The organism is Ramlibacter sp., from assembly GCF_035548915.1.
Classification (GTDB): Bacteria; Pseudomonadota; Gammaproteobacteria; order Burkholderiales; family Burkholderiaceae_C; genus Ramlibacter.
This window is the reverse complement of the sequence record NZ_DASZSE010000019.1, coordinates 56,279-111,085: the sequence shown is the minus strand read 5'-3', so window position 1 is coordinate 111,085 and position 54,807 is coordinate 56,279. Positions and strand designations below refer to the sequence as shown.

Below are 54,807 nucleotides of genomic sequence, written 5' to 3'. Positions count from 1 at the left end.
CAATCGCGCGCACGAGCTCCGGTGGCCCTACAGCACTCAGGCGGCGCTCGCGGTGTGGCGCACGCTTTACTTCCGCCCCGGCGTCTATGAGGAAGACACCGAACATTCGCCGCAATGGAATCGCGGCGCCTACCTCGTCGAAGGGCTCGGCCATTGCGGGGCGTGCCACACCGCGCGCAATGCGCTCGGCGCGACGAGCCGCGACCTCATGGACCTGTCGGGCGGGCTCATCCCGATGCAGAACTGGTATGCGCCCGCACTCACATCGCCTTCGGAAGCGGGCGTTCGCGACTGGTCCGACGAAGAGGTCGTGCGCCTCTTGCAAGCCGGCGCCTCGCCGCGCGCGACCGTCCTGGGTCCCATGGCCGAGGTGGTCGAACACAGCACGCAGTACCTCGAAGCCGGCGACCTGAAGGCCATGGCCGTGTTCCTGAAGGCGCTTCCGGTCACGCCCGGCGCGAGCGAGGTCGACCCCCGGGAAGTGCCGCGCGCGAGCGAGGCGGTGGTGGAGCGCGGCGCGAAGCTCTATGCCGATCATTGCGCGCGATGCCACGCGGAGCGCGGCGAAGGCGTCCGCGGCGCGTATCCGGCGCTTGCGGGCAACCGCGCGGTGCTGCTGCCCATCACGGCCAACCTCGTGCAGGTCGTGCTCTTCGGCGGCTTCGCTCCGGCAACACAACTCGATCCGCGCCCCTTCGGCATGCCGCCTTACGCCTTGCAGCTGAGCGATGCGGACGTGGCGGCGGTGCTCACCTTCGTGCGATCGAGCTGGGGCAACCGCGCCGCGCCGGTCACGGAATTCGACGTGGCCCGGCAACGCGGCACTTCGCAGTAACACGAATGCGGTAGCAGAATCGCTCCATGTCGCTGCGCCCCGTCACGCTGCCGCCGGAAATTCCCGGGCGGCTGTGGCTCGCCTCCATGCCCGGGCGGTTCGAATCGTGGGCGTCCTTCGAAATGCAGGCGCACAGGACGCGGCTCGGGCTGGTCGTGTGCCTCACACCGCGCAGCGAGCTCGCCGATCTGTCGCCCGAGTATCACGCGGCGGTCGTCGCGGGCGACGTGCCCTTTCGCTGGCTCAATCTGCCCGTGCCCAACTTCGGCGTTCCCGATGACCGCGCGGGCTTTCGCGAGGACGTGTTGACCATCGCGCAAGCGCTGCGGCGCGGCGACGCCGTGATGCTCCATTGCGCGGCCGGCATGGGCCGCACGGGCAGCACGGCGGCGTGCGTGCTGAAGGTGCTCGGTCTCACGACCGACGCTGCCTTGCAGCGCGTGCGCGAAGCGGGCTCGAATCCGCAGAATGCGCTGCAGTCGGGGCTCGTGGACTGGTTCTAGAAAAGACCCTCACTCCGCCTGCGCCTGCCGCGGCAGCATCGCCTGCAGCTTGGTGAGCATGCGGCTCAGCTCCGCTTGCCTTCTCACGCCCATTTTCGAATACACCGACTTCAGCTGGCCGCGCACCGTGAGCACGGCGATGCCATGGCGGCCGGCGATTTCGGCCGGCGACCGGCCCTCGGCGATCGCGGCGGCGACGCGGGCTTCCGCCGCCGTCAGGCTGAAGAGCTCGCGAAGGATCGCCTCGACGTTGCGCGCGCCCGCGGCCCCGCGGCTTGCCATCACGACCGCGAGCGGCCGCTGCCAGGGGCGTGCCAGCGGCGCGCTCGCGGCCATCGGCGTCACGACGACGAGGAGAGGCTCTTCCTGCGCGGCGGGCGCAAGGCGCAGCCATGCCGGTCGTGCGCGGCCCGGCGCGCAGGCCTCTTGCAGCGCAGCCTGCAGCGCGGCGTCCTGGAATTTCGCGACGAGGCGCTGTCCCGAGATCGTGAGCAGCCGGCTCGAGCGGCACAGGTGCTCGCCCGCGCCGTTCGCGAGCACCACGTGCCCGTCGGCTTCCACCACGATCACCGGCGTGGCCACTCGATGCAGCGTCGCGGCGGCGAAGTCCGCCTGCGCCTGCAGCTCCTGGGTGTTGAAGTGCAGCTTCACCGCGCGCTGCAGATGCGGCAGCAGGTGCACGAGCGCCGGATCGGGCTCGGCCGCGAATTCGCCCTGGCTTGCCGAGCGCTGCAGCGCGACGAGCGCGGTGTGCGCGCCGTCGCTCCAGAGCGGCGCCACCAGCACGGCATGGTTGTCGTGGCGGCGCATGAAGTCGTTGTAGTACGCGGTCTGTGCGTAAGCGGGCCCGAGCACGGCCCAGTCGCTCGTCCACCGGCCCGCCGGGAGCGCCGCGCCCAGGCGGATCAGCGGGTCGAGCGCGACATAGTGGGCGTGATACTCGCGCACCGCTTCGGCCGATTGACCCACCACGTCGATGACGCTGTTGGTGGGCACCGAGAGGTCGGCGCGCGAAAGCGAGACGCCGCGCGCATGGGCGAGCTCCATCAACGCGCCCAGGGCCTCGGCCCAGCGCGGCGCATCCAGCACCGCTTCGTAGAGCATGCTTGCGAGGCCGTCGATCGCAGACGGCCCATCGACCCTTGCCTTGCCCATGCGGCGCTCAGGCGGTCGACGCGACCGGGTCGTGGGGCGCGAGCGAGTGCATGCCGACGACCAGGCGCGTGAGTTCGGATTGCCTGCGCACACCGAGTTTCGCGAAGAGCGACTTCAGCTGCCCGCGCACGGTCTCGACCTTGATGCGGTGGCGCTGCGCGACCTCGAGGATCGAAAGCCCTTCGGCGAAGCCGTGAGCCAGGCGCACTTCGGCGCCCGTGAGGCCGAACATGCCGCGCAGCACTTCATGCAGCGTCGCCGCCGGCGCGGCGAGGCGGCTCGCCATCACGAGTACGGCCGTGCGACCGCCCACCTGCGTAGGCCGACCGATCGGCGTCACGGCCAGCAGCATCGCCTCTTCCCCGGGCAGGGCCGGTATGCGCAGCCACGTGGAACGCGCGGCGACGACGGCGGCGGCGATCGCGGCATGCAACTGCGCCTCGGCCGCCCGCGACCGCAAGACTCCGTGCGACACGCCGAGCATGCGGCTCGTGCGGCCCAGGCTGTCGGCAGCGGCATTGGCAAGCGCGAGGCGCGCGTCGGCGTCGACCACGAAGAGGGGAACGGCCAGGCGGTCGAGCGCCGCGGCGCGGCATTCGGCCTTGGCCCGCAGCTGCTGGCGCGCGAGGCCCAGGCGCAATGCGCGGCGCAGGTGCGGCATGAACGGGGCGAGGCGCTCTTCGTCATCGGCGGTGAACAAGCCCTGGGACGCATCGCGCTGCAGCGAAAGCACGGCGACATTCCAGCCGTCCCGCCACACGATCGTGCTCATGCTGAAGTGGTTGCCCGCGGGCAGCATGAAGTCGCGGTAGAAGGCACTCGCGCGCAGGTCCGGCACCGCGCAAGCGTCATTGAGCCATGCGCCATCGGGAACACGCGAAGCCGCCTCCACGAGCGGATCGTTCTCGTGGAAGCGCTCCTCGTAGGCGCGCACCACCTCGGCGTCGTGGCCCGACTGGCTCGCCACCACGTGGCGCTGACGGCGCAAGTCGCCGTGCTTCAGCACCGCGCCCCGCGCGCCCGCGTACGAAGCCAGCAACGTGAGGCTGCTTCGCCAATGCCGCGAGTCCAGCGCCGCTTCGTAAAAACTGCCTACGATGCTCTCGGCATCCGTTGCTGTCGCGCGCACTTCTTCTTCCGTCTTCCCTCTCGCATCGATGCGAGCGTATTGCAGCGATCGAGCCGATGTAAAGAATGGGTTACACCATTCCGTGCCCAATATGGGGGTACCGCAGACCGAGGCCCAGCTCTCGCTTGAGCCGCCGATTGTCCAGGCGTCTGGATTCCCCCATGAAGCTGAGCACCATGAGGGGCAACTGCTCGCGGGCCGCATCGCGCGAGACGCGCGGCGGCCGCGGCAGCCCCATGAGGTCCGCGGCGAGGTCGAAATACTCGCCCATCTTCAGCTCCGTGTCGTCGCAGACGTTGTAGATCCGCTGAGGTTTTGCGCGAAAGAGTGCGATAAGCACGGCTCTCGCGAGGTCGTCGGCATGGATGTGACTGGTGTAGACGTCGTCTTGCGGGCGCAGGACCGGCGTGCCTTTGAGGAGACGCTCGCGCGGCGTGCCGCCTTCGCGGTCCTTCGCGTAGATCCCGGGGATGCGCAGGATCGCGGCGCGCGCGCCGGTGGCGCGCCCGAAATGCCGCACGATGCCTTCGGCATCCACGCGGCGCTGCGCGCGCGGCGTCGCGGGCGCGACGGGCCGCGTCTCCGCGACACGGGCGCCCGCGCAATCGCCGTAGACGCCGCTCGTGGAGCCGTACACCGCCGCGGCCGGCGGCGAACGCAGGCGAAGCGCCCGGGCCAGTGCCAGGGTGCGCAGGTCGCGCCACCAGTGCTCGCCCTCGGTCCGCGGCGGCGCGAGGTGAACGAGCCGAGTCGCCAGGCCCGCGAGCCGCCCGAGCGTCGCGGGCCGGTCGAGGTCGCCCACGAGCGGCACGATGCCGAGCGAACGCAGCTCGTCCGCGCGCGAGGCGCTCGTCGTGAGCGCGAGCACGCGCATGCGGCCTTTCATCAGCCGGGCCGCGCGCACGCCGACGTCGCCGCAGCCGACGATGAGTACGCGCTCTCGCCGGAATCGCGCGGGCAGCGCTCCGAGTGGGTTCTGGTTTGAAGGCAAAATCCGGTGCAGCGCTCAAGGAAAAACGAGCCCGAGGATACCCAAAGATGACACCGCCCGAGAGCGCCGGCCCGTTCACCATCACCGCGCAGCCGAGCGGCCGCCAGTTCACGGCGAATGCCGGCGAGCCGATCCTGCAGGCCGCGATCCGCCAGGGCATCGGCATGCCCTACGGCTGCAAGGACGGCGCCTGCGGCTCGTGCAAGTGCAAGAAGCTCGATGGCACCGTCGTGCTCGGGCCGCATTCGAGCAAGGCCCTCTCGGCCGAGGAAGCTGCGGCGGGCTACATCCTCACCTGCTGCGGCGTGGCGCAGACCGATGTCGTGATCGAATCGCGCCAGATCACGGACGAAAGCGCGTTTCCGGTGCGCAAGATGCCCTCGCGCGTCGCGACGCTCGAGAAGGTCTCGCACGACGTGATGGTGGTGAAGCTGCAGCTGCCCGCCAACGACACGCTGCGCTATCACGCGGGCCAGTACATCGAATTCATCCTGCGCGACGGCGCAAGGCGCAGCTACTCGATGGCCAACGCGCCGCACAACGGTCCGCACGTGGAACTGCACATCCGCCACATGCCGGGCGGGAAATTCACCGACCACGTCTTCAACGCGATGAAGGAAAAGGAGATCCTTCGCGTCGAAGGACCTTTCGGCAGCTTCTACCTGCGCGACGAGGATTCCGCCAAGCCGATGATCCTGCTCGCCTCCGGTACGGGCTTCGCACCGATCAAGGCACTGATCGAATACATGCAGTTCAAGGGCGTGCAGCGCGATGCGACGCTCTACTGGGGCGGCCGGCGGCCGGCCGACCTGTACATGGACGCGTGGGTGCGCGCGCGCGTGGCCGAGATGCCGAACCTCTCGTACGTGCCCGTGGTCTCGAACGCTCTGCCCGAGGACAACTGGACCGGGCGCACGGGCTTCGTGCACAAGGCCGTGCTCGAGGACTTCCCCGATCTGTCGGACTTTCAGGTGTACGCCTGCGGCGCGCCGGTCGTGGTGGATTCGGCGCGCGAGGACTACAGCGCGCTCGCGGGCCTGCCGCCGGACGCGTTCTACGCGGACGCATTCACGACGGAAGCCGAGAAGCACCAGGGCTGAAGAGCCCCGCGGGGCCGGGGCAGGAGAGAGGCGAGGGGCGGATCGCGCGGCGATACGTTCGTATGGCGACGGCGGCACTGCCGGTACGTAGGATGAAAGTCACCCTTTCTCCGATGCTGCGACCCGCCTACGCGCACCGTTCATGAACACCGGACCTGACAACCCTCCCGATCTCTATTCGCAAGTGATGAGCGAAGTCGCCGTCCTGCTGGGGCTCGACGCCGGCAAGCTGCTCGAGGCGGGTGCCGTCGAGTCCGATGGCGTGCAGTTCCACTTCCAGCATCACACGCACCGAGACCCGCCGATCATCGGCATCCTGGCGGAGCTCGACGAGGTTCCGGAGGACGACGCGTCAGCCGTGTTCCGCCGCCTGCTGGAGGCCAATGCCCATCTGAGCCCGGAAGCCGGCACTTACGCGCTCGTGCCGGGCTCGCGACGTGCCGCGCTGCGCCTGTCGGTGCCGCTCGTCGCGGGCACGGACAACGCCCGCCGGATCGTCGACATGCTGGGCGACCACATCGCGGCGCGCAATCAAGCGCGTGCGCAACACACCGACCGTCCCCACGCCCAGCCCGGCGAACTCCTCAGCAACAACCTGGTCTGAAACGAGCCATCCATGAACATGAGAGTCAGTGTCACCTCCTCGACCTTCTACGGCGGCTACGCGCTCGACAGCGCTGCGGCCACGTGCCCGCAATGCTCGGGAACGTGGACAGTCCCGTCCGGCCGGCCGGGGGGCTGCACGCCCGCACCGCGCAACCTCGCCGACTCCCTCGCCGACTCCCTCGCCGACTCCCTCACAGACGCCTTCATGGACCTGTACCAGGCGAGCTATCAGTACCACTCGGCAAGAAGCTCGTCGACCGCTTCGTTCTCATTTTCGGTGTGCGCTTACCGCTTGGGTTCCGCTTCCTTCGCGCGCACGAGCCAATCGTCTTCGGTCTTCGACGAGTACGCGTTCGTGAAGCGGCAAAGTCCCCACGTCCCCGTGATCGAATCGTGGACTCACTCTGTCACGTACTTCTACTTCGCATCCTCCCCGGCACGCCAGGCCGCGCGGCCCGCGCAGACCGGCGACTTCGCCACGCCGGCGACCCCCGTGGCCTCCAACCCCTTCGCAGGCGTGCAGGACGCGCTGCCCCCGCCCAACGCCGCTCCGCAAGCCGAACCCGTACCGCCGCGGCCGGCTGACTTCGTGCCCCGCCAACCGCTTTCTCCTTTTCCCGAAGCGCAAAGGCCTTCGCAGGACGACTGGCAAAAGCTGGACTTCCTGGGCCACCGGGCGCGCTATGACGTGTGGCGTTCGCTGGGAGACAACGGGGCTATGCAGATGTACGGACGCCAGAGCGACGGCACGCCGCAGAAGACCGCGCAAAGCGTGATCCCGCTTGAAATTCAACCGGACGGCCGCGCTTTCAGGGGCAGGGTCGCGCACGAGAACGGGTCGAGGGAACAAGTCATCTCCTTCGACCAGGTGCATCATTTCGGCTGATAAGGGGTTCCACGACAGGGATTGCGGCCGCGCAGTGGCGACAATCCCTGCATGAAACGCCGTCACCTCCTCCTGGGCGCCGCCGCGGCGGCCGCCTCCGCGCCCGCCTTCTCGCAAGCCAAACCCATCCGCATCGTCGTCCCGTACGCGCCGGGCGGACCGATCGACACGACCGCTCGCCTGCTCGCCGAACGCGTGAAGGACTCGCTCGGCACCGTGATCATCGAAAACAGGCCGGGAGGCGGCGGCAACATCGGCGCGGACGTCGTCGCCAAGGCCGCGCCGGACGGCTCGACCATCGGCATCTCGGCCGTGGCGACCCATGCGATAAACCCGTGGCTCTTCAGCCGCATGCCGTACGACGCGGTGAAGGACTTCGCCGCGATCACGCAGATGGTCCGGGTGCCGAACGTGCTCGTGATGAACTCCGAAACAGCGGCGCGCCTGAAGATCAACACGGTGCGCGAACTGATCGGCTATGCCAAGGCCCATCCGGCGCAGCTCAATTACGGCAGCGGCGGCAACGGCAGCGCGGGCCATCTGGCCGGCGAGATGTTCAAGCGCGACGCTGGCATCTTCGCCGTGCACATCCCCTACAACGGCGGCAACCCCGCTCAGCTCGCCCTGCTCTCGGGCCAGGTCGATTTCAACTTCGACAACCTCGCCACGGCCGCCCCCAACATCCGCGCGGGCAAGCTGAAGGCGCTCGCCGTCACGACGCTGCATGCATCGCCTTTCCTGCCCGGCGTCCCGCCGGTTGCGGATACGCTCAAGGGCTTCGGCATCGACACGTGGTGGGGCCTCGTCGCCCCAGCCGGCACGCCCCACGAGATCATCCAGAAATACAACCACGCTTTCGTCGCCGCACTGCAGTCGCCGGAGGTGAAGACCCGCTTCGGCAATCTGATGGCCGAGCCCGTGCCCACCTCGCCCGAAGAGTTCGCGGCCTTCATGAAGGCCGAGCTCGCGAAGTACGAGAAGGTGGTCAAGGCCTCGGGCGCCAAGGTGGACTGATGAGGCGAAGCGCGTCCCTCCTACGCCGCGCGTAAGGCCCGTCCGACAGGGCGTGCGCAAGCGCGTCACTAGAGTGGCTCAACCAGAGTCCCCAGCGAACGCCAGGAGGCGAGATGTTCGTCGCGCGCGCCGTGCCGGCCCTCGTATGTGCGACCGCACTGATCGGCCCTGTGTGGGCACAGGTCCGCGACGCGCCGGCGACCTTTTCCACGCGCGGCTATCTGGGGCTCCTGCCGGGGCGCACCCGCAACGAGCTCACATGCGGCGCGCCCGGCTTCTCGCCCGGCTTCTCCTGCGAGCGGACCTTGCCGTACATCCACGCGGGCTATGTGATGGCCCGCAACGCGCCTGCCTCGGGCTACGGCTACGGCTACCCCACCACGCAGGTCATGGGCGGAGCGCCCGAGGCGATCACTCGCCCAGGTAGGCCGCGCGCACCTTCGGATCGCTCAGCATCTGCTTGGCCTCGCCGGTCATCGTGATGAGGCCCGATTCCATGACGTAGCCCCGATCGGCGATCTCGAGCGCGCGGCTCGCGTTCTGCTCGACCAGGAGCACCGTCACGCCTTGCCCGTGGACTTCTTTCACCACCTCGAAGATCTTGTCGACCATGATCGGCGCGAGACCCATCGACGGCTCGTCCATCAGCAGCACCTTCGGGCGGCTCATGAGCGCCCGGCCCATGGCGAGCATCTGCTGTTCGCCGCCCGACAGCGTGCCCGCGAGCTGGTCCTTGCGTTCCTTCAGGCGCGGAAAGATGCCGAAGATCCGGTCGACGTCCGCCGCGATGCCTTCCTTGTCGGCGCGGATGTGCGCGCCCATCAGTAGGTTCTCGGCGATCGACATGCGCGTGAAGACGCCGCGGCCTTCCGGCACCATCGCGAGGCCCTTTTTCACGAGGTCCCACGCGCCGCGCCCGCGGACGCTCTGCCCGAGATACTCGATGTCGCCGTCGTTCAGCGCGAGAAGACCGGTGATGGCTTTCATCGTCGTCGTCTTGCCGGCTCCGTTGGAGCCGATCAGCGTGACGAGCTCGCCTTCGCGAACTTCGAAATCCACGCCCTTCACGGCCTGGATGCCGCCATAGGCGACTTTCAGGCCGCTCACCTTCAGCAGCGTCGCGCTCATTCCGGCGCTCCCGCGGCCGGTGCCGTGGCGGGCGCGACCGGGGCGGCCGTGCCGGTCGGCTTGTGGCTGTGGCCCAGATAGGCCTCGATCACTTTTTCGTTGCGCTGCACGTCGTATGGATTGCCTTCCGCGATCTGCTTGCCGTAGTCGAGCACGGTCACGCGGTCGCACAGGCCCATGACCAGCTTCACGTCGTGCTCGATGAGAAGAATGGTGCGGCCGTCCTTGCGGATGCGATCGATCAACTCGCGCAGCGTCACCTTCTCGGTGGAGTTCATGCCCGCGGCCGGCTCGTCCAGCGCGAGCAACTGCGGATCGGTGGCGAGGGCGCGCGCGATCTCGAGGCGCCGCTGGTCGCCGTACGACAGCGTGCGCGCCTTGAAGGGCGCCAGCTTGCCGATGCCGACATAGTCGAGCAGTTCCTGCGCGCGCCGGGCGATCTCGGCTTCTTCCTGCTTGAAGGCGGCCGTGCGGAACATGGCGCCCATCAGGCCCGAATGGGTTCGGATGTGCCTGCCCACCATCACGTTCTCGAGCGCGGTCATCTCCGCGAAGAGCCGGATGTTCTGGAACGTACGCGCGATGCCCGCCTTCGCCACTTCGTGCACCGCGCTCGGCGTGTACGGCTTGCCGCCCAGCTCGAAGGTGCCGCTGTCGGGCGTGTAGAGGCCCGTGATGACGTTGAAGAAAGTGGTCTTGCCGGCACCGTTCGGCCCGATCAGGCCGTACACCTGCCCGCGCTCGATGGTGACGCCGACGTCCGAGAGGGCCTGCAGGCCGCCGAAACGCTTGGAGATTGCGCTGACGCGCAGCACGGCGTCCGTCATGCCGCGACCTCCGTTTCAGCCGCCGCCACCTGCGGCTTGGCCGCGGGCGCCTCGCGCTGCAGCGACTTCCCATGCTCGGGTGTCGGCCACAGGCCGCGCGGACGCAGCAGCATCACGATGATCATCGCAAGCGCGATCATGAGCTGACGCAAGATCGCGGGGTCGAGCCGTCCGCCGCTCACCGATTGCAGGTCGAAGACGCCCGAGACCCAGCGAAGCACTTCCGGCAGCGCGGAAAGCAGGACCGCGCCGAGGATCACGCCCGGCAGATGGCCGATGCCCCCGAGCACGACCATCGCCACGATCATCACCGACTCGGTGAGCGCGAACGACTCGGGCGACACGAATCCCTGGAACGCAGCGAACATCGACCCCGCGACGCCGCCGAACGTCGCGCCCATGCCGAACGCGAGCAGCTTCATGTTGCGGGTGTTGATGCCCATCGCCTTGGCGGCGATCTCGTCCTCGCGGATCGCCATCCAGGCGCGGCCGATGCGCGAGACTTCGAGCCGGTGGCAGATGATCACGCTGAAGAACACGAGCACGAGGAACAGGTAGTAGTACCAGGTGACCGATGCGATCGTGAAGTTCTCGGTGATCTCGAGCGGCTTGCCGAGGTCCAGGCCGAAGATGCGCACCGGGTCGATCAGCGAAAGCCCCTTGGGGCCGTTCGTGATGTTCACCGGCCGGTCGAGGTTGTTCATGAAGACGCGGATGATCTCGCCGAAGCCGAGCGTCACGATCGCGAGATAGTCGCCGCGCAGCTTGAGCGTGGGCGCGCCCAGCAGCACGCCGAAGATGCCCGCGAGCGCCGCGCCGAGCGGGATGCACAGCCAGATGCTCAGGTGCAGCCCGTCCGGGAAGTTCGTCGCGAACCACTCGAATTCCTCTGTGAGATGCGGCGACGCGAGCAGGCCGTACATGTAGGCCCCGATCGCGAAGAAAGCGACGTAGCCGAGGTCCAGCAAGCCCGCGTAGCCCACCACGATGTTGAGGCCGAGCGAGAGCAGCACGTAAAGCAGCGCGAAGTCGGCGATGCGCACCCAGAAGTTGCCCGCGTACTGCAGCGCGAGCGGCAGCACGAGCACGGCGATCGTGCACACGGCCCACACGACGTACTTGTTCTGGCGGCGGAGGAATGCTTCCATGTCGTGCGTCTCCTTCAGGCGCGGTCCGCCACGCGTTCGCCGAGCAGGCCCGAGGGACGCAGGGTGAGCATCGCGATCAGCACGATGAAAGCGAAGATGTCGGTGTAGTTGCTCCCGAGCACGCCACCGGTCACGGTGCCGATGTAGCCGGAGCCGATCGCCTCGATGAGGCCGAGCAGCACGCCTCCCACCACCGCGCCGGGGAGGTTGCCGATGCCGCCGAAGACGGCGGCGGTAAAGGCCTTCAGGCCCGGCAGGAAGCCCATCGTGTGCTGCACCGTGCCGTAGTTCGATGCGTACATCACGCCCGCGATGGTGGCGAGCACGGCGCCGATCACGAAGGTCGCGGATATGACCGTGTCGGGCTTCACGCCCATCAGCGCCGCGACGCGCGGGTTTTCGGCCGTGGCGCGCATCGCGCGTCCGAGCCGCGTGTAGTTCACCATGTACGACAGCACGGCGAGCGACACCGCGGTGAGCACGAGGATCATGATCTGCGTGGCCGTGATCACCGCGCCGCCGAACTCGAACGGCTTCGCCGGCAGGAGCGTCGGATAGGCCTTGTAGTTCGGCTTGAAGATGATCATCGCGAGCGTCTGCAAGAGGATCGACATGCCGATGGCGGTGATGAGCGGCGCGAGCTTCGGGCTGTTGCGAAGCGGCCGGTAGGCGATCTTCTCGATGAAGAAGTTGAGCACCGCGGCCGCGGCGCACGCGACCACCATCGATATCAGCAGCACGAGCCAGCCGGGCATGCCGGGAAACGTCTCGCGCAGCTGGCCGATCACCACCCAGCTCGTGATGGCCCCCATCATGAGGACCTCGCCGTGCGCGAAGTTGATCAGGTTGATGATGCCGTACACCATGGTGTAGCCGAGTGCCACCAGCGCGTACATGCTGCCGAGGACCAGACCGTTGATGATCTGCTGCAGCAAGATGTCCATAGACTTCGTTCTCCGTTACTTTGCGGGAGGCGGTGCCGTGAAGCCGTCCTGCATGGCCTGGCGCCGCTGTTGTCGGCGAGTGTGCTCTCGTGAAGCACGCACGCAACTAGCAAAAAACCCGCCAAGGAAAGCACGGGCGGGTTGCTGGGCGGGATTGTAGTGCGGGGTACTGACCGCAACCCAGCGGCAAAGGCGCGGGTTTACCCTTGAAATGAGGCCTCGTCATCGTGGAATGCACGATCCGAATGGCCTTCATTCATCCTTGTCGTCGCGCGCGGCCGAATTGCGCGCGCGCAATTCGGCGAGCTTCTCGCCGATGCGTATCTCGAGGCCACGCGCCGTGGGGCGGTAGAACCCGGGCGGCTCCATGCCTTCGGGCCAGTAGGTCTCGCCCGCGGCGAAGGCGTCCTCCTCGTTGTGCGCGTAGCGGTAGTCGCGCCCGTAGCCCAGGTCCTTCATGAGCCGCGTGGGGGCATTGCGCAGGTGCAGCGGCACCGCACGGGTGCCGTCCTTGCGCACCAGGGCGCGAGCCTCGCTGTAGGCGTTGTAGACCGCGTTCGACTTCGGCGCGACCGCGAGATACAGCACGCATTCGGCGAGCGCGAGTTCGCCCTCGGGCGTGCCCAGACGTTCGTACGTCTCGGCGGCATCGAGCGCCAGACGCAGCGCCCTCGGGTCGGCGAGGCCCACGTCTTCCACGGCCATGCGGATCATCCGCCGCGCGATGTAGCGGGGGTCCGCCCCGCCATCGAGCATGCGGACGAACCAGTAGAGCGACGCATCCGGGTCCGATCCGCGCACCGCCTTGTGCAGCGCGCTGATCGTGTCGTAGAACTGTTCGCCGGCCTTGTCGTAGCGGCGCATGCGCTCGCCAAGCGCCTTGAGCACCCACTCGTCGGTGATCTCGCCGCGCTTTTCCTTCTTCGCCGCGACCGCGAGCGTTTCGAGCGTGTTCAGAAGCCGCCGCGCGTCGCCGTCGGCATAGGAGATGAGCCGCGCCCTCGCCTTGTCTTCGATCGGCGGCACCGCATCGATCGCCTGCGCGCGTTGCACGATCCGTTCGAGGTCGGCTTCGGTGAGCGGCTGCAGCACATAGACCACGGAGCGCGACAGAAGCGCCGACACCACCTCGAACGACGGGTTCTCGGTCGTGGCGCCGATGAACGTGAAAAGCCCCGACTCCACGTGCGGCAGGAAGGCGTCCTGCTGGCTCTTGTTGAAGCGGTGCACCTCGTCCACGAACACGATCGTCCTGCGTCCGTGCGCCTGCGCGATCTGGGCCTGCTCCACGGCGTCGCGGATGTCCTTCACGCCGCCCAGCACGGCGCTGATGGTGATGAACTTCGCATCGAACGCTTCGGCCATGAGGCGCGCGATCGTCGTCTTGCCCGTGCCGGGCGGGCCCCACAGGATGCAGCTGTGCGGCTCGCCGGATTCGAACGCGATGCGCAGCGGCATGCCCTCGCCCAGCAGGTGCTGCTGGCCGATCACTTCGGCCAGGGTCTTCGGGCGAAGGCGCTCCGCGAGCGGCGGATGAGTGGAGGCGGCCGTGCTCACCTGCGCAGTTTATATTTTGCGCGCATGGACCCCACCAATCCGCTCTGGCACACGTTTTCCGCGCTCCTGGGCGCTCTGGTGGGCGGCGGGATCACGTATTTGCTGAACCGGCAGCAGCTGAAGAACCAGCTCGAAGTGATGCGGGCGCAGCACAAGACCGAGTTCGTGGCGGAGGAAACGGCGCGCATGCTGCTGTCGCACAGGTCGTTCACGGATCGTTCGTTCGAGGCGTTGCAGCGTGCGCTCGGCGGCTTCGAGGCGGACGAGCTGCGCAAGATCCTGGTGCGCGCGGGCGCGACTCGGGTCTATCGCGAAGATGGAAGCGAGTGGTGGCGGCTCGTGGCGCGGATGGATGAATTCATCGAGAGGAAGGAATTGCAACGCATGGCCGATGCCGTCATTCCCGCGCAGGCGGGAATCGAGGGCGCGGGAAGCGGAGGGGGCTCTGGATCCCCGCCTTCGCGGGGATGACGGTGGGGGCGGGGATGACGGTGGGGGCGGGGATGACGGTGAGAGCGGGGATGACGGTGAGAGCGGGGATGACGGTGAGGGCGGGGATGACGGCGGGCCGACGACGAGTTACTGCTTCACCACGTCCACACCGGTGGGCGGCGTGAAACGGAACGAATCCGCGGATACGCCGCCATTCAGCTGCATCCCGCTGAAGCGCATCACCGAGCGCTGACCGAATCCGTCCAAGATCTCGAGCACCGCCAGCTCGTCGCCGCGAAATCCCGCTTTCATGCTCCGAAGCTGCCCATCGCGCGTCCTGGGTGTCGCCTGCACCCACTGCATGCCGTCCTGCGCGGGCAGCTCCTGCAGCTCGAAGTCCTTCCTCAGGGTCTCGATGTCCGGCGAAGCCGCGATCAACGCCGCGGGAGTCGACCCCAGCACCTTCGCCTGCCGGCGCGCGGTCACCTGGTTCAGGTCCTGATCGTAGAGCCAGAGCGTCTCGCCATCAGCCACCAGCGTCTGCTCGAAGGGCTTGCGGTAGATGAAGCGGAAGTGGTTCGGCCGCTGGAAGTCGAACGTGCCCGATGAATTCCTGGTGCGGGCCGCCTGACCTTCGCGCGCGGGCGAGGTCACGGTCTGCGTGAATTCGGCGTGGCCGGTCTTCGCATTGCGGATGAACGATTCGAGCGCATCCATGCCGCCTGCGAAGGCGGACATCGAGACGCCTGCCCAACAGAAGGCGAGCACGGCCATGAGAAGTTTCTTCATGAGGTGCATTGTCTTCCCGTTGCGCTGCGCCCGCACGGCACGGCAACCCGTGGTGACGCCGGAGGAGTCCTACTCCGCGCCCGAGCGCACCAGGATCTCGCGCTGCCCGCGCCCGTTCATCGCGCTCACCAGCCCGGCCTTCTCCATCGCCTCCAGCAGGTTCGCGGCCTTGTTGTAGCCGATCGAGAGGTGCCGCTGCACGAGCGAGATGCTCGCCTTGTTGTTCTTGAGCACGATCTCCACGGCGCGGTCGTAGAGCGGATCGTTCTCGCCGCTGCCTTCGCCGACCGCGGCCGCGCCGCCATCCTCGCCATCGAGCACGCCGCCTTCCAGCACGCCTTCGATGTAGTTCGGCTCGCCGCCTTGCTCCTTCAGGTACGCAACCACGCGATGCACCTCTTCGTCGCTCACGAAGGCGCCGTGCACGCGCACGGGCAAGCCCGTGCCGCTCGCCATGTAGAGCATGTCGCCCATGCCGAGCAGCGCCTCGGCACCCATCTGGTCGAGGATCGTGCGGCTGTCGATCTTGCTCGACACCTGGAACGCGATGCGCGTCGGGATGTTGGCCTTGATGAGGCCCGTGATCACGTCCACGCTCGGGCGCTGCGTCGCGAGGATGAGGTGGATGCCCGCCGCGCGCGCCTTCTGCGCGAGCCGCGCGATCAGCTCCTCGATCTTCTTGCCGACCACCATCATGAGGTCGGCGAGCTCGTCGATCACGACCACGATGTGCGGCAGCCGGTCGAGCGGCTCGGGACTGTCGGGCGTGAGCGAGAACGGGTTGTGGATGAACTCGTCCCGGGCTTTCGCCTCGTCGATCTTATGGTTGTAGCCCGCGAGGTTGCGCACGCCCAGCTTGCTCATGAGCTTGTAGCGGCGCTCCATCTCCATCACGCACCAGTTGAGGCCGTTGGCCGCCTGGCGCATGTCGGTCACTACCGGCGCGAGCAGATGCGGGATGCCTTCGTAGACCGACATCTCGAGCATCTTCGGATCGATCATGAGCACGCGCACGTCGCGTGCCTCGGCCTTGTACAGCAGCGACAGGATCATCCCGTTGATCCCCACCGACTTGCCCGAGCCCGTGGTCCCCGCGACCAGCACGTGCGGCATCTTCGCGAGGTCCGCGACGACGGGGTTGCCGACGATGTCCTTGCCGAGGCCGAGCGTGAGCATCGACTTGGCTTCGTTGTAGGCTTGCGAGCCGAGGATTTCCGAAAGGCGGATCGACTGCCGCTTCGCGTTGGGCAGTTCGAGCGCCATGAAGTTCTTGCCGGGGATCGTCTCGATCACGCGGATCGACACGAGCGAGAGCGACCGCGCGAGGTCCTTCGCGAGGTTCACGATCTGCGAGCCCTTCACGCCGGTGGCGGGCTCGATCTCGTAGCGCGTGATGACGGGCCCCGGCGCCGCGGCGACGACACGCACTTCGACGCCGAAGTCCTTCAGCTTCTTTTCGATCAGGCGCGAAGTCATCTCGAGCGTCTCGGCCGACACCGTCTCCTGCCGGCCCGATGCGCTGTCCAGAAGATCCACCTGCGGCAGCTTGCTGTCGGGCATTTCGGCAAAGAGCGGCTTTTGCCTTTCCTTCGCGACGCGTTCGCTTCGGGGCACTTCGACGAGCGTGGGCTCGATCAGCACGGGCGTCGGGTGGTGTTCCTCGATCTCCACGCGTTCCTCGTGCAAGACTTCCTCGCGTTCCTTCGCCGCGCGCTGGCCGGCGGCGACGTCCTCGGCAATCTCGCGCTTCTCGCGCACCGCGCCGATGAAGCCGTCGATCCGCGCGCCGAGTTGCTCGGCGACGTGGCTCCACGAAAAGCGAAAGACGATGGATGCGGCAACGACGATCAGCGCCACGCCCACGAGCCCCGAGCCGAGAAAGCCGAGCCACTGCACCGCCGCCGGCCCGGTGACGAAACCGAGCGCGCCGCCCGCGTGATCCGGCAGCCGCGGCTCGAAGCGATAGAGGCGCGCCCACTCGAGCGACGTGCTGGCCGCGAGCAGCAGCGCGAGTGCCGACCAGAACCCGAGGCGGCCCCGCAGCCACGGAGGTCCGGCCGCGGGCTCGGGCGCCGGTTGGCCGCGCATCCAGCGGGCGAGCATCGAAAGCCACCCGCGGATGGCGAGCGCCACGCACCACCACACCGAGTAGCCGAGGAGGAAGTAGCTTGCATCGGCGAGCCAGGCGCCCAGCCGCCCGCCCCAGTTCCGCACGGTCGCGCCGGACCCGGAGGTGGAGAAGGCCGCGTCCTGCGGCGAGTAGCTCGCGAGCGAGAGCAGCCAGAAGGCGATCGCCACGCCCGCGGCGACGCAGGCGAGTTCGTAGGTGAGCCGGCCGGCGGGCCGGGGCGCTTGCATTGCGCCGGTGTCGTTCAGGGTGTTCAGCGAATACGTCATCGACCGCCATTGTCATTCCCGCGACGGCGGGAATCCAGAGGCCGCGTGTTACGGCGCGCGTGGGAGTGCCTCGGCTAGCCGAGCGTCGTGAGCCGGTCCTTCACGAGCATCGAGCCGTCTTCGCGCGTTTCGATGAAACCGCGGTCTTCGAGGTCCTTCATCACGCGGCTCACCATCTCGCGCGAGGCGCCGACCATCTTCGCGATGTCCTGCCGCGAGATGCGTTCGCGGATGGTCATGTTGCCTTCGCGGTCCGGCTGCGCGAATTCGAGCAGCGCCCGGGCCACGCGGCCGTAGACGTCCATGAGCGCGAGCGATTCGATCTTGCGGTCCGCCTGGCGCAGCCGCTGTACGAGCCCGCGCATGATCGCGTAGGCCATCGAGCTGTTTTCCGGCAGGCAGCGCGCGAACTCCGCGCGGCCGAGCGTGAGCATGTCGGTCTGCACTTCCGCGCGGCAGGTGGCCGAATGCGGCTCGTTGTCGATCAGGCTCATCTCGCCGATGTAGTCGCCCGGATTGAGCGTGGCGAGAATCACTTCGCGGCCGCGCTTGTCGGACGTGACGACCCGCACGCGACCCGTGAGGATGATGAAGAGCGTGTTGGACTTCTCGCCCTGCTCGACGATGACTTCGCCGCGCTTGCAACGCCGCTTGACGACTGCCTCCGCTACCGATTCGGCCTGGGAGGATGTCAGCAGAGCGAACAGCGGCACCCGGCGAATCAGCTCCAGGTTGGACAGCATCGACATGTCTCAAGACCCTCCGTGATCTGCGGCCATGGGTTCTTACAATCGCGCGAATAGGAATTACGCGAGGCATCATGCCTGCTTCGCGGTCGATACTCGGCCGCACGACCCAAAATGTACACCGTCCTGTGGCATTTCCCCTACAGGACACTCGACCCATGACCACCACGCAGCACGCCAAAGTCCTGATTCTCGGCTCCGGCCCCGCGGGCTACACCGCCGCCGTCTACGCAGCTCGCGCCAACCTCGAGCCGCTGCTTGTCACCGGCATCGCGCAAGGCGGCCAGTTGATGACCACCACCGACGTGGACAACTGGCCCGCCGACGTGAACGGCGTGCAGGGCCCGGAGCTGATGCAGCGCTTCCTCGAACACGCCGAGCGTTTCAAGACGAAGATCGTGTTCGACCACATCGCCGCGGTGGATCTGTCGAAGCGGCCCTTCAGGCTGAGGGGCGACAGCGGCGAGTACACCTGCGACGCGCTCGTCATCGCGACCGGCGCCTCGGCGAAGTACCTGGGGCTGCCGTCTGAAAGCGCTTTCATGGGCAAGGGCGTGAGCGCGTGCGCCACGTGCGACGGATTCTTCTATCGCAACCAGGTGACGGCGGTGATCGGCGGCGGCAACACCGCGGTCGAAGAGGCGCTTTATCTTTCGAACATCGCGAGCAAGGTATTTCTCGTGCATCGCCGCGACAAGTTTCGCGCCGAGCCGATTCTCATCGACAAGGTGAAGCACAAGGTGGCCGAGGGAAAGATCGAGCTGAAGCTGTTCAAGACCCTCGATGAAGTGCTGGGCGATGCGACGGGCGTGACCGGTGTGCGTCTGAAGGACGCGCGCACCGGCGAGACGGAAGACCTCGCGCTGCAGGGCTGCTTCATCGCGATCGGCCACCATCCCAATACCGACATCTTCCAGGGACAGCTGGAGATGAAGGACGGCTACATCCTCACGAAGTCGGGTCTTGCGGGCTTCGCGACCATGACGAGCGTGCCGGGCGTCTTTGCGGCCGGCGATGTGCAGGACCACGTGTATCGCCAGGCGATCACGAGCGCGGGCACGGGGTGCATGGCGGCGCTGGATGCGCAGAGGTTTCTGGAGCAGGAGTAGCCGGCGTCGCAGACCGGCGTCGAGGCGGATTGCGCGGGCAGAGCTATAATGATCGGCTTTGCTGGGTTTCTCCCAGCCGGACACCGCCCCCGCAGTGGCGAGGTGAGCCCGGTACGCGAGCGCGACCGGGCGGCAAGTAGGAGTGCTGCAATGGCACGCGAATGCGAAGTCACGGGCAAGAAGCCGATGGTGGGAAACAACGTCTCCCACGCCAACAACAAGACCAAGCGCCGGTTCCTGCCGAACCTGCAATACCGCCGTTTCTGGGTCGAGAGCGAGAACCGCTGGGTGCGTCTGCGCGTGTCGAGCGCCGCGCTGCGCCTCATCGACAAGAATGGCATCGATGCCGTGCTGGCGGACATGCGTGCCCGCGGCCAGGCCTAATTCAGGAGTGACGAGATGGCAGCCAAAGGCGGACGCGAAAAGATCAAGCTGGAATCCACGGCCGGCACCGGCCACTTCTATACGACGAGCAAGAACAAGAAGACGATGCCTGAGAAGATGTCGATCATGAAGTTCGACCCGAAGGCACGCAAGCACGTCGAATACAAGGAAGTGAAGTTGAAATGACTTGGCGCCGCAAAGCGGCGCGCGTCATTTCATCCCCGCGCGGGGCTCTTTCATTCCCCTTTCACCGCCAGCGCGAATCGTCCGGGTAACGGTCCTGCCAGTTCACCACCCCATCGCCGTCGCGGTCGTTGCGGGTGCGGTGCAGGTGCCGGTACCGGTGCGTGCTTCGCGGCACGTCGTACGCATAGGGCACGCCATTCGCATACGAATCGTCGTACTGCGGCACGACGGTGGTCGGATACCCCGGCACGAAGACGGGCGAACCGCTGTTGTACGTGAGCGCCGGCGGCGTTCCGTTCGACGGGCATCCCGCCGGAGTCCCGTAGGCCGAACCGGCCTGGCACTCCGCTCCTTGCGCGAACACGGGTGCGGCCGCCGCGACAGCCGCGGCCGCCGCTGCAGCGAGAATCAGTTTTTTCATGATGCGCTCCTTCCGCGGAAAAATTCCGCGGTTGCCCCCATTGCACACCGGCTGCGTATCCATGCCGTGTCCGACGCGTACCCCAAATCCATGTGGTCGTGACGGAAAGTATCGTCAGCCGTGACAGACATGAAAAAAGCCCGCTCGCGCGGGCTTTCGTTCGGACTCGAATCGCTGGCTCAGGCGTGGACGGCCCGCAGCTTCATCGAGAACTGGCTGAGCGCCTCGATCCCGCTTTCCTCGGCCCGGCGGCACCACGCCTGCAGGTCCACGGCGAGCTGTTCGCGCGAATGCGACGTGTTGAGCCACATCTGGCGCAGCTCCTCGCGCATGGCCATCATCTTGTCGAGCACCGGATGCGCCGCGCGCGCCTCGGCAAGCTGGGTGCGCGCCGCCGGCGTGAGCTTGTCGCTATCGCGATGCAGCCAGCGCCGGGCCGCCTTCAGAGCGGAGAAGTCCTGACCGCGCGCCTTCATCTGCGAGAGCTCCGCCTGGCAGGCGCGCTTCATTTCGCGGGCGTAGCGCGCCATGACTTCGTAGCGGTTGGCGATGAGCGCCTCGAGCGTTCGCTCGTCGGCCACGGCCTTGATCTCGCCCAGGACGAGCTTCGGCGGCACCTTCTTCACGGTGGCCCACCCCACCTTGCGCATGAGCTGGATGTAAATCCACCCGATGTCGAACTCGTAGCGCTTCACCGAGAATTTCGCCGAAGTGGGATACGTGTGGTGGTTGTTGTGCAGCTCCTCGCCGCCGATCAGGATGCCCCACGGCGAGATGTTCGTGCTCGCGTCGGGCGCCTCGTAATTGCGGTAGCCCCAGTAGTGGCCGATGCCGTTGATGATCCCGGCCGCGGTGACCGGAATCCACGCCATCTGCACAGCCCACACCGCCAGACCCGCCGCGCCGAAGAGCGCGACATTGAGGATCAGCATGAGGCCCACGCCCTGCCAGCTGTAGCGGGTGTACAGGTTGCGCTCGATCCAGTCGTCGGGCGTGCCGTGGCCGAACTTCTTCAAGGTCTCGAGGTTCTTCGCTTCGTCGCGATACAGCTCCGCGCCTTGCCAGAACACCTTCTCGATGCCGCGCGTCTGCGGGCTGTGGGGATCGTCCGGCGTCTCGCACTTGGCGTGGTGCTTGCGGTGGATCGCCACCCATTCCTTCGTCACCATGCCCGTTCCGAGCCACAGCCAGAAGCGGAAGAAGTGCGAGGGAATCGCGTGCAGGTCGAGCGCGCGGTGGGCCTGGCTGCGGTGCAGGAAGATCGTGACGCTGGCGATCGTGATGTGCGTCGTCACCAGCGTATAGATGACGATCTGCCACCACGACAGGTTCCAGAAGCCGTGCGCGAGCCAGTCGATGGCCGCGTTCAGCACGGCCCAGTCGGGAAGCAACATATCGGGGAAGTCTCCTCGGTTGGGAAAGTCAGGACGAATCCTTCTTTGGAGGGATTCTAAGGCCCGGGGTTCGAAGGCGGGCTGAGAATTTTCACAGCCGGCCGGCGCTTTGACCCAAATCAGGACTTCTGCCACACGGCGGCGAAGAAACCGTCGGTCGCGTGCCGGTGCGGCCAGAGGCGCAGATAAAGGCCGCCTTCGCCGGCAACGAGCGTCTCCGCCCTCGGGACCTTCAGTTGCGCGAGGAGCCCGCCGACCGGAACCGGGGCAAAGTCGGCGTGCGCCGCGGTGAACGCCTCCGCGATGCCTTCATTTTCCTGACGAAGCAGGCTGCAGGTCGCATAGACGAGCCTGCCGCCGGGCTTCAGCAGTCGCGCGGCGCTTTCGAGGATCGCCTTCTGCTTGGCCGCGAGCTCCTCGATCGCCTTCGGGCTTTGCCGCCATTTCAGGTCCGGGTTGCGGCGCAGCGTTCCGAGCCCCGAACAGGGCGCATCGACGATCACCCGGTCGATCTTGCCCGCGAGGCGCTTCACGCGGTCGTCGCGCTCGTGCGCGATCGCGGCGGGGTGGACGTTGGAGAGTTTGCTGCGCGCAAGGCGCGGCTTGAGCGCATCGAGCCGGTGCGCCGAGACGTCGAACGCATAGAGCCGCCCGGTGTTGCGCATCGCGCTTCCGAGCGCGAGCGTCTTGCCGCCCGCGCCCGCGCAGAAGTCCACGACCATCTGCCCGCGCTTCGCATCGGTGAGGAGCGCAAGCAGCTGCGAGCCTTCGTCCTGCACCTCGATCGCGCCGCGGGCGAACGCGTCCAGCCGCGTGAGCGCCGGCTTGTCGGCCAGGCGCAAGCCCCACGGCGAATAGGGCGTCGGCACGGACTCGACTCCGGCGAGTTCGAGCTCGCGCTGGACGTCGTCGCGCTTGTCGGTGAAGCCGTTCACGCGGATGTCGAGCGGCGCGGGCCGGCTCAACGCCTCCACGAGCGGCCAGAACTCCCCGCCCAGCTCTTCTTTCAGCGGTTGCGCGAGCCATTCCGGCAGGTTGTGGCGGTGCCGCTCCAGCAGGTTGCCGGCGTCGATGGAATCGCACTCGTCGAGCCAGTGCTTTTCGGGCTGCGAGAGCGCGCTCTTCAGATAGTCGCGCGTCCCCGCGAAGCCGAGGATCGCGAGGCGCCGCTCCTTCGGGCCGCTGCCGGAAGGGGCGAAATGCTCGAAGAGGAGCTTGCGCCTCAGCACGTTGTAGACGGTCTCGGCGAGCGTCGCGCGCTCGCGCGGGCCGAGCGAGCGATGCTCGCGAAAGTAGCGCGACACCACCGCGTCGGCCGGGTGATCGAACTTCAGCACCTGCGCGAGCAGCTCGGCGCACGCGTCCAGCAAAGCCTTGGGATGCATCGTGGCTACAGCGAAGGCAGGAGCCGCGCGATGGCGCGCGGATAGATCACGTGCTCCTGCGTGAGCACGCGCGCGGCAAGCGCCTCGGCCGTGTCGCCTTCGAGGACCGGAACGACAGCCTGCTCGAGGATCGGCCCGTAGTCGAGCTCGGCCGTCACCTGGTGCACCGTGCAGCCGGCCACCTTGCAGCCCGCGTCGAGCGCGCGCTGGTGCGTGTGGAGGCCGGGAAATGCCGGCAGGAGCGACGGATGGATGTTGAGCATGCGGCCGCTGTAGCGCGCCACGAACGCCGGCGTGAGGATGCGCATGAAGCCCGCCAGCGCCACCAGCGACGGCTGATGCACGTCGACCCGTCGCGCGAGCTCTTCGTCGAACGCCTCGCGAGAATGGAACTGCTTGTGGTCCACGACCTCGGTGGCGATAAGCTCGTCGCGTGCGAACGCGAGGCCCTGGGCTTCGGGACGATTGCTGATCACGGCCGCGATCCGGGCATCATGCGTCCTGCGCCAGTCGTCGCGCTCGGCCGCGCGGACGATCGCCGCCATGTTGGAGCCTCCGCCCGAGATGAGAATCACGATGTTCTTCATGGAAGCCTCGATTATCCCTGCACACTTGCACTCTCTTCTGCGCCCATGAGACCTCTCACCGTCATCGAAGCGCGCGTGCTCGGCACGCTGATGGAAAAAGCCCGCACCGTGCCCGACAGCTACCCCCTGTCGCTGAACGCGCTCGCGGCCGGCTGCAACCAGAAGACAAGCCGCGAGCCGCTCATGACCGTGAGCGAGACCGAAGCGCAGGAAGCGCTCGAGTCGCTCAGGCAGCTCTCGCTCGTCTTCCAGTCGAGCGGCAGCCGCGTCGCGCGGTGGGAACACAACTTCCAGCGCGGTGTCGGCGTGCCGGAGCAGTCCGCGGTGCTGCTGGGCCTGCTCATGCTGCGCGGTCCCCAGACGGCGGGGGAGCTGCGCATCAACAGCGAACGGTGGTACCGATTCGCGGACATCTCCTCCGTCGAAGCGTTCCTCGACGAATTGAGCGAACGGTCCGAGGACAAGGGCGGCCCGCTCGTCGTGAAGCTGCCGCGCGCGCCGGGTGCGCGTGAACAGCGCTGGGCGCACCTCTTGTGCGGGCCGGTCGACATGGCATTGGCGCAAGCACAAGCCGCGCGGGAGCCGGGCGGCGCGGCACTGGAGCAGCGCGTGGCCGCGCTCGAAAACGAAGTCGCGCAGTTGCGCTCGGCAGTGGCCAGCCTGTGCCGCGAGCTCGGGATGTCGCCACCCGGACACACCGAATAGCACGACCGTGCGTAAACTGGGCACCGTACCTGGAGACATCCGAATGGACCTGGCATTCACCCCCGAAGAACAGCGGTTTCGCGAAGACGTTCGCGCCTGGGTGCGCGAGAACTTGCCGCACGACATCGCCCACAAGGTGCACAACGCCCTGCACCTGTCGCGCGACGACATGCAGCGCTGGGCGAAGATCCTGGGCAGGAAAGGCTGGCTCGGCTATGGCTGGCCGAAGGAATTCGGCGGACCGGGCTGGACTGCGGTGCAGAAGCACCTGTTCGAAGAAGAGTGCGCGCTGGCCGGCGCACCGCGCGTCGTGCCCTTCGGACCGGTCATGGTGGCGCCCGTGATCATGGCTTTCGGCTCGCCCGAGCAGCAGAAGCGCTTCCTGCCCGGCATCGCGAGCGGCGAGGTGTGGTGGAGCCAGGGCTACAGCGAGCCGGGCTCGGGCTCCGACCTCGCGTCGCTCAAGACGCGCGCCGAGCGCCGGGGCGACAAGTACGTCGTGAACGGCCAGAAGACGTGGACCACGCTCGCGCAGTACGGCGAGTGGATCTTCTGCCTCGTGCGCACCTCGAGCGAAGGCAAGCCTCAGACCGGCATCTCGTTTCTCCTCATCGACATGAAGTCCCCCGGCGTCACGGTGCGACCGATCACCATGCTCGATGGCGGCCACGAGGTGAACGAAGTCTTCTTCGACAACGTCGAGGTGCCGGCGGACAACCTGATCGGCGAGGAGAACAAGGGCTGGACCTACGCGAAGCACCTGCTCTCGCACGAGCGCACCAACATCGCCGACGTGAACCGCGCCAAGCGCGAACTCGAGCGGCTCAAACGGATCGCGAAGGGCGAGGGAGTCTACGAGGACCGGCGCTTTCGCGACGAGATCGCGAAGCTCGAAGTCGACGTCGTGGCGCTCGAAATGCTCGTGCTGCGCGTGCTCTCGGCCGAGAAGTCGGGCAAGAATCCGCTCGACATCGCGGGGCTCCTGAAGATCAAGGGCTCGGAAATCCAGCAGCGCTACACCGAACTCATGATGCTCGCGGCGGGCCCGTATGCCGTGCCCCTCATCCACGAAGCGATGGAAGCGGGCTGGCAGGGCGAATACGTGGGCGCCGCCTACATCGCGCCGCTCGCCTCGACCTACTTCAACTATCGCAAGACCACGATCTACGGCGGCAGCAACGAAGTGCAGCGCAACATCGTGGCGCAAGTGGTGCTGGGCTGAAATGGAAGGCCCACCCCCGAAGCGCCTTCGGCGCCTCCCCCTCGAGGGGGCGCACCCAGCGGCCCGGCAAAGCCGGTTGCGCGGGTGCACTCGAACGTACCGCGCCTTGCGTGCGTCGCGGGTGGCCGCGGTCATGGACAACTGAAGGAAAAGCAAGATGGACTTCGAATTCTCCGACGACCAGCAGGCGCTGCGCGACGCGGTGCGCAAGTGGGTGGAGCGCAGCTACTCGTTCGAGCGGCGGCGCGAGATCGCGAAGGCGGGCGGCTTCGATCGCGGCGCCTATGGCGAGCTTGCCGAGCTGGGCCTCGCGGGCCTCTACGTCGCCGAGCAGCACGGCGGCATGGCCATGGGGCCGGTGGAGGCGATGGTCGCGATGGAAGAGCTCGGCCGCGGCATCGTGCTCGAGCCGCTCGCGCACACGCTGGTGGCGAGCGGCACGCTCGGCGCGTACGCGAGCGAGGAGGTGAAGTCGAAGTGGCTGCCGCCGCTCGCATCGGGCGAAGCGATCATCGTGCTCGCGCACCAGGAGCGCGGCGCACGCTATCGCCTCGACGTGTGCGAAACGCAGGCCGTGCACGCGGGCGCCTCGTGGCACGTGAGCGGCTCCAAGAGCGTGGTGCCCGCGGGCGACAAGGCCGACGCTTTCATCGTCCCGGCGCTGGCGGACGGCAGGCTCGCGCTCTTTCTCGTGGAACGGTCGGCCCCGGGCGTCGAGACGCGCGGCTACGGCACGCAGGACGGCGCGCGCGCGGCCGAGGTGAAGTTCAACCAGTCGCCCGCCGTGCTCGTCACGGCCGACGGCCTGGTTGCGCTCGAACACGCGGTGGATGTCGGCATCGCGGCGGTCTGCGCCGAAGCGGTCGGCGTGATGGACAAGACCATGGACGTGACCGTGGAGTACCTCAACACGCGCAAGCAGTTCGGCGTGACGCTCGCGACCTTCCAGGCGCTGCGCCATCGCGTGGCCGACATGAAGATGCAGCTCGAGCTCGCCCGGTCGATGAGCTACTACGCGTCGCTCAAGCTGAACGCGTCGGCCACCGAGCGGCGACGCGCGCTCTCACGCGCGAAGTACCAGCTGGGCGTCGCCATGCGCTTCATCGGCCAGCAGTCGGTGCAGATGCACGGCGGCATCGGCGTCACCGACGAATACATCGGCAGCCACTACTTCAGGAAGCTCACCGTCCTGGAGCTCACGTTCGGGGATACCCTGCACCACCTCGGCGAAGTCTCCGAAAGAATGCAGGACACGGCCGGCGTGTTCGCCTGATCCGCGCATCCGGCCCGGCGCGCCCGGGCCGGTCCGGGTAGAAAGACGACATGGACCGGTTGAAGGACCAGATCGCCATCGTCACGGGCGGAGCCGGCGCGATCGGCGAAGCAGCCGTTCGGCTCTTCACGGAAGAAGGCGCGCGCGTCGTCGTCGCCGATATCGACGACGAGCGCGGTGAAGCCCTCGCGCAGGAATTGGGCGACGCCGTGGCCTACCGCCATTGCGACGTGAGGATCGACGCGGACGTCCGCGGGCTCATGGACTTCACGCTGCAGCGGTTCGGGCGGCTGGACCTCCTCTTCAACAACGCCGGCATTCCCGGCCCGTTCGCGCCGATCGAATCGGTGGAGACCGCCGACTGGGACGAGGCCGTTGCCGTCATGGTGCGAGGCGTCTTCCTCTGCACGAAGCACGCCGCGCCCCTGATGAAGGCCCAGCGGGCCGGCAGCATCGTCAACAACGCGAGCGCGGCCGGGCTGCAGGTGGGCTTCGCGGGCCACGCCTACAGCGTCTGCAAGGCCGCCGTCATTCACATGACCCGCAGCGTCGCGATCGAGCTTGGGGAAAGCGGCGTGCGGGTGAACTGCGTGTGCCCGAGCGCCATCGCGACGCCCGTCTACGGCAAGGCCATCGGCCTGCCGCCCGAGGCGGCGCGGCGCACGGTGCCCGTCATGGAGAAGGTGCTTGCCACCGCGCAGCCGCTGCGCCGCCCCGGCATGCCCGAGGACGTGGCGCGGGCGGTGCTCTTTCTGGCGGGGCAGGAGGCTCGCTTCCTCAATGGCCACGCGCTCGTCCTGGACGGCGGCATGGCCGGGGGACGCCAATGGAGCGAGACGCTGCAGCGGCTCGGGCCGCTGAGGGCCGCCTTGCGCGAAGCGGCCGGCGTGCCCGGCGAATCCTGAAACACGGGCCGAAAGCCGGCCCCGTCACGAATAAAGGCGCGAACTCTTCGGCAGGTGCGCCATGAGGAACTCCATCTGGTCGGCGAGGATGCGACGGTTGCGCAGGATGAAGTCTTCCCAGAGGCTCGGGATGTAGGGCGCGTAGAGCAGGTGCATGCCCGCCTGCTCGGGCGTGCGGTTGCCCTTGCGGTGATTGCACGCGCGGCAGGCGGTGACCACGTTCATCCAGTGATCGCGCCCGTTCTGCGCGAACGGAATCACGTGCTCGCGCGTGAGCTCTTCCTCGTGGAAATGGCCGCCGCAATAGGCGCACACGTTGCGGTCGCGCGCGAAGAGCTTGCCGTTGGTGAGGCCCGGCTTCAGCTCGAAGGGGTTGATGTTGGGCACGCCCTTCGTGCCGATGATGCTGTTGACCGTGATCACCGACTGCCGCCCCGTAGCCGCGTTGTGCCCGCCGCGGAACACGGCCACTTCGGCACCGGCTTCCCAGCGGACCTGGTCGGCGGCGTAGTGCAGCACGGCCTGCTCCAGCGAGATCCAGGACTGGGGCAGACCCTGCGCGGACAGCTTCAACACCTTCAAGACACGGCTCCTTGCGACAACTTGATAGCACAGGAAAACGCGAGGCGGCAGCGCATTCGCGCGCCGTCAAGCACAATATACCCTGTTTTGACGACACGACGGTGGCACCCCGGCAGCCTCCGCGCCTTGACCGGTGGGCTGCGCGTGCTATCAAAAAGATAATCCACGCCCGATGCGCATCTTCCGCGGCTTCCACCACCCAGGCGTCGCCCCGGCGTGCGCCCTCACGATCGGCAACTTCGACGGCGTGCACCGGGGCCACCAGGCGATGCTCGCCCTCCTGAACAACGAAGCGAGCCATCGGGGCGTGCCGAGCTGCGTGCTCACTTTCGAGCCGCACCCGCGCGACTATTTCGCAGGCGTCATGCGCAAGCCCGAAGTCGCCCCGGCGCGCGTCGCGACGCTGCGCGACAAGCTCACCGAACTCGCCCGCTGCGGTGTGCAGCAGTGCATCGTCCTCGAGTTCGATGCGCAATTGTCCAGCCTGGTTCCCGAGGCGTTCGTCGACGAAGTGCTCGTGCGCGGCCTGGGCGCGAAGTACGTGCTCGTGGGCGACGATTTCCGCTTCGGCGCGAAGCGGGCCGGCGACTACGGGATGCTCGACTCGGCCGGCAGCCGCCAGGGCTTCGACGTGGCCCGCATGAACAGCTACCAGGTGCACGGGTTGCGCGTTTCGAGCTCGGCGGTGCGCGATGCGCTGGGCCGCGGCGACATGGCGGGCGCCACGGCCCTGCTCGGCCGCCCCTACAGCATCAGCGGCCACGTGGTGCACGGCCGCAAGCTCGGCCGCGAGCTGGGTTTCAAGACGCTCAACCTGCGCTTTGCCCACTGGAAGCCGGCCGCCGGCGGCATCTTCGCCGTGCACGTGCATGGCCTGGCGCAGCAGCCGCTCGAGGGCGTGGCGAATCTCGGCATCCGGCCGTCGCTCGACCCGGCCGACGTGAACGGCGGGCGCGTGCTGCTCGAAACGCACTGCCTGCGATGGCCCGAGCCCCTCGGGGAAGAAGGGGGCTACGGTAAAATCATCCGCGTGGACCTGCTGCACAAACTGCACGACGAGCTCCGGTACGACAGCCTCGACGCCCTGAAGGCGGGCATCGGCCGGGACTGCGACGCCGCGCGCGCGTTCTTCGCGGCCACCCACGCCGAAACGCGGCGCCAGACCACGCGCGACCGAATTTAGCGGTCTTCCGTCATCCCGGGCCGAGGCCCGGAACCCATCCCACGCGCGGCGCCGCCGCCCGTGGATGCCGGGTGAGCCCCGGCATGACAGGACCGGAGATCCACACATGACCGACAAGACCGACTACCGCGCCACGCTCAACCTGCCCGACACGCCGTTCCCGATGCGCGGCGACCTGCCCAGACGCGAGCCGGGCTGGGTGGCCGAGTGGGAGGACAAGGGCCTCTACAAGCGCCTGCGCGAAGCGCGCCGCGGTCGCGAGAAGTTCGTGCTGCACGACGGACCGCCTTACGCCAACGGGCAGATCCACATGGGCCACGCCGTGAACAAGGTGCTGAAGGACATGATCGTGAAAGCGCGGCAGCTGAAGGGCCTGGATGCGGCGTACATCCCGGGTTGGGACTGCCACGGCCTGCCGATCGAGAACGCCATCGAAAAGCAGTTCGGCCGCAACCTGCCGCGCGACGACATGCAGGCGAAAAGCCGCGCCTACGCCACCGAGCAGATCGACATCCAGCGGGCCGACTTCAGGCGGCTGGGCGTGCTCGGCGACTGGGACCATCCGTATCGCACCATGGACTTCGTGAACGAGGCCGAGGAGATTCGCGCGTTCAAGCGCGTGATCGAGCGCGGCTTCGTGTACCGCGGGCTGAAGCCCGTGTACTGGTGCTTCGACTGCGGCTCGTCGCTCGCGGAGTTCGAGATCGAGTACGCGGACAAGAAGTCGCAGACCCTCGATGTGGGATTCGCGGCGGATGAGCCGCGGAAGGTGCTGGCGGCCTTCGGGATGAGCGGCGAAGACTCGCCTCCCATCTTCGCGGTCATCTGGACCACCACGGCGTGGACCATCCCCGCCAACCAGGCCCTCAATCTCAACCCCGAGCTCGAATACGCGCTCGTGGACACCCCGCGCGGGCGGATCATCGTGGCGAGCGTGCTGGTCGAGAAGGTGCTTGCGCGCTACAAGCTCGAAGGCCGCGTCGTCGCGACCACGAAGGGCGAAAACCTCGGCGGCCTGAACTTCCGCCACCCGCTCTACGACGTCGATCCCGGCTACCGGCGCCTCTCGCCCGTGTACCTCGCCGACTACGCCACCGCCGAGGACGGCACGGGCATCGTGCACTCGTCTCCCGCCTACGGCCTGGACGACTTCAACAGCTGCGTGGCGCACGGGCTCGCCTACGACGACATCCTGAACCCCGTGCAGGGCAACGGGTCGTACGCGCCCGACTTCCCGCTCTTCGGCGGCGAGAACATCTGGAAGGCCGTGCCGCACATCATCGACACCCTCGCGAAGGCGGACCGCCTCTTCGCGACGGAGACGATCTCGCACAGCTACCCGCACTGCTGGCGCCACAAGACGCCGGTGATCTACCGCGCCGCCGCCCAATGGTTCATCCGCATGGACGAGGGCGAGGGCGTCTTCACGAAGGACAAGGCGCCGAAGACGCTGCGCCGGATGGCGCTCGAAGCGATCGAGGAGACTTCCTTCTTCCCCGAAAACGGCCAGGCTCGCCTGCGCGACATGATCGCGAACCGGCCCGACTGGTGCGTGAGCCGCCAGCGCAGCTGGGGCGTGCCGCTGCCCTTCTTCCTGCACCGCGACACGGGCGAGCTGCATCCGAAGACGATGGAGATTCTCGACATCGCGGCCGACATGGTGCAAGCGGGCGGCATCGAAGCGTGGAGCAAGGCGTCGCCAGAAGAAATCCTCGCGAAGGTGGGCTCGCAAGACGACGCGCCGAGCTACACGAAAAGCAGCGACATCCTCGAAGTGTGGTTCGATTCCGGCACGACGCACACGACGGTGCTGAAGCGTTCGCACGCGGGCTCGGGCCACGAAACGGGCCCCGAGGCCGACCTGTACCTCGAAGGCCACGACCAGCATCGCGGCTGGTTCCACTCGTCGCTCCTCACCGCGTGCGCGATGTACGGGCGCGCGCCCTATCGCGGCTTGCTCACGCACGGTTTCACCGTGGACGCGCAGGGCCGCAAGATGTCCAAGTCGCTCGGCAACGGCGTCGATCCGCAGGAGACGTGGAAGAAGCTCGGCGCGGAAATCATCCGCCTGTGGGTAGCCGCGTCCGACTACTCGGGCGATATCGCGGGCGACGACAAGATCCTCGCGCGCGTGGTGGACGCCTATCGCCGCATCCGCAACACGCTGCGTTTCCTGCTTGCGAACGTGAGCGACTTCGATCCCGCGAAGGACGCCGTGCCGCGCGATGAGCTGCTCGAAATCGACCGGTATGCGCTCGCGCGTGCCGCCGAGTTCCAGGCGGAGGTGCTCGCGCACTACGAGGTGTACGAGTTCCATCCGGTCGTGGCGAAGCTGCAGGTGTACTGCTCCGAAGACCTGGGCGCGTTCTACCTCGACGTGCTGAAGGATCGCCTCTACACGACGGCGCCGAAGTCCCTCGCGCGGCGCAGCGCGCAGACGGCGCTCTGGAACATCACGCATGCGATGCTGCGCTGGATGGCGCCTTTCCTGAGCTTCACGGCCGAAGAAGCGTGGAAGGTGTTCGGCAACTCCGAGTCGATCTTCATGGAGGAGTACGCGGAGCTCGGCACGCCCGATACGGAGTTGCTCGCCAGGTGGAACCGCATCCGCGAGGTTCGCGATGACGTCAACAAGATGATCGAGGAGCGTCGCCAGGGCAATGAACTTGGCTCGTCGCTGCAAGCGGGCATCGACCTCTACCTCGAGCCGGGTGACATGGAAGTCTTTCGCAGTCTTCGCGACGATCTGCGCTTTGTGCTGATCACGAGCGACGTCGAAGTCCTGCCTCTTTGGGGCGCCGAATATCAGGAACGCATCGGGCGCGATCCCATCCGGGTTTTCACAGGCAAGGCACGCGTGGGCGACGGAGTGCCACCGCAACACGGCGTCTTCGTTCGGGTGCTCGAGCATCCGAAGTGCGAGCGTTGCTGGCACTGGCGCGCGGACGTCGGCAGCGATGCCGCTCACCCGACGATCTGCGGCCGCTGCGTTGCGAACCTCTTCGGCGCGGGCGAGCCGCGGGTGCACGCCTGATGGCCCGGACCGCATCGAACGGCAGCATGCTGCCCTGGCTTGCGCTCGCGCTCATCGTGCTGCTGGCCGACCAGTTCACCAAGGTGCTGATCCTCGGCTACTACCAGTACGGCGACACGACCTACGTGACGCCATTCTTCAATATCGTGCGGGCGCACAACACGGGCGCGGCGTTCTCGTTCCTCGCGGCGGCCTCGGGTTGGCAGCGGTGGCTCTTCACCGGCATCGGCATCGCCGCGACGCTCTTCATCCTCTGGCTGCTTCGCTCACATGCCGGCCAGAGGCTGTTCTCGTTTTCGCTCGCGTGCGTGCTGGGCGGGGCGGTCGGCAACGTCGTCGACCGCCTGCTGCACGGCTATGTGGTGGACTTCCTGCAGGTTCACTGGCAGAACTGGTACTTCCCGGCGTTCAATGTGGCCGACAGCGCCATCACCGTCGGGGCGGCGGGGTTGATCCTGGATGAACTGCTGCGGGTGCGGCGCAGTCGTTGAGGTCACCTCTCGTCATTCCCGCGGAGGCGGAATCCAGGGCGTTCCGGATTCGACTGGGATCGGCGCGATCAAGCCGACTTGCGAAACAGCGTCACGTCCGGCAAGTCCTCGAAATGTGCGTCGCATGTCATCAAGTCCGCACCCAGGTGACGCGCGGTCGCATAAACGATCGCATCCGCCGTCGCGAGCTTGTGTTCACGGTGCATCTCGGCCGCAAGCAGGGCCAAGCTGGTATCGAGGGGAACGATCACGCATTCCTGCGTGTAGGCGATCACCTGGTCCGCCTTCTCTTCTCCCACTTCGCGCAGGAGCCATTTCGACAATTCCAGTTGAACGATCGTGGGAACGATGCAATGAGACTTGTCCGGCAGTTGTCTGCCGACTTTCTTGCCTACCGCGCTGCCGATGAGCCATTCGACCCAGGCCGAGGTGTCGACGAGTCGCCGCGCGGGCACTAGTAACGATCCTTCCGGTCCCGATATCCGTCGTTGCGGGCGCCCTTGGCGATCCCGGCCAGTTCATGCAACGCGGGGACAGGCATGACCAGCACACCCTTTCCCTTGGGTATGAAAACGAATTGCTGCCCTGCTTCCCAATGCTGTTCTTCGCGTACCTCCTTGGGGATCGAAATCTGAAACTTGCTGGACAGCGTCGTCGTGGCCTGCATTTCTTACCTTCTACGGATCGATCAGAATAAGGTAAGAATACATCGTCCGCGCCCACCCTGCAAGCCGGGAGCGACTCAATGAATCGTCGCCCCGCGATGCTGCAGGCAATAGTCCACGAGCGCGTCGATCTCGGTGGACTTGTCGAACACCGCGTCGGCACCGAGCTGCTCGCAGCGCCACCGCACGTCGCGCGTGGCGTGATTCGACAGCACGACGACGCGCTGCCCGGGCCGGCGCTTGCGCGCCGCCTCCAGGACGTTCAAGCCGCTGCCTTCGCGCAGGAAGAGGTCGACGATTGCAATGTCCCAATCCTCATCGTGACGTGCCAGCCAGCGCTTGCCTTCGTGCTCCGTCTCGGCAGTGCCCACCGGCTCCACGGCGGCGAGCTCCTGCAGCGTTTCGATGAGGTTCTCACGGATCGTCGCGCTGTCCTCGACGATATACGCTCTGAACTTCATGAATTGTCTCTCCGGGGTTTCGACCATACGGTAGCCCGCGCACAACGGACGGGCTGACGGCCCACGCGCCAAGGATGTGTAGGAGCTTACGGCTCAACCGTTCGCGCGTTCGCGCCCGACCCCTGCCGCCACGAAGATGAGCCCCGCATCCAGCGTGAATTCGTCGTGTTGCAAGCGCGTGCACAGCTGCGCTGGCGCAACCGAGGCGAACTGCGCGACTTCGCCGTCCTGATTGGTGGGAACGACGCCCCGCGGCACGACTGCCCGATACCAGTCGATGCGTTCGACGACGTAGCCGCAGGGCTGCTCGCCGCTGGGCCGCCGCGTGAAGAGATGTCCGCCATAGGCGACTTCCTGCAGCTCGGCCATCCGCAGCCCGGCCTCTTCCCATGTCTCGCGCTCCAGCGCCGACTCGCGGGTGTCCTTCGCCGCGACCATTCCGCCCACCAGCGTATCCCACATGCCCGGATCGCTCGCCTTGTCGAGCGCGCGCTGCTGCACCCAGTGGTGCCCCTCGGGTGTGAGCCCGATGAGATGCACGGCACGGGTGGCGATCCCGAGCAGCCGCGCCACGCCGCGCTCGCAGGTGCCGAGCAGATGGCCCTCGTCGTCGATCACGGCAAGCTGTTCGTTGCGCCATGCCCGCACCGTCCCCGCGTCGCGCAGCGCCTCGGCGATCTGCTCGAGGCTCGGCGTCATGTCGCCGTGGATTCGCCAGCCGTCGCGCTCATGCTTCAGCTGCGGCAGGTGCAGTGCAGCGGCGACGTGATGCTCTACCGAGCCGATGCGGTGATGTCCCCACCAGAGCGGCTCGCGCGGCGCGAGCGGGGAGCAGTCCGTGCGCTCGCGCAAGCTCGCGAGCCAGGGGTCGCCCAGACCGCTCACAGCGCGATGACCGTGCTGCCGGTGGTCTTGCGCGCCTCGAGGTCGCGGTGCGCCTGCCGCACGTCGTCCAGCCGGTAGCGCTGGTCGATGTGCACCTTGATCAGGCCGCCCGTGACCGCCGAGAAGAGATCGTCGGCCATCTCCTGCGTCGACTCGCGCGTGGCGGTGTGCGTGAAGATCGTCTGCCGCGTGATGTAGAGCGAGCCCTTGGGGCCGAGGATGCCCGGCGCGAACGGCGGCACCGGCCCGGACGCATTGCCGAAGAAGACGAGCATGCCGAGCGGCATGAGGCAGTCCATCGACTTCTCCCAAGTGTCCTTGCCGACCGAGTCGTAGACCACCTTCACGCCCCGCCCGCCCGTGAGCTCCTTCACGCGCGCGAGAAAGTCTTCTTCCCTGTAGTTGATCATGTGCGCGGCGCCGTTGGCCTTCGCGAGCTCGCACTTCGCGGCGCTGCCCGCCGTGCCGATCACCTCGAGGCCGAGCGCCTTCGCCCATTGCACCGCGATCAGCCCCACGCCGCCGGCCGCCGCATGAAAGAGGATCGGGTCGCCCGGCTTCAGGATGCCCAGGGGCGTGCGCTTCAGGAGGTATTGCGCTGTGAGGCCCTTCAGCATCACGGCCGCGGCGGTGTCGAAATCGATCGCGTCGGGCAGCTTGCATACGTGCATCGCCGGCATCACGCGCGCTTCGCAGTAGGAGCCGGGGAGGTTGCTCGCGTAGGCCGCGCGATCGCCGGGCCTCAAGTGCGTCACACCCTCGCCCACCGCCTCGATCACGCCCGCGCCCTCGCCGCCGACACCGAAGGGCGTCTGCGCCTTGTAGAGCCCCGCGCGGTAGTACACATCGATGAAATTGAGGCCGATCGCGTGGTGGCGGATGCGGATTTCGCCCGGCCCGGGATCGCCCACCGCCACGTCCTCGATCTCGAGGGCTTCGGGTCCGCCCACCTGGTGGACGCGCACTGCTTTGCTCATCGCTTGCTCCTTCATTCGGAATCGCACTGGCGTGCCGGGTTCATCGTGCGGCTACCATCGCTCTCGCCATGCCGCCGCGCCTCAATCTTGCCACCGCCGCCTTGCTCACGGTGACGCCGCTCCTGTGGGCGGGCAACGCCGTCACGGGCCGCATCGTGAGCCCCCTCATCTCGCCCATGCTGCTCAACTTCCTGCGCTGGGGCATCGCCTTCGTGCTGCTCGTGCCGATCTCGGGCGGGCTGCTGCGGCCCGGCAGCATCCTGTGGCCGCGCTGGCGGCGCTTCGCGCTGCTCGGCCTTCTGGGCATCGGCTCCTACAACGCGCTGCAGTATCTCGCATTGAGGACTTCGACGGCGCTCAACGCCACGCTGGTCGCGGCAAGCATGCCCGTTTTCATGATGACGACGGGCGCGCTCTTTTTCGGCCAGCGCGTCACGTCCCGGCACTTCGCGGGCGCGGCGCTGTCGATCGCCGGCGTGCTCGTCGTGCTGTCGCATGGCGACATCGCTTCGCTCGCCCAGGTGCGCTTCGTGCCCGGCGACTTGCTGATGCTCGCGGCCACGGCAGCCTGGTCGTGGTACAGCTGGCTGCTCGCGGCGCCCGGCGATCCGCCGGAACTTCGCGGCAACTGGGCGGCATTCCTCATGTCCCAGCTCGTGTTCGGCGTCGCATGGTCGGGGCTCTTCGCGACGGGCGAATGGGCGCTTGCGAGTTCGCACGCCGAGTGGGGCGGTGCGCTCGCGCTGGCGCTCGCTTACGTGGCGATCGGCCCGGCGATCGTGGCGTATCGCTGCTGGGGCATCGGGGTGCAGCGCGTGGGACCGAGCGTGGCCGCGTTCTTCGGCAATCTCACGCCGCTTTTCGCGGCGGTGCTGTCGGCGGCGTTTCTGGGGGAAATGCCCGGTGCGCACCATGCGCTGGCGTTCGCGTTGATCGTGGCGGGGATCGTGGTGTCGTCGAGTCGGTAGGGATGCGACGGGGATGCGACTCAATCTCCCAGCAGCTCCCCGATCGGCTTCAGATGATCCACCCGGTCGCACACCGCCTTCACCGCCATCAGCACCGGTATCCCGAGCAGCAGGCCCCACACGCCCCAGAGCCACCCCCACGCCAGCACGCCGACGAACACGGCCACCGGATTCATGCGGCTTGCTCGACTCGTCGCCCACGGCACGAGCAGATACCCCTCCAGCACGTTCACCGCGATCGAGATGCCCGCGATGGCGAGCGCCACGTTCACTTCACCGTCCTGCAGGAAACCGGCGAGCGCCGCGGCCACCGTCACCACCGCGTTGCCCACGTACGGCACGAGGTTCAGTATCCCCGCGGCCAGGCCCCACGCCGCCGCGTGATTCAACCCGGCCATCGCAAAGCCGATCCCGCTCGCGAGGCCCACGCCCAGGCTCGCCAGCAACTGCACGAGCAGATAGCGCTGCATCTGCGAATTGATCTCGTCGAGCGCCTGCACCGCGAGCTTCTTCTGCGCGAGGCTCGGCCCGGCGATCTTCACGAGCTTGCGCCGGAACGTGTCGCCCGACACCAGCAGAAAATAGGTGAGGAACGTGACGAGCACGGTTTGCCCGATGAGGTTGGCCACGCCGACCGTGCCGGTCCACAGGTGCTCGCGGATGTCGAAGGGCGGCTTTTCCACCACCACGCGCTGCAGGCCGCGCGAGGCCTGCGCGGCCGGTGTCGCGCCCGCCACTTCGGCGGCGCGCTGCAGCTCGACGGCCGCCTTCTGCACGGTTTCCAGCGGCGCGGACTGGCCGTGGCCGAATTTCTGCCTCGCGATGTCGCCGAGCTTGCGGGCCGCCGCCGGCAGGGAATTGATGAGTGCGTTCGCGTCGTCGACCATCGAATAGAGCGACGCGCCGCTCGCCGCGAGAATCGCGAGAATCAGCACCGCCGCGCTCGCCGCCCGCGGAATGCGCACGCGCGCGAGGCCATCCACGATCGGCGACAGCGCATAGCTGAACACGAGGCCCAGCATCAGCGGAATGAAGAAGGCGCCCGCCCAGCGCAGCACCGCGAGCACCGCCACCGAGGCGAGGATGCCCAGCGACAGGCTGCGGACATCCACGGGCATGTGCAGAAGCACCCGCGGCGGCTCCTGCGCCGGCGCGGGTGGGGCGGTCGCGGGCGGATCGATGTCGTTCGTATTCAGGCTCAAGGGCGCACTCCGGCTTGGTTACCACGGCCCCCGGTCCCTCCAGGACTCGCTTGCCGCGCGAGTCCCAACCCATGCTCAACCCGACAACGCCTCGCGCACCGCGGTCAGCTGGCGGCGCGACACCGCGAGCGACTCCTCGATGCCCGTGAGGCGCACCGCCCAGCCCTCGCCCTCTTCGGGGTCGTAGTGCTTCTCGAGGGCCCGCACCGCCCGGCGCGACACCAGGGCATTGCGGTGGATGCGCAGGAACTGCGCGCGATGGCGCTCCTCAAGCTCGCTCAGCGATCCATCCAGAATATAGCTCCTGGCGGCGGTCCGCACGGTGATGTACTTGAGTTCCGCCTTGAAGTAGAGCACTTCCAGCAGGGGCACGCGCTCGGTGCGGCCCCGGTCCTGGATCACGAGCACTTCCTCCGGCACCGGGGAGCTCGCCCCGCGCGCGGACTGCTGGCGCCGCTCCACCTTCTGCAGCGCGGCCTGCAGGCGCTCCAGGCGCACGGGCTTGGTGAGGTAGTCGAGCGCTTCCAGCTCGAACGCGGACACCGCGTGTTCGGCGTGCGCCGTGACGAACACCACCGGGCACGGGTCGGCCAGGTTGCGGATCGCCTGCGCGAGCGCGAGGCCGTCCGCGCCCGGCATGTGGATGTCGAGCAGCACGGCGTCGAAGCGCTGGCGGCGCAGGTATTCCATGGCCTCGGTGGCGTTCGACGCCTCGGCGGTGGCCGCCGCGGGCGGCGTCGCGCAGTCCGCGAGCAGCGTGCGCAGCCGGCTGCGCGCGAGCGGTTCGTCGTCCACCACGAGCAGCTGCAAGCTCGGATTCATGCAGGCACCTCCATCCGCACCTGGTACACGCCGTCCTTCAACGCGGTCTGGAACTGCGCCTGCACGTCGTGCAGCAGCCGCAGACGGTCTCTGACATTGTGCTGCGCCACGCCGTGGCCCGGAAGCCCCTGCCCGCCCGGCACCGTATTGGTCACCTTGATCACGACCACGCCGCCTCTCCTTTGCGTGCTGATTCTCACCAGCGCGCCGCGGTGGCTCGGCTCCACGCCGTGCTTGACGGCATTCTCCACGAGCGGCTGCAGGATGAGGGGCGGCACGCGCGAGCTGCCCGCGAGCGGATCGATCGCCCATTCCACGCGCAGCCGGTCGCCGAAGCGCACCTGCTCGATCGCGAGATACCGGCGCGCGAGCGCGATCTCCTCCGACAGGGTCGTGGCTTCCCCCTGGTCGACGAGCGCGTGCCGGAACAGCTCGCCCAGGTCTTCCAGCAGCGACTCCGCCTGGCGCGGATCCTCGCGCACCAGGGCGATCGCGCTGTTCAAGCTGTTGAAGAGAAAGTGCGGCCGGATGCGCGCCTGCAGCTCCGCAAGCCGCGCCGCCGTGGCCGCGGGCATGCGGCTCTTGGCGCGCAGCACGAGCGCTGCGACCAGCAGCGCGGAGAGGAACGCCCCCGCGAAACCCGATGCCACCCAGGGCGCCTCGCGCGAGAGGCCCATGAGCGCGAGCATCGCGCAGCCGTAGAGGCCCGCGAGCGCGCCGAGCAGCACGCCCGCGGCCTCCTGCAGATGCGGCGGCAGTCGCGCCAGCAGGTTCTTCAGGCTGCACGCGACGAAGAGCCAGGCGAGCGTGCCCGGAAAAGCGGCGCCGCTCAGGATCGCGAATCTGAGCAGCCATGCCTTCAGGTCCGCGGCCACGAACATCGCCCCGACGCCGACCACCGCCTCGATGAAAAGCACGGCGCGCAGCACCACACCGAGCTGGCATGCGTCGAAGACCAGCGCCTGCCTCGCGTGCGGCGTCGGCGCGGGAGGGGGCGGCACGGACTCGAGCGGAGGCCGTCCCGTCTCGGGGAACGCCGATAGAATCTGAGAATCGTCCATCGCGTGAATGCGCGTTTCTTTAGTCCGCGTGAGCGTGAGCTGCGCCATTATTGGCGAATCGCCGGCCATCGGCAGCGTGCGCCACCCACCTTCGTTTTCCCCTATGAGCCAACTCGATCAGAAGTCGCAAGGCTGGTCCGCCCTCTTCAGCGAGCCCATGAGCGAGCTCGTGAAGCGGTATACGGCGAGCGTGGAATTCGACCGCCGCCTGTGGCGGGCCGACATCGAAGGCTCGCTCGCGCACGCCGCCATGCTCGCGAAGCAGGGCGTGATCGCCCCGGCGGACCTGCAGGCGATCCAGGCAGGCCTCGCCCAGGTGACGCGCGAAATCGAATCCGGCGCCTTCGAGTGGAAGCTCGATCTGGAGGACGTGCACCTGAACATCGAAGCGCGCCTTACGCAGATCGCGGGCGAAGCGGGCAAGCGCCTGCACACGGGACGCAGCCGCAACGACCAGGTCGCGACCGACATCCGCCTGTGGCTGCGCGGCGAGATCGACGCGATCTCGCTCCTGCTCGTGGAATTGCAGAAGACGCTCGTGGGCGTCGCGCAGCAGCACGCCGACACGGTGATGCCCGGCTTCACGCATCTGCAGGTGGCGCAGCCGGTGAGCTTCGGCCACCACATGCTCGCGTACGTGGAGATGTTCGCGCGCGATCACGACCGCCTGCAGGACGCGCGCCGCCGCGTGAACCAGCTGCCGCTGGGCGCCGCCGCGCTCGCGGGCACGAGCTATCCGCTCGATCGCGAGTTCGTCGCGCGCGAGCTGGGGATGGAAGGTGTGTGCCGCAACTCGCTGGACGCCGTGAGCGACCGCGACTTCGCCATCGAGTTCGCATCGGCCGCGAGCCTGGCGATGGTGCACGTGAGCCGCCTTTCCGAGGAGCTCGTGCTGTGGATGAGCCAGAGCTTCGGCTTCATCCGGCTGCCCGACCGCTTCACCACCGGCTCTTCCATCATGCCCCAGAAGAAGAACCCCGACGTGCCCGAACTCGCGCGCGGCAAGACGGGGCGCGTGGTCGGCCACCTCGTGGGCCTTCTCACGCTGATGAAGGGGCAGCCCCTTGCCTACAACAAGGACAACCAGGAAGACAAGGAGCCGCTCTTCGACACGTGCGACACGCTGAAGGACACGCTGCGCATCTTCGTGGAGATGATGGCGGGGCTGGAAGTGAACGCTGCCGCGATGGAGCAGGCCGCGTTGAAAGGCTATGCGACGGCGACCGATCTGGCCGATTACCTCGTGAAGAAGGGACTGCCCTTTCGCGACGCACACGAGACGGTCGCGCACGCCGTGAAGGCGGCCACGTCGCACAAGTGCGATCTGACCGAACTGCCGCTGGCCGTGCTGAAGCAGTTCAACGCGGCGATCGAGAAGGACGTGTACGACGCGATGTCGCTGCGCGGCTCGCTGAATGCGCGGGGCGTGCTCGGGGGCACGGCGCCCGCGCAGGTGCAGGCGCAGGTGGCGCATCACAGGGCGCGGCTCGGGAACTGAAGCCCCGGTCGGGGCGTGCGCGCTACGATAGCCTTCCGAGGAGACCCACGCCATGCCCGTCATCACCAACATCGAAGACCTGCGCCTGCTCGCGCAGCGTCGCGTGCCGCGCATGTTCTACGACTACGCCGATTCCGGCTCGTGGACCGAAAGCACCTACCGCGCCAACGAGGCCGATTTCGACAAGCTCCTCTTTCGCCAGCGCGTGGCGGTCAACATGGAGCCGCGCAGCACACGCACCACCATGATCGGCCAGGAAGTCGCGATGCCCGTGGCGATCGCGCCGACCGGCCTCACCGGCATGCAGCACGCCGACGGCGAAATCCTCGCGGCGAAGGCCTCGAAGAAAGCCGGCATCCCGTTCACGCTCTCCACCATGAGCATCTGCTCGATCGAGGACGTGGCCGACGCGACCGGCGGCCACCCGTTCTGGTTCCAGCTGTACGTGATGCGCGACCGCGACTTCATCGAACGCCTCATCGACCGCGCGAAGGCGGCCAACTGCTCCGCGCTCGTGCTCACGCTCGACCTGCAGATCCTCGGGCAGCGCCACAAGGACCTGAAGAACGGCCTTTCCGCGCCGCCCAAGCTCACCATCGGCAACATCGTGAACATGATGACCAAGCCGCGCTGGTGCCTGGGCATGCTCGGCACGCCGCGGCGCAAGTTCGGCAACATCGTGGGCCACGTGAAGGGCGTCGACAACATGGGTTCGCTCGCCGAGTGGACGGCTGCGCAGTTCGATCCGCGCCTGTCGTGGAGCGACGTCGAATGGATCAGGAACCGCTGGGGCGGCAAGCTGATCCTGAAGGGCATCCAGGACGTGGAGGATGCGCATCTGGCCGTGGGCACGGGCGCCGACGCGATCATCGTCTCGAACCACGGCGGCCGGCAGCTCGACGGCGCGCCCTCGTCCATCTCCGCCCTGCCCGAGATCGCCGATGCGGTGGGCAGCCGCATCGAAGTGCACATGGATGGCGGCATCCGTTCCGGCCAGCATGTGCTGAAGGCGGTCGCGCTCGGCGCGAAGGGCACCTACATCGGCCGCGCGATGCTCTACGGGCTCGGCGCGATGGGCGAAGAAGGCGTGGAGATCGCGCTGGAGATCATCCGCAAGGAGCTCGACCTGTCGATGGCGTTTTGCGGGCGGACCGACATCAATGCGGTGGATCGTGGCATCCTGCTGGGTGCGCGCACGCATTGAATGCCATGGAAAGAAGCGAAGCCGAAGCCCTGTTCCAGGAGGCCGTGGCCCTGCAGGAAAGCGGCCGCTGGACGGAAGCCAAGCCGCTCTACCTGGCCATCGTCGATGCCTTTCCCGACTACCCGCACGTCGGCCATTTGCTCGGCGTGATCGCGAGCCAGGAGGGCGACCAGTTCCTCGCGCGCCGCTTCATCGAATCGTCGCTGGCCGTGAATCCGCAAGACGCCGATGCGCTCGCGAACCTCGCGTGGACCTTCGTGAAGCTCGGCGAACATGCCAAGGCGCTCGCGCGCAGCGAAGAAGCCCTTCGGCTCGCACCGGACCACCTGCGCGCCCAGCTCACGCGCGCCTTCACGCTCAAGCTGATGCAGCGCCACGACGAAGCCGTCTGCGCCTTCGACGCCATCCTCGCGCGCGAGCCGCGGCACGTGGACGCGCTCCTCTTTCGCGGCCAGAGCCTGCACGCGCTCGCGCGACACGAGGAGGCGCTCGCGAGCTACGAAGCCGCCATCGCCGTGCAGCCCGATCACCCGGAACTGCACAATAGCCGCGGCGTCACGTTCGCCGTGCTGGAGCGCGGCGACGAAGCCATGGCGAGCTTTCGCCAGGCGCTCGCGCTGCAGCCGCGCTTTCCCGAAGCGCTCTTCAACCTCGGCATGCAGCTGCAGAACCTGCGCCAGTACGAGGAGGCGCTCGCGCATTACGAGGCCGCCCTCGCGCTTCGGCCGGACTACCCCGAGGCGCTCACCTATCGCGCCTTCGCCCTGCAGCGTCTGCGCCGCATGCCGCACGAATGCGTGGCAAGCCTCGACCGCGCGCTGGCGCTTCGGCCCGGCTATTTCGAAGCGATCAACGGCCGGGCGAACGTGCTGGGCCAGCTGAACCAGTTCGCCGAAGCCCTCGAAGACTACGACGCCGCCATCGCCATCAAGCCGTCGTTTCACGAGGCGCATCTGAATCGCGGGCATGCGCTGCGCGAACTCGGGCGGCTGGAGGAAGCCGCCGAAGCCTATCGCGAGGCGCTGCGCCGTGGCGGCGACGCGCAATCGGGCCTCTTCGCGCTCGCCGCGATGGGGCAGGAGCGCGCACCCGGCGTGGCGCCGCCCGACTACATCGTGAGCCTCTTCGACGGGTATGCGGAGCGCTTCGACGAACACCTCGTGGGCAAGCTCAAGTACCAGGCGCACGAGCGCGTGTGCGAAGCGCTGCTCGCCTTCCAGCCGGCGCCCGGCGACGTGCTCGATCTCGGATGCGGCACGGGCCTCTGTGCGCCGCTGCTGAAGCCCGTTGCGACAAGCATGACGGGCGTCGATCTCTCACCGCGCATGCTGGAAGTCGCGGGGCGGCGCGGCATCTACACGCGGCTCGAATGCGCGGACGTCACGGCATTCCTCCAGGGCGAGCCCGCGTCGGGCTTCGACCTCGTCGTCTCCACCGATGTCTTCATCTACATCGGCGATCTCGACCCCGTGTTCGCCGGTGTGCGGCGTTGCATGCGGGAAGGCGGCCTCTTCGGTTTTTCCATCGAGGCGAGCGAGCGCGAGGATTTCGTGCTGCTGGCCACTCGCCGCTATGCGCAGTCGCCCGGGTACATCCGCCGGCTCGCCGCGCGGCACGGCTTCGAGGAACTGAAGCTCGAGCCCTGCACCATCCGGCTCGAGCGGCGTGAACAAACGCCCGGCTACGTCGTGGTGCTGCGCGCGCGCTGAAGCGAAACGACCGCGGGGCGCTCGACCCCGCATGCCTGCGTCGTCACGATCACGGGAACAACCGCGGGTGCCCGCGCGAGGGGCGACAGGTGCTCCAGCCCCATCCAGCGTCGCCCTACGAGCCGGCCGAATCGGCCGGCATCCAAGGATTGATCACCCGCACGTCGATGCCCTCGAAGTCTCCGACATTTCGCGTGACCAGGCTGAAGCCATGTTCCCTGGCCGTGGCTGCGATCAGCGAATCTCGCCATGATCGTGGATCGGGCACGTGCCACGGTGCGCACAATCGCGCGCCTCGCAGCGTGAACGGCAGGATGCGCCCATCGAACTGCTCTTCGAGCGCGTCGACCCAGGCCCGGAGCACGTCACCTTGCACTTTGTCCTGGTGAGCCTTGCGCTGCGCACCGATACGCAGCTCCAGCACGGTGACGCTCGACATGTACAGCGCGCCGAAGGCCTCGGCGGCCGCCCACGCACGCACCTCGGGCGACTGCCCGCGCTTGCCCGGCCGCAGCTCGGAAATCACGTTTGTATCCAGCAGGTGCATTGCCTCGCCCAGCCTGCTTCAATCGTCCAGGTCAGCGGACTTGACGAGCCCTTGCAAGCGAGGCGGCTCGAACTCGATGCCGGAGGTATCCGGCAGGCTGTCCATCACGTCGAGCAGCGAGCGCGCCGGCGTGCCCGAGTTCGCAAGGCGGCGGAAGTCTTCGATCTTCATGAGCGCATAGGTGGGCGTGCCGCGGTCGGTGATGAAGACCGGCCCTTCCTGGGCGGCGCGCTTGACGTTGGCCAGATCGTGCGCGAACTCGCGCGAGCTGAACGTAGCGACGGGCTGGGGGTTGCGTTGGGAGTGAGCAGCCATTGCACTTGCTTCCTATCGTTGTATTAACGTTATCACAAGAATTTGGCTGACGCAAATACGTGACCTGCGCATGATTCGTACGACCTTGGTCTTCTTTCTTCCCAAATTGGACTGGGCCTCTCTCGCACCGCAACAGGCTTCTCCCGCGTGCGCTCCTCCGGCGAATGTGCGTGCTGACATCGTGGGGCGCCCCCTCGCTTGCTCGGCAGCACAATGTCGGGGTGAGCCGCCCGCGCCGCATCGCCCATCTCGACATGGACGCGTTCTTCGCGTCCGTCGAACTGCTGCGCTATCCGCAGCTGAAGGGCCTGCCGGTCGTGATCGGCGGCGGACGGCGCAAGGTGGACGAACTGCTGCAGGAGCGCTACGCCGGCCTTTCGCGCGCGCAGATCCCGCCGCAAGCCTTTCCGCTGCTGAAGGACTACGTCGGCCGGGGCGTGATCACCACCGCCACCTACCCCGCGCGGCGCTTCGGCGTGGGTTCGGCGATGGGGATGATGAAGGCGGCGAAGCTGTGTCCGCAGGCGATCGTGCTGCCGGTCGACTTCGAGGAGGTGCGCCGCTACTCGCGCGCGTTCAAGTCGATCATCCGCGAGATCGCGCCCGTGGTGGAGGACCGCGGCGTGGACGAGGTCTACATCGACTTCACCGACGTTCCCGGCGGCCAGCGCGAGGGCGGCCGCGTGCTCGCACGGCTGATCCAGAAATCGATCTTCGATGCGACGGGCCTCACCTGCTCGATCGGCGTCGCGCCGAACAAGCTCGTGGCCAAGATGGCGAGCGAATTCGAAAAGCCCAACGGGATCTCGATCGTCCACGACGAAGACGTGCAGACCCGGATCTGGCCGCTGCCCGTGCGCAAGATCAACGGCATCGGGCCGAAGTCGGAAGTGAAGCTCGCGAAGCTGCACCTGCACACGATCGGGGACATCGCGAAGCAGGACCGCGCCTGGCTCGTCGACAACTTCGGGCAGTCCTACGGCGCGTGGATGCACGACGCCGCGTGGGGGCGCGACGACCGGCCGGTGGTGACGCAAAGCGAGCCCGTGTCGATGAGCCGCGAGACGACCTTCGAGCGCGACCTGCACGCGGTGCGCGATCGCGCGGAGCTGGGTGCGATCTTCACCGAGCTGTGCGAGCACGTGGCCGACGACCTGCAGCGCAAGGGCTATGTCGGCCGCACGATCGGCATCAAGCTGCGGTACGACGATTTCAAGACGGCAACGCGCGATCTGACGATCGATCATTACACGGACGACGCGAAGACGATCCGCCGTGCGGCGGGGCAGTGCCTGAAGCGCGTGGACCTGAAGCGCAGGCTGCGGCTGCTGGGCGTGCGGGTGGGCAAGCTCGCGAAGAAGGGGGAGGAAGCGTACGAGGCGCCGGCGGCCGCGCCGCTGCGGGCGGAAGAGTCGACGCCGGACCTGTTCGGCGGGTGACGACGTGCGGCAACCGAACGACACCCCCGCCACCGGGCCTCACGAATATTCGGCTCTGTCCTGCACAGCCGCCATCGCCGCGAGCGCGACGTGCTCCTGCCATGGCCGCGCCACCACCTGCACCCCGATCGGCAACCCCGCGCTTGCCTCTTCCGCCTCGCGCGCGAGCTTCTGCACCACATCCTTCGACGCCGCGCGGCCGACCTCCTCGCCCACGCGCACACGAGTGACGGGCACCACACCGGCCGGGTATCCCACGAGGTTGTAGAGACATGCATACGCGCCGCAGGTAGCGAGATCCTTTGTCGTCCCGTGAAGCAGCGCGGGCAGCGGCATCGCGGGACACACGATCACGTCGAACGGCCCGCCCGGCGCGGTATCGAGGGCGCGAGTGAAGCGATCGCGATACTCGATCTGCGCTTCGACGAGCTCCCAGTAGTGCGCCGTCGTGTCGAATCCGAAGGCTTCGAGCCCCGCGGCCAGCGAGGGCTGCCCCACGGCGCGCAGCACCTTGCGCATCACCTGGATCACCCCGCGCGGCATACCCGCGAGCTGCATCAGCTGCCCGAGCTGCGGCGACTTCGGGCCCTTGCCGATGCGCCGCCGCAAGAGCGCCATCCCATCGCCGCCGAGAATGCCGTAGAAGAGATTCATGCCGTGGCGCGCATCGGGCGGCGTCCAGTCGCTCACCTGCGCACCGGCGGCACGCAGCATGCCGGCGGCTTCGCGCACGGCGCGGCGCACCGCGGGCGCGGGCGCGAAGGTGCCATCGTCCGCATAGCATGCGACGCGCAAGCCCTCGAGCGACACACCGCGCCAGTCGCCGAGCGCGTGACCGGGCGAGGGAGGCGAACGACCGCCGTTGATCACCTCGAGCGCGAGCGCGAGGTCCTCCACGCGGCGCGCCATCGGTCCCACCTGGCTCGGAATCGCCTGCTGGCCCACGGGGACGCTGAAGCGCCCGGGGTCGTCGCAGCGGCCCGGCGTCGGCTTGATGCTCGCGATGCCGCAGAACGTGGCGGGCACGCGCACGCTTCCGCCGATGTCCGTGCCCAGGCCGAGCGGCGACGCGCCGCTTGCAATGAGCGCGGCCTCGCCGCCGCTCGAGCCACCGCACGTGCGCTCCGAGTTCCACGGATTCACAGTGCGCCCGTGGATCGGGTTCTCGGCCTCGTAGAAGAGCAGACCCTGCGCGACGTTGGTCTTGGCCATCGCGATCGCCCCGGCGGCGCGCAGGCGCGCGACATGGACTTCGTCGGCGCTCGCGCGATGTTGCGCCCGCGACGCGATGCCGAAGGTCGACGCCATGCCCGCGAGGTCGAGGGATTCCTTGATGGTGACGGGCACGCCTGAGAGCGGGCCGAGCGGCTCGCCCGCGACGCGCTTGCGGTCGATCGCTTTCGCCTCGGCGCGCGCGGCTTCGAAGCGTTCGGCGCACATCGCGTTCAGGCGCGGATTCACTTCGGCGATGCGCGCGATGTGCTGCTCCAGGACCTCCTCGGCCCTGCAGTCGCCGCGCGCGACGAGAGAGGCGATCTGCGCGGCCGAAAGCCGCGTGAGGGGGAGGTCGGAGGTGGTGGGAAGGTCGTTCTTCATGCTCGCTCCTGGGTGCGAGTGAACGATAGGCGGCCGGGGCGGGAGTTGCATCGGGCGAACACCCCAACCGGGGCGTCTGGAATGCGCGGTGGCTACGGCCCGGCAACCCCCCTCACCCCAACCCGGCCCCCTCGCTTCGCTCTCCCCCCGGAGGGGGGAGAGGGAGTTAATGCATTGGTCGCTCGGTTAGAGTAGGCCGTGCTCTACCGCGAACAGCGTGGCCGCCGCGCGCGTGGACACGCCCAGCTTCGCGTAGATGTTCTGCGCATGCCGGTCGACCGTCTTCGCCGACAACCCCATCCCTCGCGCCACCTGCTTGATCGTGCCGCCGCGCGCGAGATGCGCGAGCACCTCGCGCTCCCTCTCGGTCAGTCCACCGGGCAACGGAGACCCCGCGCGAGGCGGACGATGCCCCGCCGCCACGAGCACGGCTTGCGCACAGCGCGCATCGAGCCCTCCAGCATTGACCTCCTGCATCAGTGCCGCCGCCGCATCGGGCTCGGCCAGCGCGCCGCGATGCGGCCTCGGCTCGGTGAGCGCGCAATAGCGGTCGGCCGCGGCCAGCACGCGCGCGGCCGTCGGGATCATCGCGCCCTTCAGGCCCTTCGCATAACCGCAGCCGTCGAGCCGCTCGTGATGCATCGCCGCGATGCGGCCCACCGCCGCGAGCGCCTCGCAGCGCGCGAGGATGCGCTCGGTGTGATACGGATGCAGCCGCATCTCCTCGCGCTGCCGGTCCGGCAAGGGCCCGCGGATCAGCGCGAGCGTCGCGCTCACACCCACGCGGCCGATGTCGTGCAGCCACCCCGCGCGCCTCACGAGCAGCGCCTCCTCTTCGGCAAGGCCGAGCTGCTTCGCGGCGCGGAAGCCGAGCTCGGACACGCGCCGCGAATGCCCGAGGTGATGCGGCGACTTGAGGTCCGCGAAATCGCCCATCGCCTCCAGCGCGCGGTCGAGCGTGCGGCCGTCGAGCACGGCGGGCGAGCCCGGTTCGAGGTCGAGCACCTGTTGCCAAAGCGGCGCTGCATCGAGTCCGGCCAGCAGTTCGCCCGCGTGCTCGGCCAAAAGCGTGGCCAATCGCGGCGAATGCGCCTTGCCGCTTCTCTCGCGCGCCATCCGCACGACCGCATCGAGGCCGCCCGCCGAGTGGAAGTTCACCGCGTCCTGCGCGAGCGACACGAGCTGCATCGGAAGTCGGACGGCATCGCCCTTCACCGGCGGCACGCCCTGCCCGTCCCAGCGCGCATAGAGCTGCCGCACGCACTGCACGAACGAATCGCCGAACCCCATGCGCTCGGCGAGCCGGCCCGCGACTTCGCAGTGGCCCGGGAAGTAGCTCGCGCGCAACTGGGGCAGCTGCGCGAGGCTGCGCACCATCGCCCGCACCGTCGCAAGGGTGCCGGCGCCCGCCTGCGCGCGGCGGATCGAACGCAGCGTCATCGCGAGCAGCGCTGTCCCGTCGGCGAAGTCGATGAGCGCGGCCTCGCGCCGGATCGCGAGCTCGTCACCCGCGATCGAGGCGAACCATTCGACGTCGGCGTTGCATCCGATGTAGCGCAGAAGCGCGAGGTAGTAGGTGTCGCGCAGCGTCGCCGGGTCGGCCCGGACCGCTTCGGCCAGCCGCGTGGCGACCACGCAGCTCGCCATCGCGTTTTCCATGGGCTGGCCCATGGCGAGGTCGGTCGCCATCGAGAGCGCGGCCATCAGCTCCGCGAGCCGCACAGGCCCGGGTTCCAAGGCCTGCGCGACAGCGTTCATGCGCGGACAATCTCGTCCTGATGGTTCGCGATGTGCATGGCATGCGCCAGCGCGAAGTCCGATTTGCTCAATGCGCCGTAGGCGAAGTGCGGCCGCAATGCGCCCGCGTGCTGCTGAAAGCGCAGGATGGCCCGCCGCAGCCGCGCGGCCGGCGCACGCCAGTCGGGCCCGCTCGCAAGCGGCGGCGCACCGGGAATCGCGGCGGCGAGTCCATGACTCATCCTGCCGCGCAGCTTGAACACCGCGAAAGCCGCGGCGCCCACCGTGCGCTGGAAGAAAAGCGGCTTGGCCTCGGGAAACCCGTCCATGCTCATCTCGATGCTCTGCGCGAGATGGTCCAGCACGGAGGCGAGCGGCCATTGCCCCGTCCCGCGCGCCTCGCCCGCGCGCTCCAGGCCATCGAGCCAGCCGAGCGCCTCGTCGAGCGTCCGCACCTTCGGCGCATCTGCCATCGTGTGTCCCCTCCTGTGTGCCCGCGCCTCGCGGTTCAGCCGTTGCTTCCTACCTGGCGCCTTGCTCGCGGCCTACAGGCGCCCGCGCGCCGATCGGCCAACCTTGGATGCGTCGTCATTGTCCATGGAAGGGCTCGATCATGAAAGCCAGACTACGTCCCCGCGTGGCGGCCCTGTTGCTGCCCCCGTCGCTGTTGATCCCGGCCGCGGTCGCCCTGGCGCCCCTGGGCGTGCTGGCCGCCGATGCCGACCGGCCGCAAATCCAGAGCCTCGCCCTCAACGCCGACGAAGGGCTGCAGCCCGGCTCGCAACTCGACATCTCGGTGCAGGGCACGCCCGATGCGCGCGCCACCGTCAACTTCGGCCGGACGCACATCGTCGTGCCGCTCAGCGAAACTTCAAGCGGCAAGTACGTCGGGCACTACACGGTGCGCCACGCCGACCACATCGACCCGAACGCCACGATGACGGTGAGCCTCACGCGCGGCAACGCGACGGCGCGCCACTCGTTCACCTACCCGCCGTCGTTCCAGGCACTCGCGGCGGCGGGCTCCCCCGCGAAGCCGCCGCAGGCGACGGAATCCGCCCGCATCGAAGAGCCGCCGGTGCCGCCGCTGCGCACCGCGGCGGCGCCCCGCATCGAACGCTTCACGGCCCTGCAGGTCGGTCGGCTCGAGCCCGGGCGCGAGCTGCGCTATCGCGTGACGGGACTTCCCGGTGCGAGGGTCACACTGGAGATTCCGGGCATCGTCGAGCGCTTTCCCATGGACGAAGTGAGCCCGGGTGTCTACGAGACCACCTACACGCTGCGGGAGCGCGACGACCCGGACGCCTTCCGGATTGCGATCGCCACGCTGCGTTCGGGCGACCGCTGGGTGACCTCGCGGCTCGATCGCGGCAATGCGCCGGAAATCGAAGTGCACCGGCCGGTCGCCGTGACCACCGACTTGCCGCTGGCCGTCTTTTCGCCCGGCAACGGCGGCATCGTCGATGCGAACGGGACCGTCATCATCGAAGGCCGCACCGCGCCGCACGCACGCGTGCATGTGCGGGTGGATGCGGTGCCGCCGCACCGCGGTGGCATGTATGGCGTGGCTGAGACGGTGTTCGAGGACACGGTGCATGCGGATGAAATCGGCCACTTCAGCGCGGCCGTGGATCCGTCTGGGCCGGTGATGCCGGGAACGCGCTACGAGGTCTCGCTGCGCGCCCGCGACGGCGACCAGACGGCCGAAGTGCACCTCACGGTGCGCCAGCGCGGCTGATGCCGCGGGTGGGGGGTCGTGCCGCGCGCGTGGCGGGGCACGCCGCCCGACCGCGCCGCGTTTGACGCGCCGCGCGGTCCGCGCGTACAGTGACCTTACACCAGACTTACGGGCGAAGCATTTCGACTGAAGGGACACGAAAGCGGTGCCATGACACTCGACGAACTGCAGAGGATCAAGCGCTGGCATGTGGCGCATCGCGAGGACCACCCTCTCGAATACCATCTGTGGGATGCGATCCTCACTCTGTGGGTGATGGGCTGGGTCGGGTGGCTCCCCGCCTTCGCGTTCGATGCGGTGTGGGCGGCGCCCCTGCTCTTTTTCGCGATGTCCGCCCCGGCACTCTATGTTTCGTGGCGCGTGAAGGCGCATCGCTCGCGCAAGGTGCGCTGCGACTGGGCGCGGTGAAGGTGGAAGGGCCCTGCGATCCGGCTCGCCCTACTGCCTCGCCGTGCGCACGTTCTTCGGCAGCCCCTGCGGATGGCTCGTCCGAAACGGATTGATGTCGAGCCCCCCGCGCCGGGTGTAGCGCGCATACACGGTGAGCTTCACCGGCTTGCAGCGCTCGCGGATGTCCATGAACATGCGCTCCACGCACTGCTCGTGGAATTCGTTGTGGTCGCGAAAGCTCACGATGTAGCGCAGCAGCCCGCCCTGATCGATCTGCGGGCCGCTGTAGCGAATCTGCACGCTCCCCCAGTCGGGCTGGCCCGTGACGAGGCAATTACTCTTCAGGAGATTGCTCGTGAGCGTCTCCTCGACCGGCTGCTCGCCGAACGCCGCCGACAGCAGGTGCGGCGCGGGCGTGTAGTCGGTGCACTCGATGTCGAGCCGGTCCAGGGCGAGGCCGTCCAATTCGTGCACCGGCTCGGCATCGAATTCCTGCGGCATCACCAGCCGCACGCCCACCGACGACTGGGTGGGCGCGCCGCGCCACACGGCCTCGCTCACGTCGGCGCGAATGCGATCGCGCACCTCCGAGTGCGAAGCGAAGCGCGTTGCGCTGAAGCTCGCGAGGTACAGCTTGAACGACTTGCTCTCCACGATGTTCGGCGTCTCGCACGGCACCGTCACGTGCGCGATCGCCACCTGCGGCTTGCCGCGCGGCGTGAGCCACGAGAGCTCGAACGCGGTCCACAGGTCGGCGCCGAAAAATGGCAGCGTCCCTGCGATGCCGAGCTCTTCGCGCTTGGGCGCGCGCGAGATCGCAAAGAGCAGCGACGGGTCGTAGCGGTCCGCGTAGGCGGACGGCTTGCCGAGCTGCGATCCTTCGGGTGTGTTCATCGCGTGCGGCGCAGGTGCGGCACCAGCAGCTCCAGCAGGCGGTCGACGACGCCGGGCGCGAGATCGTGGCCCATGCCCTTCACCGGCGCGAAACGCGCGCCGGGGATGCGCCGCGCGGTGTCTTCGCCGCAGGCGAGCGGCACGAGCGGATCGTCGGTCCCGTGCACCACGAGCGTCGGGTTCGCGATGCGCGGCAGTTCGTCGGCGCGGCCCGTGTCCGCGGCGATCGCGGCCATCTGCCGCGCGGTCCCCGCGGGATGGAACGCACGCCGGATCGTGGCGGTCATGCGCTCGCGCAGCAGGGTCGGATCGATCGGAAAGCCCGGGCTGCCGATCATGCGGAAGAAGCGCACGTAGTGCTCCACGATCTGCGCTTCGCCAAGCCCCCTGGGCCGCGAGAGGAGCGCCTGCAGCACGTTCATGCGCGGCCCGGGCAGGTGGCGCGCGCCGCTCGAGCTCATGATGCTCGTGAGGCTTTCGACGCGATGGGGAGCTGCGAGCGCCACGCGCTGCGCGATCATGCCGCCCATGCTCGCGCCCACGACGTGCGCGCGTTCGATGCCGAGCGCATCCAGCACGCCGAGCGTGTCGGCCGCCATGTCCTGCAGGCTGTAGGGTGCCTTCACGGGCAGCCCGATGGCGTGCCTGAAGGCGCCCACGAGCAGGTTCGGCACGCCCAGATGGTCGAAATACTCGGACAGGCCGATGTCGCGGTTGTCCATCCGCACGACGCGAAAGCCTTCGCTTTCGAGCGCCTGCACGAGCCCGGGCGGCCAGGTGACGAGCTGCATGCCCAGGCCCATGACGAGGAGCACGACGGGCCGCGCCGACTGGCTGCCGTCCGCGCCCGTGTCCTCGACCTCGATGCGGATGCCGTTGGCCTTGACCTTCATTGCGCGAGACCCGTCATTGCCGCGCCGGCGGGAGCGCGACTCTCCACGAGACCCGTCATTCCCGCGCCAGTGGCAGTGCGAGGTTCCACGAGTCCCGTCATTGCCGCGTCAGTGGCGGTTCGAGGTTCCACGAGTCCCGTCATTCCCGCGCACGCGGGAATCCAGGGCGTGAGGAACCCCTGTAACGCCCCCTGCGCGTGAACGACGCGGGCGGATGCGTTCATGTCGACAGGTCCGATGCCCATCACTCGAAGCGCCGCTCCCGCAGCCACTTGGTCGCGATCCACTTTTCACCGGCGAGCACAGGCAAGCCGCCATGCAGCGTCTTCGTCGAAGGATGCGGCCGTTCGTAGCTGAAGAAGACCGCGTTGCCCCGCTTCGGCGCCACTTCGAGGCGGAGGTCCGGAAAGACCGTTCCGCCCCCCTTTTGCGGCTCGCCGAGATACATGATCACCGTCCCCACCCGCTGGCCGCCGCGCCTGAGGATCGTGGGCGTGCCGGGCTCCGCCGGGTCGAAGTAGTCGAAATGCGGCTTGTACTCGGTGCCCGGCGTGTAGTGCAGCACCTGCAGCCCCTCGCCGTTTTCCACCGGCCACCTGAGCAGCCGCGCGATGCGGTGCTCGATCCGCAGCACGAGCGGATTTTCCCCGCGATGGAAGAACATGCCGCTGCTCGTGCGGTCCGCATTCACCTCCTCGCCGCCGGTCTTGGTCGCGACCGTGAGCGAGCGGGCGAGCTTCGGCCGGGCGAGCTCGATC

Annotated in this window: 56 protein-coding genes (2 of these 56 only partly in view); 24 read left to right on the top strand and 32 right to left on the bottom strand. The window is 67.9% G+C overall.

The window, feature by feature from the left end; genetic code table 11:
• Both VHA82_RS06130 and VHA82_RS06125 read left to right on the top strand, forming a co-directional pair.
• Nucleotides 1-835: the 3' portion of a cytochrome c gene (locus VHA82_RS06130; RefSeq protein WP_325541279.1), read on the top strand. 488 nt of this gene lie to the left of the window's left edge; only the last 835 of its 1,323 coding nucleotides appear in the window; its start codon lies off the left edge, out of view; its stop codon occupies nt 833-835.
• A gap of 26 nt (nt 836-861) precedes the next feature.
• Complete coding sequence (locus VHA82_RS06125; protein WP_325541277.1) at nt 862-1,338, top strand: protein-tyrosine phosphatase family protein; 477 nt, start codon at nt 862-864, stop codon at nt 1,336-1,338.
• Between the two features lie 9 nt (nt 1,339-1,347).
• On the opposite strand, the gene VHA82_RS06120 is transcribed toward VHA82_RS06125, so the two are convergent.
• The 3 genes from VHA82_RS06120 to VHA82_RS06110 form a co-directional block, all read right to left on the bottom strand.
• Nucleotides 1,348-2,493: a helix-turn-helix transcriptional regulator gene (locus tag VHA82_RS06120; RefSeq protein WP_325541275.1), complete on the bottom strand. Its 1,146-nt coding sequence runs from the start codon at nt 2,491-2,493 to the stop codon at nt 1,348-1,350.
• A gap of 7 nt (nt 2,494-2,500) precedes the next feature.
• Complete coding sequence (locus VHA82_RS06115; RefSeq protein ID WP_325541273.1) at nt 2,501-3,622, bottom strand: helix-turn-helix transcriptional regulator; 1,122 nt, start codon at nt 3,620-3,622, stop codon at nt 2,501-2,503.
• Between the two features lie 70 nt (nt 3,623-3,692).
• A complete protein-coding gene (locus VHA82_RS06110) occupies nt 3,693-4,613 on the bottom strand; it encodes an NAD-dependent epimerase/dehydratase family protein (RefSeq protein WP_325541270.1) in 921 nt (306 codons plus the stop codon).
• A gap of 47 nt (nt 4,614-4,660) precedes the next feature.
• Here VHA82_RS06110 and VHA82_RS06105 point away from each other — a divergent pair, with 47 nt between their 5' ends.
• The 4 genes from VHA82_RS06105 (at nt 4,661) to VHA82_RS06090 (ending at nt 8,219) form a co-directional block, all read left to right on the top strand.
• The gene (locus tag VHA82_RS06105) at nt 4,661-5,713 is read left to right on the top strand and encodes a CDP-6-deoxy-delta-3,4-glucoseen reductase (RefSeq protein WP_325541268.1); all 1,053 of its coding nucleotides are present in this window, start codon (nt 4,661-4,663) and stop codon (nt 5,711-5,713) included.
• Between the two features lie 187 nt (nt 5,714-5,900).
• The gene (locus VHA82_RS06100; RefSeq protein WP_325541266.1) at nt 5,901-6,317 is read left to right on the top strand and encodes a hypothetical protein; all 417 of its coding nucleotides are present in this window, start codon (nt 5,901-5,903) and stop codon (nt 6,315-6,317) included.
• A gap of 12 nt (nt 6,318-6,329) precedes the next feature.
• The gene (locus tag VHA82_RS06095) at nt 6,330-7,205 is read left to right on the top strand and encodes a hypothetical protein (RefSeq protein WP_325541264.1); all 876 of its coding nucleotides are present in this window, start codon (nt 6,330-6,332) and stop codon (nt 7,203-7,205) included.
• Between the two features lie 51 nt (nt 7,206-7,256).
• Nucleotides 7,257-8,219: a tripartite tricarboxylate transporter substrate binding protein gene (locus VHA82_RS06090; protein ID WP_325541262.1), complete on the top strand. Its 963-nt coding sequence runs from the start codon at nt 7,257-7,259 to the stop codon at nt 8,217-8,219.
• 411 nt (nt 8,220-8,630) lie between these two features.
• On the opposite strand, the gene VHA82_RS06085 is transcribed toward VHA82_RS06090, so the two are convergent.
• The 5 genes from VHA82_RS06085 to VHA82_RS06065 all read right to left on the bottom strand — a co-directional run bounded on the left by VHA82_RS06085 (nt 8,631) and on the right by VHA82_RS06065 (nt 13,823).
• Nucleotides 8,631-9,347: an ABC transporter ATP-binding protein gene (locus VHA82_RS06085; RefSeq protein WP_325541260.1), complete on the bottom strand. Its 717-nt coding sequence runs from the start codon at nt 9,345-9,347 to the stop codon at nt 8,631-8,633.
• Nucleotides 9,344-10,174, bottom strand: coding sequence for an ABC transporter ATP-binding protein (locus VHA82_RS06080; RefSeq protein ID WP_325541258.1), 831 nt, complete (start codon nt 10,172-10,174; stop codon nt 9,344-9,346). Before VHA82_RS06080 ends, VHA82_RS06085 begins: the two co-directional genes overlap by 4 nt.
• The gene (locus VHA82_RS06075) at nt 10,171-11,322 is read right to left on the bottom strand and encodes a branched-chain amino acid ABC transporter permease (RefSeq protein WP_325541256.1); all 1,152 of its coding nucleotides are present in this window, start codon (nt 11,320-11,322) and stop codon (nt 10,171-10,173) included. Before VHA82_RS06075 ends, VHA82_RS06080 begins: the two co-directional genes overlap by 4 nt.
• A gap of 14 nt (nt 11,323-11,336) precedes the next feature.
• Nucleotides 11,337-12,266 carry a branched-chain amino acid ABC transporter permease gene (locus VHA82_RS06070; RefSeq protein WP_325541254.1) on the bottom strand — a complete coding sequence of 310 codons (930 nt, stop codon included), beginning with the start codon at nt 12,264-12,266 and terminating at the stop codon, nt 11,337-11,339.
• Between the two features lie 252 nt (nt 12,267-12,518).
• A complete protein-coding gene (locus VHA82_RS06065; RefSeq protein ID WP_325541252.1) occupies nt 12,519-13,823 on the bottom strand; it encodes a replication-associated recombination protein A in 1,305 nt (434 codons plus the stop codon).
• Nucleotides 13,824-13,847: 24 nt separating this feature from the next.
• On the opposite strand from VHA82_RS06065, the gene VHA82_RS06060 reads away from it, so the two are divergent.
• Entirely contained in the window at nt 13,848-14,294 is a 447-nt protein-coding gene (locus VHA82_RS06060) for a hypothetical protein (RefSeq protein ID WP_325541250.1), read from the top strand.
• A 108-nt stretch (nt 14,295-14,402) separates the two neighbouring features.
• Here VHA82_RS06060 and lolA read toward each other — a convergent pair whose 3' ends face one another.
• The 3 genes from lolA to VHA82_RS06045 all read right to left on the bottom strand — a co-directional run bounded on the left by lolA (nt 14,403) and on the right by VHA82_RS06045 (nt 18,190).
• Nucleotides 14,403-15,044, bottom strand: a complete 642-nt coding sequence (gene lolA, locus VHA82_RS06055) for an outer membrane lipoprotein chaperone LolA (protein ID WP_325541248.1) — start codon at nt 15,042-15,044, stop codon at nt 14,403-14,405.
• Between the two features lie 69 nt (nt 15,045-15,113).
• Nucleotides 15,114-17,441: a DNA translocase FtsK gene (locus VHA82_RS06050; protein WP_325541246.1), complete on the bottom strand. Its 2,328-nt coding sequence runs from the start codon at nt 17,439-17,441 to the stop codon at nt 15,114-15,116.
• Between the two features lie 74 nt (nt 17,442-17,515).
• A complete protein-coding gene (locus tag VHA82_RS06045; protein WP_325541244.1) occupies nt 17,516-18,190 on the bottom strand; it encodes a Crp/Fnr family transcriptional regulator in 675 nt (224 codons plus the stop codon).
• 155 nt (nt 18,191-18,345) lie between these two features.
• On the opposite strand from VHA82_RS06045, the gene trxB reads away from it, so the two are divergent.
• The 3 genes from trxB (at nt 18,346) to rpmG (ending at nt 19,866) form a co-directional block, all read left to right on the top strand.
• On the top strand, nt 18,346-19,296 hold the full coding sequence (trxB, locus tag VHA82_RS06040) for a thioredoxin-disulfide reductase (RefSeq protein WP_325541242.1): 951 nt from the start codon (nt 18,346-18,348) through the stop codon (nt 19,294-19,296).
• A gap of 150 nt (nt 19,297-19,446) precedes the next feature.
• Nucleotides 19,447-19,680, top strand: a complete 234-nt coding sequence (gene rpmB / locus VHA82_RS06035) for a 50S ribosomal protein L28 (protein ID WP_325541240.1) — start codon at nt 19,447-19,449, stop codon at nt 19,678-19,680.
• 15 nt (nt 19,681-19,695) lie between these two features.
• Nucleotides 19,696-19,866, top strand: a complete 171-nt coding sequence (rpmG, locus tag VHA82_RS06030; protein ID WP_325541238.1) for a 50S ribosomal protein L33 — start codon at nt 19,696-19,698, stop codon at nt 19,864-19,866.
• A 61-nt stretch (nt 19,867-19,927) separates the two neighbouring features.
• Here the strand turns inward: rpmG and VHA82_RS06025 are convergent, their stop codons facing one another.
• The 4 genes from VHA82_RS06025 to purN form a co-directional block, all read right to left on the bottom strand.
• Nucleotides 19,928-20,287, bottom strand: coding sequence for a hypothetical protein (locus VHA82_RS06025; RefSeq protein ID WP_325541236.1), 360 nt, complete (start codon nt 20,285-20,287; stop codon nt 19,928-19,930).
• A gap of 179 nt (nt 20,288-20,466) precedes the next feature.
• Nucleotides 20,467-21,681 (bottom strand): DesA family fatty acid desaturase, encoded by a 1,215-nt coding sequence (locus tag VHA82_RS06020; RefSeq protein ID WP_325541234.1) that lies wholly within the window; start codon nt 21,679-21,681, stop codon nt 20,467-20,469.
• Between the two features lie 119 nt (nt 21,682-21,800).
• Nucleotides 21,801-23,066, bottom strand: a complete 1,266-nt coding sequence (locus VHA82_RS06015; RefSeq protein ID WP_325541232.1) for an RsmB/NOP family class I SAM-dependent RNA methyltransferase — start codon at nt 23,064-23,066, stop codon at nt 21,801-21,803.
• Nucleotides 23,067-23,071: 5 nt separating this feature from the next.
• On the bottom strand, nt 23,072-23,653 hold the full coding sequence (gene purN, locus VHA82_RS06010; RefSeq protein WP_325541230.1) for a phosphoribosylglycinamide formyltransferase: 582 nt from the start codon (nt 23,651-23,653) through the stop codon (nt 23,072-23,074).
• Nucleotides 23,654-23,698: 45 nt separating this feature from the next.
• Between purN and VHA82_RS06005 the strand changes: the two genes are divergently transcribed.
• The 4 genes from VHA82_RS06005 to VHA82_RS05990 all read left to right on the top strand — a co-directional run bounded on the left by VHA82_RS06005 (nt 23,699) and on the right by VHA82_RS05990 (nt 27,758).
• Entirely contained in the window at nt 23,699-24,358 is a 660-nt protein-coding gene (locus VHA82_RS06005; RefSeq protein WP_325541228.1) for a YceH family protein, read from the top strand.
• A gap of 43 nt (nt 24,359-24,401) precedes the next feature.
• Entirely contained in the window at nt 24,402-25,580 is a 1,179-nt protein-coding gene (locus tag VHA82_RS06000; RefSeq protein ID WP_325541226.1) for an acyl-CoA dehydrogenase family protein, read from the top strand.
• A gap of 157 nt (nt 25,581-25,737) precedes the next feature.
• Nucleotides 25,738-26,853, top strand: coding sequence for an acyl-CoA dehydrogenase family protein (locus tag VHA82_RS05995; protein ID WP_325541224.1), 1,116 nt, complete (start codon nt 25,738-25,740; stop codon nt 26,851-26,853).
• A 50-nt stretch (nt 26,854-26,903) separates the two neighbouring features.
• The gene (locus tag VHA82_RS05990) at nt 26,904-27,758 is read left to right on the top strand and encodes a glucose 1-dehydrogenase (protein WP_325541221.1); all 855 of its coding nucleotides are present in this window, start codon (nt 26,904-26,906) and stop codon (nt 27,756-27,758) included.
• 24 nt (nt 27,759-27,782) lie between these two features.
• Here VHA82_RS05990 and VHA82_RS05985 read toward each other — a convergent pair whose 3' ends face one another.
• The gene (locus VHA82_RS05985; RefSeq protein ID WP_325541219.1) at nt 27,783-28,340 is read right to left on the bottom strand and encodes an HNH endonuclease; all 558 of its coding nucleotides are present in this window, start codon (nt 28,338-28,340) and stop codon (nt 27,783-27,785) included.
• 172 nt (nt 28,341-28,512) lie between these two features.
• Here VHA82_RS05985 and VHA82_RS05980 point away from each other — a divergent pair, with 172 nt between their 5' ends.
• The 3 genes from VHA82_RS05980 to lspA all read left to right on the top strand — a co-directional run bounded on the left by VHA82_RS05980 (nt 28,513) and on the right by lspA (nt 33,048).
• A complete protein-coding gene (locus tag VHA82_RS05980) occupies nt 28,513-29,523 on the top strand; it encodes a bifunctional riboflavin kinase/FAD synthetase (protein WP_325541217.1) in 1,011 nt (336 codons plus the stop codon).
• A 106-nt stretch (nt 29,524-29,629) separates the two neighbouring features.
• On the top strand, nt 29,630-32,557 hold the full coding sequence (ileS, locus tag VHA82_RS05975; RefSeq protein ID WP_325541215.1) for an isoleucine--tRNA ligase: 2,928 nt from the start codon (nt 29,630-29,632) through the stop codon (nt 32,555-32,557).
• Nucleotides 32,557-33,048, top strand: a complete 492-nt coding sequence (gene lspA / locus VHA82_RS05970) for a signal peptidase II (RefSeq protein ID WP_325541213.1) — start codon at nt 32,557-32,559, stop codon at nt 33,046-33,048. Before ileS ends, lspA begins: the two co-directional genes overlap by 1 nt.
• Before the next feature lie 68 nt (nt 33,049-33,116).
• Here the strand turns inward: lspA and VHA82_RS05965 are convergent, their stop codons facing one another.
• The 5 genes from VHA82_RS05965 to VHA82_RS05945 form a co-directional block, all read right to left on the bottom strand.
• A complete protein-coding gene (locus VHA82_RS05965) occupies nt 33,117-33,503 on the bottom strand; it encodes a type II toxin-antitoxin system VapC family toxin (RefSeq protein ID WP_325541211.1) in 387 nt (128 codons plus the stop codon).
• Nucleotides 33,503-33,715 carry an AbrB/MazE/SpoVT family DNA-binding domain-containing protein gene (locus VHA82_RS05960; RefSeq protein WP_325541209.1) on the bottom strand — a complete coding sequence of 71 codons (213 nt, stop codon included), beginning with the start codon at nt 33,713-33,715 and terminating at the stop codon, nt 33,503-33,505. The genes VHA82_RS05965 and VHA82_RS05960 overlap by 1 nt, the downstream gene beginning before the upstream one ends.
• 75 nt (nt 33,716-33,790) lie before the next feature.
• Nucleotides 33,791-34,174, bottom strand: coding sequence for a response regulator (locus VHA82_RS05955; RefSeq protein ID WP_325541207.1), 384 nt, complete (start codon nt 34,172-34,174; stop codon nt 33,791-33,793).
• Nucleotides 34,175-34,267: 93 nt separating this feature from the next.
• The gene (locus VHA82_RS05950; protein WP_325541205.1) at nt 34,268-35,059 is read right to left on the bottom strand and encodes an NUDIX domain-containing protein; all 792 of its coding nucleotides are present in this window, start codon (nt 35,057-35,059) and stop codon (nt 34,268-34,270) included.
• The gene (locus tag VHA82_RS05945; protein ID WP_325541203.1) at nt 35,056-36,036 is read right to left on the bottom strand and encodes a quinone oxidoreductase; all 981 of its coding nucleotides are present in this window, start codon (nt 36,034-36,036) and stop codon (nt 35,056-35,058) included. Before VHA82_RS05945 ends, VHA82_RS05950 begins: the two co-directional genes overlap by 4 nt.
• Nucleotides 36,037-36,104: 68 nt before the next feature.
• On the opposite strand from VHA82_RS05945, the gene VHA82_RS05940 reads away from it, so the two are divergent.
• Nucleotides 36,105-37,004 (top strand): DMT family transporter, encoded by a 900-nt coding sequence (locus tag VHA82_RS05940; protein WP_325541201.1) that lies wholly within the window; start codon nt 36,105-36,107, stop codon nt 37,002-37,004.
• Between the two features lie 20 nt (nt 37,005-37,024).
• Here VHA82_RS05940 and VHA82_RS05935 read toward each other — a convergent pair whose 3' ends face one another.
• The 3 genes from VHA82_RS05935 to VHA82_RS05925 form a co-directional block, all read right to left on the bottom strand.
• Nucleotides 37,025-38,206: an AI-2E family transporter gene (locus VHA82_RS05935; RefSeq protein ID WP_325541200.1), complete on the bottom strand. Its 1,182-nt coding sequence runs from the start codon at nt 38,204-38,206 to the stop codon at nt 37,025-37,027.
• A 75-nt stretch (nt 38,207-38,281) separates the two neighbouring features.
• Nucleotides 38,282-39,028: a LytTR family DNA-binding domain-containing protein gene (locus tag VHA82_RS05930; RefSeq protein ID WP_325541199.1), complete on the bottom strand. Its 747-nt coding sequence runs from the start codon at nt 39,026-39,028 to the stop codon at nt 38,282-38,284.
• Nucleotides 39,025-40,089, bottom strand: coding sequence for a sensor histidine kinase (locus tag VHA82_RS05925; protein WP_325541197.1), 1,065 nt, complete (start codon nt 40,087-40,089; stop codon nt 39,025-39,027). The genes VHA82_RS05930 and VHA82_RS05925 overlap by 4 nt, the downstream gene beginning before the upstream one ends.
• Before the next feature lie 103 nt (nt 40,090-40,192).
• Between VHA82_RS05925 and argH the strand changes: the two genes are divergently transcribed.
• Genes argH through VHA82_RS05910 form a run of 3 tightly spaced genes read left to right on the top strand, consistent with a single transcriptional unit; the run spans nt 40,193 to nt 44,500 of the window.
• Entirely contained in the window at nt 40,193-41,587 is a 1,395-nt protein-coding gene (gene argH, locus VHA82_RS05920) for an argininosuccinate lyase (protein ID WP_325541195.1), read from the top strand.
• A gap of 52 nt (nt 41,588-41,639) precedes the next feature.
• Nucleotides 41,640-42,791, top strand: coding sequence for an alpha-hydroxy acid oxidase (locus VHA82_RS05915; RefSeq protein ID WP_325541193.1), 1,152 nt, complete (start codon nt 41,640-41,642; stop codon nt 42,789-42,791).
• 5 nt (nt 42,792-42,796) lie between these two features.
• Entirely contained in the window at nt 42,797-44,500 is a 1,704-nt protein-coding gene (locus tag VHA82_RS05910) for a tetratricopeptide repeat protein (RefSeq protein ID WP_325541191.1), read from the top strand.
• Between the two features lie 115 nt (nt 44,501-44,615).
• Here the strand turns inward: VHA82_RS05910 and VHA82_RS05905 are convergent, their stop codons facing one another.
• A complete protein-coding gene (locus tag VHA82_RS05905; protein WP_325541189.1) occupies nt 44,616-45,047 on the bottom strand; it encodes a type II toxin-antitoxin system VapC family toxin in 432 nt (143 codons plus the stop codon).
• Nucleotides 45,048-45,065: 18 nt separating this feature from the next.
• Nucleotides 45,066-45,362: a type II toxin-antitoxin system prevent-host-death family antitoxin gene (locus VHA82_RS05900; RefSeq protein ID WP_325541187.1), complete on the bottom strand. Its 297-nt coding sequence runs from the start codon at nt 45,360-45,362 to the stop codon at nt 45,066-45,068.
• Between the two features lie 254 nt (nt 45,363-45,616).
• Here VHA82_RS05900 and dinB point away from each other — a divergent pair, with 254 nt between their 5' ends.
• A complete protein-coding gene (gene dinB / locus VHA82_RS05895) occupies nt 45,617-46,801 on the top strand; it encodes a DNA polymerase IV (RefSeq protein WP_325541290.1) in 1,185 nt (394 codons plus the stop codon).
• A 39-nt stretch (nt 46,802-46,840) separates the two neighbouring features.
• Here dinB and VHA82_RS05890 read toward each other — a convergent pair whose 3' ends face one another.
• From VHA82_RS05890 to VHA82_RS05880, 3 genes are all read right to left on the bottom strand, one after another.
• Entirely contained in the window at nt 46,841-48,397 is a 1,557-nt protein-coding gene (locus VHA82_RS05890) for an amidase (RefSeq protein WP_325541185.1), read from the bottom strand.
• 186 nt (nt 48,398-48,583) lie between these two features.
• Nucleotides 48,584-50,134, bottom strand: coding sequence for an HD domain-containing phosphohydrolase (locus tag VHA82_RS05885; RefSeq protein ID WP_325541183.1), 1,551 nt, complete (start codon nt 50,132-50,134; stop codon nt 48,584-48,586).
• Between the two features lie 17 nt (nt 50,135-50,151).
• Nucleotides 50,152-50,607: a DUF1569 domain-containing protein gene (locus tag VHA82_RS05880; protein WP_325541181.1), complete on the bottom strand. Its 456-nt coding sequence runs from the start codon at nt 50,605-50,607 to the stop codon at nt 50,152-50,154.
• A gap of 140 nt (nt 50,608-50,747) precedes the next feature.
• On the opposite strand from VHA82_RS05880, the gene VHA82_RS05875 reads away from it, so the two are divergent.
• Both VHA82_RS05875 and VHA82_RS05870 read left to right on the top strand, forming a co-directional pair.
• Entirely contained in the window at nt 50,748-51,872 is a 1,125-nt protein-coding gene (locus VHA82_RS05875; protein WP_325541179.1) for a hypothetical protein, read from the top strand.
• Nucleotides 51,873-52,022: 150 nt separating this feature from the next.
• Nucleotides 52,023-52,280, top strand: coding sequence for a hypothetical protein (locus VHA82_RS05870; protein ID WP_325541177.1), 258 nt, complete (start codon nt 52,023-52,025; stop codon nt 52,278-52,280).
• A 30-nt stretch (nt 52,281-52,310) separates the two neighbouring features.
• Here VHA82_RS05870 and queF read toward each other — a convergent pair whose 3' ends face one another.
• The 3 genes from queF to VHA82_RS05855 all read right to left on the bottom strand — a co-directional run.
• On the bottom strand, nt 52,311-53,156 hold the full coding sequence (gene queF / locus VHA82_RS05865; protein WP_325541175.1) for an NADPH-dependent 7-cyano-7-deazaguanine reductase QueF: 846 nt from the start codon (nt 53,154-53,156) through the stop codon (nt 52,311-52,313).
• Nucleotides 53,153-54,049 carry an alpha/beta fold hydrolase gene (locus VHA82_RS05860; protein ID WP_325541172.1) on the bottom strand — a complete coding sequence of 299 codons (897 nt, stop codon included), beginning with the start codon at nt 54,047-54,049 and terminating at the stop codon, nt 53,153-53,155. Before VHA82_RS05860 ends, queF begins: the two co-directional genes overlap by 4 nt.
• A gap of 244 nt (nt 54,050-54,293) precedes the next feature.
• Nucleotides 54,294-54,807, bottom strand: the 3' portion of a protein-coding gene (locus VHA82_RS05855; protein ID WP_325541170.1) for a 2OG-Fe(II) oxygenase. Its footprint extends 353 nt past the window's final position; only the last 514 of its 867 coding nucleotides appear in the window; its start codon lies beyond the right edge, outside the window; the stop codon is at nt 54,294-54,296.

Excerpts from the sequence above, each read along its gene's own strand:
- VHA82_RS06125 (WP_325541277.1), top strand. The coding sequence starts at position 862 with ATGTCGCTGCGCCCCGTCACGCTGCCGCCGGAAATTCCCGGGCGGCTG.
- VHA82_RS06120 (WP_325541275.1), bottom strand. The coding sequence starts at position 2,493 with ATGGGCAAGGCAAGGGTCGATGGGCCGTCTGCGATCGACGGCCTCGCA.
- VHA82_RS06105 (WP_325541268.1), top strand. The coding sequence starts at position 4,661 with ATGACACCGCCCGAGAGCGCCGGCCCGTTCACCATCACCGCGCAGCCG.
- VHA82_RS06100 (WP_325541266.1), top strand. The coding sequence starts at position 5,901 with ATGAGCGAAGTCGCCGTCCTGCTGGGGCTCGACGCCGGCAAGCTGCTC.
- VHA82_RS06095 (WP_325541264.1), top strand. The coding sequence starts at position 6,330 with ATGAACATGAGAGTCAGTGTCACCTCCTCGACCTTCTACGGCGGCTAC.
- VHA82_RS06090 (WP_325541262.1), top strand. The coding sequence starts at position 7,257 with ATGAAACGCCGTCACCTCCTCCTGGGCGCCGCCGCGGCGGCCGCCTCC.
- VHA82_RS06085 (WP_325541260.1), bottom strand. The coding sequence starts at position 9,347 with ATGAGCGCGACGCTGCTGAAGGTGAGCGGCCTGAAAGTCGCCTATGGC.
- VHA82_RS06080 (WP_325541258.1), bottom strand. The coding sequence starts at position 10,174 with ATGACGGACGCCGTGCTGCGCGTCAGCGCAATCTCCAAGCGTTTCGGC.
- VHA82_RS06075 (WP_325541256.1), bottom strand. The coding sequence starts at position 11,322 with ATGGAAGCATTCCTCCGCCGCCAGAACAAGTACGTCGTGTGGGCCGTG.
- VHA82_RS06070 (WP_325541254.1), bottom strand. The coding sequence starts at position 12,266 with ATGGACATCTTGCTGCAGCAGATCATCAACGGTCTGGTCCTCGGCAGC.
- VHA82_RS06060 (WP_325541250.1), top strand. The coding sequence starts at position 13,848 with ATGGACCCCACCAATCCGCTCTGGCACACGTTTTCCGCGCTCCTGGGC.
- lolA (WP_325541248.1), bottom strand. The coding sequence starts at position 15,044 with ATGAAGAAACTTCTCATGGCCGTGCTCGCCTTCTGTTGGGCAGGCGTC.
- VHA82_RS06050 (WP_325541246.1), bottom strand. The coding sequence starts at position 17,441 with ATGACGTATTCGCTGAACACCCTGAACGACACCGGCGCAATGCAAGCG.
- VHA82_RS06045 (WP_325541244.1), bottom strand. The coding sequence starts at position 18,190 with ATGTCGATGCTGTCCAACCTGGAGCTGATTCGCCGGGTGCCGCTGTTC.
- trxB (WP_325541242.1), top strand. The coding sequence starts at position 18,346 with ATGACCACCACGCAGCACGCCAAAGTCCTGATTCTCGGCTCCGGCCCC.
- rpmB (WP_325541240.1), top strand. The coding sequence starts at position 19,447 with ATGGCACGCGAATGCGAAGTCACGGGCAAGAAGCCGATGGTGGGAAAC.
- rpmG (WP_325541238.1), top strand. The coding sequence starts at position 19,696 with ATGGCAGCCAAAGGCGGACGCGAAAAGATCAAGCTGGAATCCACGGCC.
- VHA82_RS06025 (WP_325541236.1), bottom strand. The coding sequence starts at position 20,287 with ATGAAAAAACTGATTCTCGCTGCAGCGGCGGCCGCGGCTGTCGCGGCG.
- VHA82_RS06020 (WP_325541234.1), bottom strand. The coding sequence starts at position 21,681 with ATGTTGCTTCCCGACTGGGCCGTGCTGAACGCGGCCATCGACTGGCTC.
- VHA82_RS06015 (WP_325541232.1), bottom strand. The coding sequence starts at position 23,066 with ATGCATCCCAAGGCTTTGCTGGACGCGTGCGCCGAGCTGCTCGCGCAG.
- purN (WP_325541230.1), bottom strand. The coding sequence starts at position 23,653 with ATGAAGAACATCGTGATTCTCATCTCGGGCGGAGGCTCCAACATGGCG.
- VHA82_RS06005 (WP_325541228.1), top strand. The coding sequence starts at position 23,699 with ATGAGACCTCTCACCGTCATCGAAGCGCGCGTGCTCGGCACGCTGATG.
- VHA82_RS06000 (WP_325541226.1), top strand. The coding sequence starts at position 24,402 with ATGGACCTGGCATTCACCCCCGAAGAACAGCGGTTTCGCGAAGACGTT.
- VHA82_RS05995 (WP_325541224.1), top strand. The coding sequence starts at position 25,738 with ATGGACTTCGAATTCTCCGACGACCAGCAGGCGCTGCGCGACGCGGTG.
- VHA82_RS05990 (WP_325541221.1), top strand. The coding sequence starts at position 26,904 with ATGGACCGGTTGAAGGACCAGATCGCCATCGTCACGGGCGGAGCCGGC.
- VHA82_RS05980 (WP_325541217.1), top strand. The coding sequence starts at position 28,513 with ATGCGCATCTTCCGCGGCTTCCACCACCCAGGCGTCGCCCCGGCGTGC.
- ileS (WP_325541215.1), top strand. The coding sequence starts at position 29,630 with ATGACCGACAAGACCGACTACCGCGCCACGCTCAACCTGCCCGACACG.
- lspA (WP_325541213.1), top strand. The coding sequence starts at position 32,557 with ATGGCCCGGACCGCATCGAACGGCAGCATGCTGCCCTGGCTTGCGCTC.
- VHA82_RS05960 (WP_325541209.1), bottom strand. The coding sequence starts at position 33,715 with ATGCAGGCCACGACGACGCTGTCCAGCAAGTTTCAGATTTCGATCCCC.
- VHA82_RS05955 (WP_325541207.1), bottom strand. The coding sequence starts at position 34,174 with ATGAAGTTCAGAGCGTATATCGTCGAGGACAGCGCGACGATCCGTGAG.
- VHA82_RS05945 (WP_325541203.1), bottom strand. The coding sequence starts at position 36,036 with ATGAGCAAAGCAGTGCGCGTCCACCAGGTGGGCGGACCCGAAGCCCTC.
- VHA82_RS05940 (WP_325541201.1), top strand. The coding sequence starts at position 36,105 with ATGCCGCCGCGCCTCAATCTTGCCACCGCCGCCTTGCTCACGGTGACG.
- VHA82_RS05930 (WP_325541199.1), bottom strand. The coding sequence starts at position 39,028 with ATGAATCCGAGCTTGCAGCTGCTCGTGGTGGACGACGAACCGCTCGCG.
- VHA82_RS05925 (WP_325541197.1), bottom strand. The coding sequence starts at position 40,089 with ATGGACGATTCTCAGATTCTATCGGCGTTCCCCGAGACGGGACGGCCT.
- argH (WP_325541195.1), top strand. The coding sequence starts at position 40,193 with ATGAGCCAACTCGATCAGAAGTCGCAAGGCTGGTCCGCCCTCTTCAGC.
- VHA82_RS05915 (WP_325541193.1), top strand. The coding sequence starts at position 41,640 with ATGCCCGTCATCACCAACATCGAAGACCTGCGCCTGCTCGCGCAGCGT.
- VHA82_RS05910 (WP_325541191.1), top strand. The coding sequence starts at position 42,797 with ATGGAAAGAAGCGAAGCCGAAGCCCTGTTCCAGGAGGCCGTGGCCCTG.
- VHA82_RS05905 (WP_325541189.1), bottom strand. The coding sequence starts at position 45,047 with ATGCACCTGCTGGATACAAACGTGATTTCCGAGCTGCGGCCGGGCAAG.
- VHA82_RS05900 (WP_325541187.1), bottom strand. The coding sequence starts at position 45,362 with ATGGCTGCTCACTCCCAACGCAACCCCCAGCCCGTCGCTACGTTCAGC.
- dinB (WP_325541290.1), top strand. The coding sequence starts at position 45,617 with ATGGACGCGTTCTTCGCGTCCGTCGAACTGCTGCGCTATCCGCAGCTG.
- VHA82_RS05890 (WP_325541185.1), bottom strand. The coding sequence starts at position 48,397 with ATGAAGAACGACCTTCCCACCACCTCCGACCTCCCCCTCACGCGGCTT.
- VHA82_RS05880 (WP_325541181.1), bottom strand. The coding sequence starts at position 50,607 with ATGGCAGATGCGCCGAAGGTGCGGACGCTCGACGAGGCGCTCGGCTGG.
- VHA82_RS05875 (WP_325541179.1), top strand. The coding sequence starts at position 50,748 with ATGAAAGCCAGACTACGTCCCCGCGTGGCGGCCCTGTTGCTGCCCCCG.
- VHA82_RS05870 (WP_325541177.1), top strand. The coding sequence starts at position 52,023 with ATGACACTCGACGAACTGCAGAGGATCAAGCGCTGGCATGTGGCGCAT.
- queF (WP_325541175.1), bottom strand. The coding sequence starts at position 53,156 with ATGAACACACCCGAAGGATCGCAGCTCGGCAAGCCGTCCGCCTACGCG.
- VHA82_RS05860 (WP_325541172.1), bottom strand. The coding sequence starts at position 54,049 with ATGAAGGTCAAGGCCAACGGCATCCGCATCGAGGTCGAGGACACGGGC.